This is a genomic window from Corallococcus sp. AB032C, assembly GCF_003668935.1.
Classification (GTDB): domain Bacteria; phylum Myxococcota; class Myxococcia; order Myxococcales; family Myxococcaceae; genus Corallococcus; species Corallococcus exiguus.
Genome location: NZ_RAWP01000010.1, coordinates 110,974 through 153,447 on the forward strand (window position 1 = coordinate 110,974; position 42,474 = coordinate 153,447).

The following is a 42,474-nucleotide window of genomic DNA, read 5'->3' on the forward strand; positions in this document are numbered from 1 at the left end:
CAGCGTCCAATGCCAGACGCACGCCGGGCACCCGCGTCTCCAACTGGCGCCAATCGTCCACCGTCTCCACCAGCATCCCCGGCTCCGGCTCCACTGCCAGCACCACGCCGCGCGCCGCCGCGTACTCCGCCAGCCGTGCCACGCCGTCCACCAGCCACGGCCACGCGGCCTTCTCCGTCACTCCTGGACGTGGCACTCCCGCCCAGAAGGACACCGCTTCCCCCCGGCACGTCCCGCACACATCCACCGCGCGCTTCAGGAACTCCAGCCGTCGCGCGCGTCCTTGCGCGTCCGGAGTGATGAGCGTGGGCTCGTGCTTCCTCCGAGGGTCCAGCAGGAAGCGCGCCCCCGTCTCCACCACCAGCCCCAGGCCCAGCCGCTCCAGCCTCGTGGCGAGCTGTTCCGTGCGCCGCTCGAAGTCAGGCGCGAACGGGTCGAAGTGGTGGTGGTCCAGCGTCAGTGCCACGCCGTCGTAGCCACTGTCCGCGATGAGGCCCAGTGCGTCCTCGAAGCGGTGGTTCGACACGCCGTTGGTGTTGTACGCGAAGCGCAGGGCCATGGCTCACTGCCCCCCGAAGCGGCGGCTCGCGAGCACCGCAGGCACCGCGTGGCGGTCCGGTTCCCGGTAGAGCGCGTACAGCCGTCCCACGCGCGCCTCCGCCAGCCGCACGTTGAACCAGACGGGGCCTCCCAGCCGTGACTCGGCCTCCGGCGTCAGTCGCACCGGCTGCGCGCCCGGCGGCGGTGCTCCCAGGCCCACCAGTGGGTCCCTGCGCTCCAGGAGCCGCGCCACGTTGCGCTCGCCCAGGCGGTTGTACGTCATCGTCTCCACCTCCAGGCCCGGCACCAGCGCCTTCACCACGTGCACCTGCCGGCCCGGCGGCGACAGGTCCGCGACCAGGATGTCGAAGCCCTCCGCGTGCAGCTGCCTCACCACGTGGTCGCACCGGAGCGAGGGGTCCTCCACGGTGGGCGAACGGGGCAGGTCCTCGAAGCGCACCTTCTGGCGGACCATCAGCGTGCACGCCGTCAGCTCTCGCAGCGCCGAGGCTGGCAGCCGCGCCCACTCCACCATCGCGTTCAGCGCGCGCGGCTCCTCCGCGTCCAGGTCCACCCGCGGCACGAAGCGGTCCATGTATTCCGGCGGCGCCACCCGGGCCACGTGGTTCAGCGGCCCGTGCATGAACGCCTTGCGCGCGCGCGAACAGGCGTACTCCAGCAGCGCCTTGCGCAGCGCCCGGTCCCGGTCCGGGTCGGCCGCCTCTCCGCACGCCGTCACCATCAGCGGCTGGTCCCCCACGGACAGGTCGCGGCCCACCACGTACAGGTTCACCAGGCCGAAGTCCGTGCTGGCCAGCTTCGCCATCACCTCCACGCCCGCGCGGCGGTAGAGCTCCAACAGCTCGCGCACGTCCGGCGCCAGGTCCGTGCCCTCCAGGTCCAGCACCACGCCCTGGTCCATGGCGCGGTACATCAGCCCGTTGCCGTCGCGCTGGATGAGCTCCAGCAGGCCGTGCGCCAGCGCCTGGGGCCGCGTCAGCCCCGCGCCCTGCCCGTTGGTGATGGGCGTGATGAGCGGTGTTCTCCCCTGCAATTGCCCGGGATGGATGGCGACGTACTCCTCCGGCACCAGCACCCGCTCCCCCGTGGACAGCCGCTGCATCTCCACCCAGACGAGCGGCAGGTCCGGTTGATACGGACTGCCCGCGGGCAGCCCCAGCGTGAGCGGATCCGCCACCGCCGTGGGACCTCGCGCGCGCACCAGTGCCGCGTAGCTGCCGTGCACGCGCGGCATTCGGTGCATCGCGAGCTCACAGAAGGTCTCCTCCACCAACTCGCCCAGCGCGCCCACCCGCGCCTCTTCGTCCGTGTGGCCGTAGCCGTTGCCGTGCAGCACCGCGCCCAGCCCGCCTCCCAGTGCCAGGCTGGCGGAGGCCACCGGAATTCCCAGCCGGTCGATGGGGTCGATGCGGAACATCTGCAGGGCGCCGGTGGACACGGCGTGGTGATACGCATCCAGGGCTCGGGCAATGCTCATGACAGTTCCTCCAGCGGCAGGGGACGGGTGTGCGGCATGCCCGAGAGCAGCCGGTCGAACAGCGCCAGCGCGTGCTCGCGGGTGACGCCTCGCGCGAACTCGAACGGGGTGAAGACGTTCTCGAACGGGAGCTGCTTGAGCACCGCGCGGTAGCGGCGCAGCTCGCCGTGGCTCAGCGGAATCGCGTAGTGGAAGCCCTTGTGGCACGACAGGCCCGTGGGTCTGCCTCGCGCGTCCAGGTCCATCTTCAGCGCGTCGCCGCAGAACAGCGAACGGGTGCGCGCGTCGTACAGCACCGTCTGGCCCTCGTAGTGGCCGCCCACGCAATGCAACGTCAGGCCCGGCGCCAGCTCATGCTCGTCATCCACCGGCCAGCGCACCTGGAAGGCCTTGCTGTATCGCACCGCGTCCCGGTGCAGCACGAGCAGCGGGTCGAAGTGCTCCTGCAACTGCCACAGCGCACCGAAGCCGTGCGGGTGCGACGCGGACAGCACCTGGAGGCCGCCCATCACCTCGATGAACTCCAGCGCGGGCCGCGAGTACCAGGGCGCGCCCTCGAAGCCGACGTTGCCCTCGGGCCTGCGCAACAGCCATCCCGTGGAGCCCAGGCCAAAGGGCGGCGTGCAGGTGAAGCCCCAGATGCCGGGCAGCGCCTCCTCCCAGCGCGTGGTGAGCTGCTCCGACACCTGGCCCGCCGTCTGGAAGTCCCAGCCGTCGCGCGGCAGCGCGTTGCGCACGTCCAGGCAGGTGGGACAGCCCGTGGGCCGCTCGCTCGGGAAGCCTGGCTGCCACGTGCCGCAGTGGGTGCAGGCGTAGCGGGTCAGTGGCATGGCGGAAACGCCTTTCCGGACTGCGTCGCCTGCGTCAGCAGCCCCACGAGCCGCACGTCGCGCTCCGGCGCGAACGGCTGTGGACGGCCCTCCAGCACGCACGTGGAGAAGACCTCCACCTGGTGGAGGAAGGGGCTCCGGTCCTCTTCCGGCGAGAGGGGGACCCACGTCTCCTCTCCCGTCTTCGCGTCGATGAGCGACAGGGAGCCGCCGGGTGTCTGGCCCATCGTCTTGTACGCCAGCGCTCGCGCGCGGGTGCCGATGAGCTCCAGCGTGCGCCGGGGGTACGCGTCCGGGCAGTTGTAGGCCACCTGCAACAGGCCCAGCGCGCCACTCTTGAACTGGCCCATCAGCACCGCGCCGTCGTCCACGGCGTAGCAGTGCACGCGCCGCTGCGTCATGGCGGTGAGCGACTCCCACTCGTCGCCCAGCACCACCTCCAGCAGGTCCAGGCCGTGCGGTGCCAGGTCGATCATCGCGCCGCCGCCGGCCTGCTCCGGGTCGATGCGCCAGTTGTCCGGCGTCCAGTCCTCGGGCAGCCAGCAGGCGTAGTGGATGCGCGCCTGGGTGACGGTGCCCAGCACGCCCTCCTTCACCAGCATGCGCAGCTTGCGGTGCGCCGCGTGGTGGCGCTGGTCGAACGCGGTGGCGTAGTGCACGCCCGCGCGCTGGCACGCGGACACCATGCGCAGGCCGTCGCGCGGCGTGACGGCCATGGGCTTCTCGCACAGCACGTGCTTGCCCGCGGCGGCGCACGCCTCCGTCATCGCCGCGTGCAGGTGGTTGGGCGTGGCGATGTAGACGGCCTGCACGTCCTTGTCCGCGAGCACCGACCCCAGCTCGGTGTAGCGATTCACGTCGTCCGCCGGGATGCGCATCAGCGCCTCCGCGTTCGCGTCGCACAGGGCCACCAGCCGCGCGTTGCTCGCTCCCTGGAGCGCCGGAATGACGTAGTCCCGTGCCACCCAGCCACAGCCCACCACCGCCCAGCCCAGCCTCCGGGGCCTCGGCTTCGCCTCGAACATGGTCACCGCCTGTTGGGAAGGTTCAGGAACCGCCGCTGGCTCATGGCCACACCGCCGCGTCGCGCAGGACGCCGTTGCCGAACGTCTGGAGCGGGCCGGGGTGGATCAGCTCCAGGTCCTCCATCGCGTGGCGCAGGGTGAAGCCCGCCGCTCGAGCGTGGGCCTCCAGCTCCAGCACCCGGTCCAGCGCGTCCGCGGCGTTGAAAGCGCGCGCCTCCGCCGAGTCCACGTTGCCGGTGAGCGACAGCGCCTGCCGCACGACACCGGCCAGCCGCTCCGGCAGCGAGGACAGGGCCTTCTCCGTGAGGCGCTTCATGACGGGCTCCAGCAGGTCCCCCAGCAGCGCCTCTCCGCAGTAGCCTGCGTCCGGCAGCACCGCGTTGAAGAGGTGGTGCGAAAGCCCCGCCACGAAGGGCAGGGCAGGGGATGCGCTGAAGCAGGGCGCGACGAGCACCGCGCCCACCGCCACCGCGTAGCAGTGGTCCGCGTGGCCCTCCTGCGGTGAGACGAGGATGCGCGGCCGGCCGGGGAACGTGGCCCCGGCGCGGGGTTGGCGCACCAGCCGGTCCACGAACAGGGGCGGCGGCACGTGACACGCCTCCTCCGGTGTCTGGGAGAGCGCCACGGACAGCCGCTCCCGCAGGCCGGGGGCCAGCGGCCCGGCCACCGCCTCCAGGCCCCGGTGCAGCACCCGCGTCGCGTCCAGCGGGGACAGCCCCGCCCGCTGGAGGACGTCCATGTCCAGGCCGCCCAGCCGCACCGCCGCCAACGCGCGCGCCGTCTCCTGCAGCGCCACGATGCGAGGGTCCATGCCGGAGGCCAGCGCGGCCCAGGCCCGGCGGAAACCGTGCGCCGCCAGACCGTCCGGATGGTCCGGGGTGCGGATGCGCTTGAGGTCCATCAGCTCCGACAGGAGCGGGCGGAGCTCCGCCAAACGGCCAGGGGACGCCGTGTCACGCGCGGGTGCGTTCATGGCTCAACCCCTGATGCGTTCCGGAGGGCGCTCCACCTGCTGCCCGCGGCCCTTGCCCAGCCACGCCATCAAGCGGCGCTGCTGCTCCGCCATGGCGTGCTCCACGGGTTCGCCGTCTTGCGACATGGGGGCCTTGAAGAAACAGCCCAGCGCGTCGATGACGCCGCACTCGCCCCGGCGCTTCGCCAGGTCCAACGTGCGCGCCAGCTCCACGACGAGCGGCGCGGCGAGGATGGAGTCCTTGCAGAGGAAGTTCAGCTTCAGCTGCATGGGCTGCCCCAGGAAGCCCGTCACGTCGATGTTGTCCCAGGCCTCCTTGTTGTCCCCTCGAGGGCGGTAGTACTGGATTTGGACGACGTGGTCCTGGACCTTGTAGCCAAGGATGCTGTCCAGCGCGGCGCCCTTGGTGTCGAGCTTGTTCTGCTTCGACGCCGGGTCGTTGAGCGCTTCGCCGTCGCGGTTGCCCAGGATGTTGGTGGAGTACCAGCCGTCCACGTGCAGCGCGCGGTCGCGCAGCGCGGGCGCGAGCACCGTCTTGAGCAGCGTCTGCCCCGTCTTGCCGTCCTTGCCCGCTACGGGCGCGCCGGTGCGCTTCGCCAGGAGCAGCAGCGCGGGCACGTCCGCGGCGACGCTGGGCGTGAAGTTGGCGAACGGGATGCCGTCCACGATGGCCGCGTACGCGTAGAGCATCGCGGGGCCGATGTCCGGGTCGTTCGCGTCCAGGGCCTCCTCGAAGGCCTCCGGCGTGGCGAACTCCGGACGGGTGAGGTCCACGGCCTTCTCCGTGGAGGCCAGGTTCACCACCACCACGCGCTCCAGCTGCTCACGCTGCTTGAAGCGGGCCAGGTCGTCGCGGATGGCCCGCACCTGTTCGCGCAGGGTGCGCGCCTTCTTCTCGGCGGTGCCGACGACGTTCTTGCAGAACTTCGCGTTGGAGGCCGCGGGCCACGGCCGCATGCGGCCCAGCGTGGGCGCCACCGCCTCCAGCTGCGCCTCCGTCAGCACCGCGTGGTTGCGCGCCGCGTGCGCCAGGTCGTCCTCGAACAGGTCCCAGCCGCCAAAGGTCAGCTCGCCGTACTCCACCAGCCCCAGGCCCTTCGCATCCGCCAGCGGCAGGCCCCGCGTGTCCACCCGTCCCCGGCGCAGGAGCTCCATGCCCGCCACCGCCGTGGTCGCCACCGCTCCGCCCATTCCCACCACCGCCACGCCCAACCGCTCGTTGCCCGCCATGTGTGATGCCCCTCCCCGACCGTTGTGCCCCGTGCTCTCGCGGCGACACTTCGGCGGCGCCCCGGGGTGACAGGAGCCCCGTGGATGGAGGCGCTTGGGGCGCCCGCTCGCTGCGAGAGTTTCGGGAAGGTCCGCACCTGCCCGAGGGCTTTCAACTCAGCCCCTGGGCCGTGGCCACTGTCGGCTGATGGAGGACGGTCTCAGACGTGCCGCAGCTTCCACCCGCCGCGCCGGAAGAGGGCGGCGCTCGCCAGTCCGAGCGCTCCGTACGTGACTGCGATGGCGATGAACGCGCCCGAGGGCCCCAGGCCCAAAGGATGGGAGAGGATCCACGCGAGCGGCAGCTGGAGGCCCCAGGAGAAGAGGGCGTTCACCACGGTGGGGGTGGTGGTGTCGCCCGCGCCGTTGAAGGCGTGGGGCAGCACGGTGACGAAGGCGTAGAGGGCCAGGCTGCAGCTGACGATGCGCAGGCAGCGCACGGCGTGCAGGCCCACCTCCGGCTCGGAGGTGAAGCGGTGGATGAGGGGCTCCGCGAAGAGGAGGAAGCCCACCGCCACCACGCCCAGGAACGCGAGCGTGTAGAAGCTGGCGCGCCACGCGGCCCGCTCCGCGCGGTCGGTGTCGCCCGCGCCCAGGCTCTGGCCCACCAGCGTGCCCGCCGCGTGAGACAGGCCCCACGACGGCTGCTGCGCGAAGAGCAGGACGCGCATGGCCAGCGTGTAGCCCGCGAGCGCGGTGCTGCCGAAGGTGGCCACGATGCGCATCAGTACCAGCCAGCTGGACATGCCCAACAGCGACTGGAGCGTGGCGCCTCCCGACAGCTTGAGCAGCGCGCGCAGCGTGGACATTTCCACGCGCAGGTGGCGGCGGCGCAATTCCAGACGTCCGCTGCCCTTGAGCAGGCGGTACACCTGATACAGCACGCCGGTGGAGCGGCCCACGGTGGTGGCCAGCGCGGCGCCGGTGACACCCAGCGCGGGCACGGGGCCCAGGCCGAAGATGAACAGCGGCGCGAGCACGATGTTCACGGAGTTGGCCAGCCACAGCGCGCGCATGGACGTGGCCGCGTCCCCCGCGCCGCGCAGGATGGCGCTGATGAGGAACAGCAGCATGATGATGGGGAAGCTGCCCAGCATCAGCCGCGTGTAGCCCGCGCCGTGCTCCACCACGCCGGGCGCGGCGCCCAGGGCCATGAGCAGCGGACGCGCGAAGAAGCTGCCCGCGAACGCCAACGGCACGGCCAGCGCGAGCCCCAGGCCCAGGGCCTGCACCGCGGTGCTCGCGGCGCGCTCCGGATCCTTCTGCCCGATGCGGCGCGCGATGAGCGCGGTGGCGCCGATGGACAGGCCCAGCGGCAGGGTCTGGAGGAGCGTGAGCATGGACTCGGTGAGGCCCACGGTGGCGATGGCGTCCGCGCCCAGGTGTGACACGAAGAGCACGTCCACCAGGGCGAAGACGGACTCCATCACCATCTCCAGCACCATGGGCACGGACAGCAGCAGGAAGGCGCGATCCACGGGCCCGGTGGCCAGGTCCTCGGTGGAGCCCTTCACGGCCAGCCACAGGGAGGCAAGGAGGCCCCTGGCTCCAGTGGTGGAGGGGGCGGCGTCCGGGGCGAGGGTTTCAGGCGGGGGTTGCGTCATGGATTGCGCGTTGCAACGGGATGCCTTCTGGCTTTCATCCCTCGCGGTTCCCCGCTCGCCGGCGTGTGCGGACGGGTAGATTGAGGGCATGGCTTCCGGTCCCCGCGTCCTCCTCCTCGCCGAGCGCTTTCCCCCTGACATCGGAGGGCTCGCGCGCAGCGGGGCGCGCACCGCGGGCTCGCTCGTGCGGCTGGGCGCACGCGTGGACGTGGTGGCCTGGACCCGCACGGCGCAGCCCGGAGCGCTGGAGACGGTGCCGGACGCGGGGGACGTGTCGCCGTTCGCGAAGGGCGTCACGCTGCACCGGATGGGGTTGTTCGGCAGCGCGGACCTGTCCATGCAGCACACGCTCGATGTGCTCGGCCACCTGCACTCGCGGCGGAGGTATGACCTGGTGTGGGGGCACTACCTGTACCCGCCGGGCTTCCTCGCGGTGGTGTTCGCGCAGAGCGCGGGGCTGCGGTCCATCCTCAGCGCGCGGGGCAATGACGTGGATCAGCTGATGTTCCCGCCGGGGGACTTCGCCCGCCTGCTCTGGACGATTCAGCGGGCGGACGTGCTCACCGCCGCGTCCGCGGACCTGGGCCGGAAGATGGCGATGCTGCTGGGCCGAGACCCGGGGGTGGAGGTCATCCCCAACGCGGTGGACACGGCGCTGTTCTCACCGGGCCCCGCGGACGCGGCCCTGCGCGAGCGGTTGGGCATCCAGCCGGGCGAGGCGGTGCTCGGCTTCTCCGGGGAGCTGCGCCACAAGAAGGGGCTGCCGTTCCTCTTGTCCGCGCTCACGGAGGTGCGGCGCGTGCGGCCCGCGTGCCTGCTGGTGATTGGCGAGGTGCGCGCCCGGGACGCGGAGCACCTGGTGGCCTACCGGGCGGAGCATCCGGAGGACGCGGCGCGCATCATCATCTCCGGCGCGCTGGAGTCCCCGGAGCTCATCGCGGAGCACCTGCGGCTGTGTGACGTGTATCTCCAGCCGTCGTTGTGGGAGGGCATGCCCAACGCGCTGCTGGAGGCGATGGCGTGCGCGCGGCCGGTCATCGCCAGCGACGCGGGCGGCATCCCGGAGGCGGTGGAGTCCGGGGTGAATGGCTTCATCGTGGAGAAGGCGCTGCTCAACCACCTGGGGCAGGCGTGCCTGGACGTGCTGGGCATGCCCGAAGCGAAGCGCGCGGCGCTGGGGACGGCGGCGCGCGCGCGAATCGAGGCAGGCTTTCAGGCGGACGCGGAGGCGGCGGTGTTGTCGCGCGTGCTGACTCGCGCGATGCCCAGGTCGTCCGAGTAGGCGTTCACGAGCGCCTCCTGCGCGCGGCCCCACGGGAAGTCGCGCTCCACGCGGGCTCGGGCGTTGGCGCTCATGGCGGCGACGAGGGCGGGATTGGCGATGAGGTCCTTCACGGCCTCGGCGATGGCCTTGGGCGAGCCGGGGCGGATGCGGTAGGCCTCGGTGGCCTCCGCGAGCGCGCGCACCACGGGCAGGTCGCTGACGACGACGGGCGTGCCGGTGGCCATGGCTTCGATGAGCTTCAGGGGGCAGCAGCCCTGCACGCAGTTGCGGTCGTTCACGGGCAGCGGCACGAGCACGACGTCGCAGGCGTGGTGCAGCCGGGCGAGCTCTTCCTGGGGCAGGGGTTCGAGGATTTCAACGGCGCCCTGGAGCACGAGGTCTCCGCACCGGTCCAGGAGGGCGCGGCGCGCGTGCTTGCGCAGAGGGCCCACGAGAGTGAGGGTCACGGGCAGGTCGCGGCGTAGGATGCGACAGGCCTCGATGGCGTGGTGCACGCCCTGCCACGCGGTCATGGTGCCGCTGTAGAGCAGGCGCAGCGGGCGGGCGGCTTCGGGGGGACGTGGGAGCGCGTAGCGGAACACGTCCAGGTCCACGCCGTTGGGGATGACGCGCAGGCGCTTCGGATCCGCGCCGCGGGAGAGCAGGTGCTCGGCGGTGACGGCGCTGGGCGTGACGAGCAGGTCCGCGGCCTGGAGGCAGGCCTCTTCCTGCGCGAGCAGCTTGCGCATCAGCTCCGCGTCATCGGAGACGTCGGGGTGGTGGTACTTGAGCTCGATGGAGGGCAGGCCGTTGACCTCATAGACGAGCGCGTCAGTGAGGGCGGCCTTGCGCCGGGCGATGGGGTAGCCCTCGAAGATGGAGCGGACGTGGACGACCTTCGCGCGCGGCCGGCCCCGCCACCACGCACCCAGGTGCGAGCGGAACGTCAGCGCCTGGGCGACCAGGTCTTTCCCGCGGGCACCCAGCGGATGGTAGGTGATGTGGGGACCCAGGGCAGGCGGGGGAGCGCCCGACGCGTCGCCGATGGCCACGAGGTCCACCGGGCCGAACGCGGCGCCCAACGCCTCCACGAAGGCGCGGATGTGCACGGCGGCGCCCTTGGGCGCGGGGAAGCGGTCGAAGGACGCGTAGACGATTCCAGAGGAGGCCACGGAAGGGTGCTACCGCGACGGCGGGCCGGCGGCAAACCGGGCGGTCCGGAGTTCGGGCAGGATGGCGCGCATGCTCATGAGCTCCGTGGTGATGGTGGCGCTGTTCACGGCTTCGCCCAAGGCCGCCGACGCGAAGAAGCCCTGATCAGGCCGGCCGCTCCACCTTGCCGTCCGCGTGCCGCGCGAAGCGTCCTTCCTCTCGCGCGTGCACCGGGTCGTGGCTGGGCCAGGGCCAGCCGCCGAAGCCCGTGCGCTGGTAGTCCGCGAAGGCCTGCTGGATCTCCTGCCGCGAATTCATCACGAACGGGCCGTACTGCACGACCGGCTCGCCGATGGGCCGCCCCTGGAGCAGCAGCAGCTCCGCCGTCTCCGGGCCGTTCTCCAGCACCACGTCCACGTCCGCGCGCAGCTCGATGGCGCTGCGCGCCGGCACCGCCCGGCCGCCGACCTTCATCCCTGCGCCCAGGAAGAAGTAGAGCATCCGGTTCGTGCCGCGCTTCGCGGCCGGCAGCGTCCAGCGCGCGCCCGGCTCCATCTTCAGCGTCCAGATGGCCACGTCCGCGTCCGCGTTCGCGGCCCAGGACTTGGGCGGCGACGGAGGCGCCTGGAGGTCGCCCAGGTTGCCCGCCACCACGGTGATGTTCGTGGCGCGGCCCGCGTCGTCCTTCGCCACGTGGCGCGGGATGACGTTGTTCCACAGCATGGAGAAGTGCGCGGGCACCATCTTGTTGGCGCGCGGCAGGTTGAGCCAGATTTGAAACAGCTCGATGTGGTTGCCCTGGTCCTGCTTGAGCAGCGGGAACATCTCCGAGTGGTTGATGCCGCCGCCCGCGGTGAGCCACTGCACGTCGCCCCCGCCGAAGCGCGCCGCCGCGCCCAGCGAGTCCGAGTGGTCCAGCAGCCCGTTGCGCACGATGGTCACCGTCTCGAAGCCCCGGTGCGGGTGCTGCGGGAAGCCCGGCACGACGGTGCCGTGGTACATGTTCCAGCCGTCCCGCCCCGCGAAGTCCTGGCCGATGTCCCGGCCCGCGAGCGACGCCTGCGGCCCCAGCTTCTCGTTGCCCTGGGGGTAGCGGTCGTCATGGTGCACGCAGAAGAGGAACGGATCCGGCGTCCGCCACGGAGTGGGGGACGGCCCGAGCGGATCCACGCGGACCACGGCTTCCGGTTGCTGCGCCTGCTGACTCATCTTCGACTCCTCTGCCTTTCCCGAGCCGCGTGAACACCCCGCGACGGTGGTGACACCCGCCGCCGCGATGAGCTTCAGCGCTGCCCTCCGGCTCACTTCATCCACGGTCCACCTCGCGCTCCATGCCGTTGGGGCCGCCCATCCTACCTAACGCCCTGGCCTTCCCGGCGCTTGGCCTGCCTGCATGGTCGGCGGTTCACCCCTGGTGGGACGGCCCGGAGGCCTCTACGCTCGCGCGCGGGTCCGCCCGATGGGCATCGCAGGGAGTCCACCGCCTTGGCGGTCAACGTCAGCCGCTTCCACGAACTCTTCCGTTACCAGTCCCGCGCGCCGGTGCCGGACCTGCTCGAGGACATGGAGGTCCTGTCCCAACTGGACGCCCGCGCGGAAGGGCAGCGGCGCGCGCTGGAGTGGTCCGGGTGGTTCACCGTGATTCCGGGCGCGGTCATGGCCGTCCTGTCCTACGGCGTGTGGGTGGGCAACGCGGAGGCGGACACCCGGCTCTCCGAGGCGGCCGAGCAGCTCCTGGCGGTCACGGGCTCGGTGGGAGGTCTGCTGCTCGTCGCGGGCCTCTGCCTGTTCCTGGCGCGCGCCGCGCTCAAGAAGCGTGACCTGGACAACCGGCGCTACGGCCTGGCCCAGGTGCTGCTCCAGCGTCTGGAGATGGACCTGGCCCCGGACGCGCCGGTGCGGCTCAAACTGGACCTGCGTCCGCCGGACGTGCTCGACAAGCGCGTGAATCAGGACATGGTGGGCTGGTGGAACACGGACTTCTTCGTCGACCCGTGGTTCACGCTGGAGACCCGGTTGGCGGACGGCGCCTTCGTGCGGATCCGCATGGTGGATCAGCTCCAGAAGCGCGAGCGCTCCAAGACGAGCGCCAGCGGCAAGACGAAGACGAAGACCAAGCGCAAGGGCTTCGCCCGGCTGGAGGTGTCCGTGCGCGTGAAGCCGGAGCGCTACCCCGGCCTGGAGCGGCTCAAGGTCCGCGCCACCGCCGCCACGCGCCTGCCCCGGAAGGTCGAACTGGAGCGGGTGCGCGTCGCCGCGGGCCGGCTGTCCCTGCGCGCCCGGCTGTCCGACGAATGGGTGGCGCGGCCGGGGCGCGAGACGGGAGACCCGGAGGCCCCCGCCTTCTGGAAGCAGGCGTTGGAGAAGGACGACGCGTCCCGCACCGCGACGATGATGCTCCTGAGCATCTACCAGGTGCTGGGCTACACCCGCCGGCGCGCGAAGCCGCAGGCCGCGCGCGGACGCCGCGAGTCGGTTTGACCTGTCGGGGAGCGCCTCCTACGCTCCCCAGCCCGTCTCCGCTGAACAAGGCCCTCCACCGTGGCGCTCGACACCTCCGCATTCAAGAAGACGTATGTCTATGAAACCCGCGCTCCGGTGCCGGAGGTGCTGGCGGACCTGAAGGCGCTGGCGGGGTTGGACTCGCGGGCGGAGAAGACACGGACCCTGGTGGGGATCGGCTCCTGGGTCTTCGTGTGTCTCAGCATCTCGTTCACTGTCTTGACGCAGTGGCTGCTGGCCGCCGCGTTCTTCGCGACGAGCATCGCCCTCTGCATCCGCTGGATGCGCTCGAAGCACACGGACCTGGACAACCGGCGCTACGGGCTGGTGTCCACGCTGCTCCAGCGGTTCCAGGTGGACCTGGACGCGAACGCGCCGGTGGACGTGAAGCTGGACCTGGCGCCGGAGGATGAGGCGCGCAAGAGCGTGGGCAAGCTCAAGCGGGGGCGGTGGGACTGCGAGGACTTCACCGACGCGTGGCTGTCCCTGCACGGCCGCTTCGCGGATGGCACGCACCTGCACCTGTCCGTCGTGGAGCACGTCCAGAAGCGCAAGCGCTACGGCCGCGGCAGCAGCGGCAAGACGAAGCTCAAGACCAAGCGCAAGGGCAAGACGCTGCTCCAGGTGGGGCTGCGCGTGAAGCCGGAGCGCTTCCCCGGACTGGCGGAGCAGCGCGCGAACGCGAAGCAGGCCGTGCGGCTGCCCCCGGAGGTCGTGCTGTCTCGGCTGGACGTGGCCCAGGACCGCGTGGCGATGCGCGCCCTGCTGGGGCGGGACGGGCGGGACTGGGTGGTGCGAAGGACGAAGCCCGCCTCTCCCAGCGAGCTCATCGTCCGCCCGCCGGATGACGCCTCGCGCGTCGTGACGATGATGCTCTTGAGCCTCTACCAGGTGCTCAACCACTCCAGCTCCCAGGGTCAGCCCGGGAAGATGAGGTCCACGCCGTGAAGCTTCGTGTCCTGTTTCTCGTGGGTCTGGGAGTGCTCGGAGCCTCGGCGTGCCAGCAGGGCGGTGCCCCCGCCTCCAGCGCGCAGCCCACCCAGGCGATCCCCGCCAACGCCGCCGCTTCCGCCGCCGAGCCGCAGGAGGCGGGCGCCAAGCTCAAGTTCAAGGATGGCGACGACCGCGAGCGCTTCTCGCTCAAGTCCAAGGACGACGGCGCGAAGCTCGTCGACGGCGCGGACAAGGAGGTCGCCCGCTACAAGTGGAAGGGCGGCGAGCTCAAGGTGTCCGGTCCGGACGACGCGGTGTTGGCCTACGTCACGGGCGGCCCGGACGCGTTCCAGGTGAAGGACGCCGCGCGCTCGGCGGTGCGCTACACGCTGACGCGCGAGGGCTCCGGGTGGGTGCTCACGGATGACCAGGGCATGCTGCTCTACAGCGTGACCGCCGACGGCGGCGGCGCGTCCGTGAAGGGCGCTTCCGGCGCGGAGGCGATCCACGTGAAGGTGCGCGACGGCAAGCTGTCCCTGCGCGACCCGTCCGGCAAGACGGTGCTCGCCACCAAGCAGCCGGTGTCACCGGAGGCCGCCGCGTGCCTGGGATTCGACTCGCTGGACCTGCCCCTGCGCGTGGCCTTGCTCTTCCGCATCCAGAACCCCGCGTCGCCCTGAGCCTTCCAAGCCATGTCCCCTTCCTTCGCTTCCGCAGAGCAGTGCCTGGAGACCTCCGGCTTCCTCTTCTCCCACCCGTGTGAGCGGGGGGCGACCACGCAGTGCATGCGCTGTCAGAAGCCCATCTGTCTGATGCACATGCGCACCCTCGACGGCGGGGAGGCGGTCTGCGTGGCGTGCGCGCGCGCCGCCGACAACGGCGACGAGAACCGCGACCCGTCCGACACCTCCCGCGACGACGACCCCAGCTACTACTACGAGGACTACGGCTACTACGGCCGCGACGCGTGGCGCGGCTCCGGCTCGTCGTCCTCGGGCAGCGACCCCAACGACTTCACCGAGGCCGACGGCGAGAGCGTCCGGCGCGAGGACGACGCCTCCTTCGAGGAGGACATGGGCGGGAGCTGAGCATGGCCGCGCGACATCAGCACTGGCGCCTCTATGCGCTCGGCGGAGGTCTGGGGCACCTGACGCGCGCCGCGGCCCTGGCCCGTGTGGCCGTGGCCCGTGGGCACCAGGTGGATATCCTCACCAACAGCCCGTTCGCCCCGGGCCTGCCCCTGGAGTCGTGGCTGGGCCCCGGCGCCACCGTGCACCGCGTGGACTCGCGGCTGGACAAGGCCGCCACCGTGGCGGCGGTGGGCGCGTGGCTCGCGGAGTCCACGCCGGACGTGCTGGTGGTGGATACGTTTCCCCGGGGACTGGCCGGGGAGCTGGTCGCGCTGCTGCCCACGGTGCGCGCGCCGCGCGTGCTGGTGCACCGCGACCTGAACCCCGTCTACGTGGAGGGCTTCGACGTGGCCAGCGCCGTGGACGCGTTCGACCTGCTCGTCGTGCCCGGTGAGGACGCGCCCTTCGCGCACCACCCGCGCGCGGTGCGGACGGCGCCGTGGCTGCTGTTGGACGCGGACGCGCTGCTGTCTCGCGAGGAGGCCCGGCGGCGGCTGGGCCTGGATGACGGGGACTCTCGGCCCGTGGTCGCGGTGATGGGCTGTGGCCGCCCGGAGGAGGTGGCGGAGGCCGGGGAGACCGTGAGCCGGCTGCGTGCGTTGCTGGCCGGACAGGCGGCGGTGATGTGGCTCGTCCCCACGGACCACGCGTCCGGGCTGACGGTCTGGCCGGCGCTCGCGGTGATGCGGGGCGTGGACGTGCTGGTGGGGGCGGGCGGCTACAACACCGTGCAGGAGGCCCGGGCCACCGGGACTCCGCTGGTGGCCTGGGCCTGGCCCCGGCTCTATGACCGGCAGGCCCTGCGACTGACGGAGGCGGAGCGGGTGGGGGACGTGGTGGAGCTGGAGGCGAAGGTCGCGTCCCTGCTCCTGCAGCCGGGGAGGTACGACGCGCGCCCCTCGGCCTGGCTCAACGGCGTCCACGCGGCGGTGGAGGCCATCGAGCGCGTCGCGCGTTAGTGCTTGAAGCCCTGGTGGCCGGCGGCCGGCTCGATGCCGTGGGCCATGACGAAGTGGTACATCACCTGAGGGTCTTCCTTGGGGCCGCCCATCAGCTCCACCAGGAAGTGGCCCGCCTGCGGATCCGCGTCCGGATCCGGGGAGATGGAGACCTCGGAGACCTCGCGGCCCACCATCACCATCTCGCCCACCAGGGACTTGCCCTTGATGAGCTGGAGGACGTGCTGGCGCTCCTCTTCCATCAGCATCCAGTGGAAGTCGTCATGGTCGAACAGCGTCATGTCGGGGGAGCCACACCGCAGGATGCAGTTGGTGTGCTCCTGGAGCCAGCGCCAGAAGGCATCGAAGTTCAGGGTGCGGGCCGGTGGGGCGAGCAGATCCATCGGGTGACCTCTTCAAGCAGGGCGGGCGCCCGGAGTCCGGGGGAGGGCGCATCGAGCCGCGTGTCCGTGCTGACTAACATGGCCGGGCCTCGGGAGGCCGGCTCCTTTTGGGGGCCCTGTCCGGGGGCGACCTGCCAGCATCCCGTGCGCGAATCCACGATATCGGACGCTTGTTGCTTTCCTTGGGAAGAGGTCGGCGACCACCTGGGTTGGCGCGGCCCGGAGGGAGGATGCGCGACCATGACGAAGCGGGACTCCGGCCGGCGGTTCGCACGGAGGCTGCGATGAGCCTGCGCGCCTTCTTTTCCACCGTGGTGGGTGGGTTGGTCCTGCTCACCGTGGTGTCCGCTACCCTGCTCGTGGTGCTGACGACCACGCTGGAGCGCATGGCTTCCACGCTGAGTGAATCCGTGGAAGGCGTCCGGCAGGCCGAGGAGCTGGAGGTGGACCTGCTCGTCCACTCGCGCCTGCTGACGTCGCCGGGTTCTCCCATGGTGGCGGACCCGTCGCGCGGGCGCTCGCCACCCCAGCTGGAGGCCGACCTGCGCCGCCAGCTGCTGGAGATGCACGCCATCGCGTCCACCCAGGAGGAGCGCCAGACGGTGGCGGAGGTGCAGCAGCAGGTCTTCGCCTACCTGGCCGCGCAGCATGCGCCGCTCGGTCCGGGGATGACCCAGGCCCAGCACGACACGTCGGCGATGTCCTCGCTGGACGCGGCGCTGCGCTCGCTGGAGCGCCTCATCGAGATCAACGTGGACCAGGCGCAGACGGCCCGGCAGAGCGCGGCGCGCTGGAGCGAGACGGCCGACGTGCTGGGGCTGGTGCTGGGCCTGCTGCTCCTGGCGACGCTGGGCCTGGTGGTCTTCTGGCTGAGGCGCTTCGCGCTGCGCCCGGTGACGGAGCTGCGCAGCGCGATGGCCGGCTTCGGACGGGGCGGGCGGCACCTGCGCGCGCCCGAGGAGGGCCCGTTGGAGATCCGCGACATGGCCCACACCTTCAACGAGATGGCGGACAGCCTGACCCACCAGCAGGAGCAGCAGCTGGCGTTCCTGGCGGGCGTGGCGCACGACCTGCGCAACCCCCTGTCCGCGCTGAAGCTGTCCACCGCGCTGACGAACCGCGGGGAGGTCACCCCGGAGCGGATGCAGCGCACGCTGTCGCTGGTGCGAAGGCAGGTGGCGCGCCTGGACCGGATGGTGGGGGACCTCCTGGACGCGACCCGCATCGAGGCCGGCAAGCTGGAGCTCCAGCCGGAGGTGCGCGACACGCGCGAGCTGGCGCGCTCCGTGGTGGAGCTGTACCAGTCCAGCGAATCCGGGCACACGCTGGAGCTGGTGGTGCCGGACGCCGCGGTGCTGGTGCGCGCGGACCCCTCCCGGTTGGAGCAGGTGCTGAACAACCTGGTGAGCAACGCGCTCAAGTATTCCCCCTCTGGCAGCCGCGTGGAGGTGTCCGTGCGCTGCGACGGCGAGCACGTGGTGCTGGCCGTGGCGGACCAGGGCATCGGCATGTCGCTGGAGGAGCTCCAGGGGCTCTTCATCCCGTTCCAGCGCGCGGGCAACGCGAAGCAGCGCGCACCGGGCGTGGGGCTGGGACTGTCGGTGTCGCGGCGGATCATCGAGGCGCACGGCGGCCGCATCGAGGTGGAGAGCCAGCCCGGCCAGGGCTCCGTGTTCCGCGTCCACCTGGCCCGGGTGTCCGCCGGCCCGCCGAGGCCGCCCGCGCCCTCCGACGAGGAGGCGCCCGCCAAGGAGGATTCTGGCGAGGACTCCGGCGCGGTGCACTGAAGGCCGGGGAAACCGTTGCCTGAAGCGGGCCCGGTTGAAGCGGAGGGATGCGCTCCGGCGGGGCAGGGCGTACCTTGCGGCCCCATGTCAGGAGCCGTCTGGATGATGAAGCGTTCCCACCGGGCCGTGCCGCTGGCCGCCGCCCTGCTGGTGCTGGGAGGGTGCGCGGGGCGCACGCAGACCGAGCCCCCCGTGTCCCCCACCGAGCCCGTGAGGGAGGCGCCGTCCTCCGTCGTCCAGTCGCAGGAGGGGGGCTTCAGCGTGACGTTCCCCGGCCCCGTCACCGAGGAGCGGCGCGTGCAGCCCACGGACGTGGGCGAGGTGACGCTGCACACGTTCATCGCCGCGCGCACGCAGGAGGACACCGCCTACTACGTCTCCTATACGGACTTCCCGCTCGCGGCGGTGGCGCAGGTGAGCCCGCGCGACGTGGTGGACCGGGCCAGCCAGGGCGCGCTGGAGGCCCTGGGGGCGACGGCCATCACCGCGAAGACGCTGGAGATGGAGGGCGGCTTCCCGGGCCAGGAGGTGGGGGGACTGTCCGGTCCGCGCCGCCTCCGGGGTCGCTTCTTCATGGTGGGCCCGCGCCTGTACCAGCAGCTCCTGCTGCACCCGGAGGGACGCGCGCCCCAGGACGCGGACCGCTTCTTCGACTCGTTCCGCCTGGACCCGGCCGTGGTGGGCAAGTTGGGGCAGCGGACGACCGGCGGCTGAAGGCCTCTCTTTCAGTGCAGCGGGTGCACGAAGCGGCGCACTCCGGCGAGCAGGGCCTCGCGGTCGAAGGGCTTGGAGAGCACCTCGCGGATGGCGGGGTGGCGCTCCTCGCCGGAGCTGATGGCCATGACGGGGAGGTCCGCGAAGCGGGGCACTCGGTGCAGCGTGTCCAGGAGCCGCCAGCTGTCCTTGCGCGGCGTCCACATGTCCACCAGCACCAGCGCGGGGCACGGGTGTGCTTCCAGCCACGCGAGGGCCTCGTCACCGTTCCCCGCGGCGGCGACGGTGTGCCCTTCGGCGAAGAGGATCTCCACGAGCGCGTCGCGCAGGTCTCTGTCGTCCTCGACGAGGAGGAGGGTGGGTGGCGCACGGCTCATGGGGTCCCGACGCATAGGGCAAACGCTCCTGGAGTGACAGGGAACATCTGCCGGGTGCGACCGGCAGCGGGTTACGTGCTTCAGCGCTCGTCGAACATGGCCTGGAGCACGCGCCAGGCGAGCTTCAGCTCGGAGCCGGAGCGGCACGCGAGGAAGTCGCAGATCTCCGCCACGCCGTCGGCGCGCTCCAGGTCGAAGGAGTGGAAGAGCGTCTTGAGGGACACGTCCAGCCCCACGGACAACTTGCCCAGCGTGTCGAGCGACGGAGAGAACGCACCGCGCTCGATGCGGCGGATGGCATCCACCGACAGGTCACTGCGTTCGGCGAGCGATTCCTGCGTGAGCGAGCGGCTGTTGCGCATGAGGCGCACGTGCTCGCCAAATCGCCGGTGGAGCTTTGTCCACGTTGTGAGCCGGTTCTTCGCCATATTCGCGGCGGATAATTTGGGGGCGCGCCGCGCCATGTGAAGGGAACATGTTCGCGGCCGGACCCTGCATTCGCGTGGGCGTACGGGAAACCGGTTCTTCCCCGAGGAAGCCCGGGCCGGACGTGCGGTCCAGGACGGATGAGATGTCCGGGATGCCACGCCGGGGCGGCTCGCGAGGCGGCCGAGCGTGGGGTCCAGAACATGCGTGTCCCCAGGCTTTCGTCTACGCTCACGGGCCACATGACGGTTCTCGATGTCTCGCGCGGGCTCCGGCGGGCGGGGTTGCTCGCTGTCCTGGCGGGGGCGCTGCTCCCCGGGTGCGAGTCCCGCACACCTCCTCACCGTTTCCCCCTGACGACGACTCCCGCGAAGGACTCCGTGCCGCCGCCGGAGCCGGAGGCCGCGCAGCCCGCATCCGTGGAGGCGCAACCTTCCGCGCATCCCGAGTCCGCGGTGACAGGCGAGGGTTCTTCCCAGGTGGTGCCCGCTTCCGCGAACCTGCCCGCGCAGGCGCCAGCCAAGGCGCGGCCGACGGCGCGCTCCGCGTTCCGCGCGCTGCCGCCCACCACCGAGCGCGCCGGACACCTGCATGCGCTGGCCACGCGGCTTCAGGCTCCGGGCGGCACGTTGGAGGACCCCTGTCTGGAGCCGGGTGACACCGGCTGCGCGCGCTCCGCGCTGACGCCGTTCTTCACCGCGTTGGATGGGCTCGTGCAGACGCCGGGGACGACGCCCACGGTCATCGCCGCGTTCGGTAATTCGCTCATCGCGGGGGACCGCATCGTGGACGTGGTCCGCGAGGAATTCGCCGCGGGCTTCGGCGGCGCGGGCCGGGGCGTGCTGCTGGTGGACCGCATGGCTCCCTACGGCGGACGAGGGCGAACGGCCGCCGTGAGCAACGGCTGGGAGCCGCGCACGCTGGGCGAGCTGAAGGCGCCGCCGCACCCGTTTGGCATCACCGGCGTGTACCACCTGGCCACCGAGAACCGCGCCCGAGGCCGCTTCAAGCTGGAAGGCGAGCCGCGCGGGACGCTGTGGTGGAAGGACGTGAAGGGCGCGGGCCGCCTCGTCGTGTCCGTGGACGGCGCGGTGCTGACGCGCACGGAGCCCCAGGAGGACGGGGCCAGCCGCACCACGTCCTTCGACCTGCCCGCGGGCGCGAAGTGGCTGGACGTCACCGCGGAAGGCAAGGGCGCCGTCGTGCAGGGTGTGGTGCTCCAGAAGGATGCGTCCGGCATCGTGCTGGACATGTTGGGCGTGCCGTCAGCGGATGCGACGTTGTATGGCCGGCTGGAGGAGGACGCGCTGAAGGCGCAGCTTTCGCAGCGCGACCCGAAGCTGCTGCTCTTCTTCCTGGGTGGCAATGAGTCCAAGCGCCTGGAGTGGAAGCGCACGGACCTGCCCACCGTGCGCCAGGACCTGACCGCGCTGCTGCGCCGCACCCGGGCCGCCGCGCCGGGCAGTGCGTGCCTGGTGGTGGGCCCCATGGACGCGGTGCAGGACGGACACGCGAAGGGCAAGCCGCTGACGCAGCGGCCGTTCCTGGAGGCCGCCATAAAGGCCGAGCGCGAGGTGGCGCTCGCCGAGGGCTGCGGCTTCTTCAACCTCTACACGGCGATGGGCGGCGCGGGTTCGCTCGCGCGGTTCAACCAGGCGGGGTTCATGCACGAGGACCTGGTGCATCCGCGCGGTCATGGCCTGGACATGCTGGGGCAGTTGGTCTCGGACGCGCTGCTCGCGGGCTGGGTGAACGAGGGCGCGGTGCCGGCACCGGCGCTCACGACCTCGCGTGAAGAGGCATCGGACACCGGTGCGAGCAGCCAGACCGCGGAGGCGGTGCCATGAAGCGGCTCTTCGTCGCGCTGTGTTTGTTGGTGGAGGCAGGGCCCGCGTTCGCGCAGGCGTCCGCCGAGAAGCCCGCGTCCGTGGCGCAGGTGCCCGCGCCCGCGCCGTCCGGGTCTGGTGAGAGGCCCGCGTCTCCGCCGGAGTCCAGCGCGAAGGTCGCGCCGGAGCCGGACGCGAAGGCCTCCGAGTTCTCGCCGGAGGTGCAGCGCGCGCTGGATGCGCTGGTGCGCGCGGACCTGAAGCAGGGTCCCACCGCGGGCCTGTCCGTGGGCGTGATGCGGGGTGGCCAGCGGTGGATGAACGGCTACGGCTACCGCGACATGGCGAAGAAGCTGCCGGCCACGGTGCGCACCACGTACCGCATGGCGTCCATCACCAAGTCCTTCACGGCGGTGGCCGTGATGCAGCTGGCGCAGGCGGGCAAGCTGGACCTGGACGCGGACATCCACACGCTGGTGCCCGAGTACCCGGTGAAGCAGTGGCCGGTGACGGTGCGGCAGCTGCTGGGCCACCTGGGCGGCGTGCCCACCTACGACAGCCCGAGCGCCGGCAACAACACGAAGCCGGTGACGACGAAGGAGGCCATCGGGCTGTTCGCGGACCGGCCGCTCGTGTCGGAGCCGGGCACGCGCTACCTGTACACGACGTGGGGCTTCAACCTGCTGGGCGCTGCGGTGGAGACGGCCTCTGGCCAGCCCTACCGCGAGTACCTGCGCGACCACGTCTTCGGCCCCGCGAACATGAGCCACGCGGACGTGGATGACATCAGCACGCGCGACGCGCAGCAGGCGGTGGGCTACCGCGTCTCGGGCGCAGCGCTGAAGCCTTCGCGCTTCCTGGACGTCACCAGCCGCTTCGGTGGCGGCGGCACGCGCGCGACGGTGGAGGACCTGCTGGGCTTCGCTCGCGCGGTGCTGGACCACAAGCTGGTGACGCGCGAGACGATGGGCCGCATGCAGGCGACGATGGTGACGCGCGACGGGCACATCACCGACTACGGCATGGGCTTCGCGACCTATCCGCTGCGGGGCCACTACATCGTCGCGCACGCGGGCGGGCAGCCGGAGACGACGACGCTGCTGGTGCTGCTGCCGGCGGAGGATACGGCCATCGCGCTCGCCACCAACGTGGAGGACGAGGCGAAGCGGCTGCGCCGGCTGTCCATCCGGTTGATGGAGACGGTGCTGGACGAGGGCGCGCCGGGCCGGGGCGGCCACTTCACGGACCCCGTGGACGCGGTGGTCTACGAGGGCATGGGGCGGCTGGCGAGCTACGGGCTCGCGTACCATGACTGGGCCACGCGCGGGCCGGGCACGCTGCCACCGGAGACGGACCTGGCGGCGGCGTTCGCGAAGGTGTCCTCGCTCTTCGAACGGGGCGCGATTGCCCGGGACGGCCGGGGCGCGATGGAGCGGATCCGCGGCGCGCACGAGCCGCGCGCCGAGTCGCTCTTCATCCGAGTGGGCGCGCACATGGCGGCCACGGTGGAGCGGGCGATGGGCGCGGAGCGGCTGCGCTCGTATCGGACCCAGGGGGCGGCGGGCTTCTTCGCGGACTACCTGGCGGCGTGCGAGACGCAGAAGTGTCCGGAGATGGAGCGCTTCAGTTCGTCCGTGCGGAGCGACGTGGCGCGCTTCGTCGCGGGGTGGAAGCGCGCGGAGGTGCCGGCGTTGAAGCGCTCGCGCCTGGAGGCGATGAAGGATCCGGAGCGGCTGTGGCCGTCGCTGAAGGAGGCGGCGGTGCGCGCCCCCGCGGTGCGGCCCGACTACACGGATGAGCTGCTGACGCTGGCGGACCGCGCGAAGCGGAAGCCGGTGGACCGGATGCGCTGGTTGGAGCGCGCGACTGAGCTGCAACCGGAGTCGATGGACGCGCACCTGGCGGAGGCGGTGGGGTTGCTGGAGGCGGACCGGGAGCAGGAGGCGATTCCCCACGTGCGTGAGGCGTTCGAGACGCCGGAGGGGTCGCTGGTGCTGTCGCCCTCGGGCTTCCTGAAGCGGCTGCTGGACACGCGGTCGCCGAAGGTGGCGAGGGGCCTGTTGCGAGCGGCGGTGACGCTGCATCCGGACTCGCCGGAGCTGTGGGATGCGCTGGCGAAGCGCGAGCGGGTCCTGGGCGACGCGGGCGCGGCGAAGGCGGCGCTGGCCCAGGCGAAGCGAGCCCGGCAGGTCCGGGCCGCGCAGGAGGCCCGCGCTCCGAAGTCGCAGGGCGTCGTGGCTCCGGCGGGGAGCGCGCCATCGCAGGACAAGGCTGGGAGCACGTCCCCCACGGTGCCGGTGGATCCGGAGTCCTCGCCGGAGCCGTAGCGCCCGCGAACCGGGCAGCCCGGGAAGGCACGACTCCCAAGCCTCCGGACCTGGATGCTGTCCCCAGGGCTGAGAAGGCGAGAACCCTGGGGGCACCTCCCCGGCGGCGGGCCGAGGAAACCTGTCCGACAGTCGGACAGCTTTTGGAGCCGTGTGGCCCGGGAGCCCTCCCCGGCGGCGGGCCGCGAAACCTGTCCGACAGTCGGACAGCTTTTGGAGCCGTGTGGCCCGGGAGCCCTCCCCGGCGGCGGGCCGCGAAACCTGTCCGACAGTCGGACAACTTTTGAAACCGCGTGGCCTGGGGGCCTCCGCGCCAGACCGGGCCGCGAAACCTGTCCGACAGTCGGACAGCTTTTGGAGCCGCGTGGCCCAACAGCCTCCGCGCCAAATCGGGCCGAGGAAACCTGTCCGACAGTCGGACAGCTTTTGGACGGCCGCGGCCCGGGGGCCCGCTCCATCGGCTGCGTGCGTGACGGGACCCGGGCCGTGCGAGGATGCTCGGCGATGACGCCTTCCTGTCCCTCCTGTCAGGCCCCCTTCACCCCCGGCGCTGAAACGTGCGCGCGGTGCGGGGCCTCGCTACTTGTGGCCCCGGCTCCCGGCGGCGCCGACCCTGTCTGCGCAGTGCACCCCGAGTGGCTCGGCGTGGCCACCTGCCCACGCTGTGGCGCGTTCGCCTGTGCCCGCTGCCTGCGCCAGGGACCGGAGGGCACCGTCTGCGCCACCTGCCTCGAACGTGAACCCCTGGGCCATCTGCCCTGGGACCAGCGCGCGGAGCTGGGGACGCTCAAGGCGTTCTGGCGGACGTGCTTCGGCATGTTGATGCGGCCCACGGAGACCCTTCGGGGCGTCAACCCCGACGCGCCCGTGAGCAGCTCCATGACCTTCGTGATGCTGTCGGCGATCGCCGGCTTCCTGTCGACGGGCATCGTCTACACCGCGCTCATCGGCATCATCCTGGGGTTCGTCCCCGAGACGGAGAAGAGCGGCGCGGATCCGAAGGACTTGAAGCTGTGGATGACGGTGGTCATGGCGGCCTGGACCGTGCTCATGCCCGTGTTCAGCACCGGCATGACCCTGGCGAACGCGGGCCTGGACCACCTCATCCTCCGCATGGGCGGCGTGGAGCGCGGCTTCTCCGTGACCATGCGCGCGCACGCCATCTCCCAGGCGCCGTACATCGTCGGCGTGATTCCCTTCGTCGCCGTGTACGCCGCGCCCTTCTGGGCCATGGGCCTGCGCGCCTTCACCTACCGCACGCTGCACCGCACCAGCTGGGGCACGGCGCTCGCGGGCGCGCTCCTGGTGCCCGTGCTCTCCTGCTGCCTCTGCGGCGGCGTCTACGGCGCCATCATGTTCGCGGCCCTCAAGAGCACGGGCCAGTTCTGAGGCGCGGCTCGCGCGACTACCGCTGCCCGGTCGCCGCCGTGGCTCCGTGCGGAACCAGCGAGCTCGGCTCCGGCCAGAAGCGCGCGCTCCGGATGCCGTCGAAGGACGCCGCCAGGCGCCGCGAGCCCAGGTCGTAGACCCGCGCCTGCGTCTCGCCCGCGAGCATCAGCAGGTCCCCGCGCGCCATCGCCCGCACGGGGCTCCGGGCGTGCAGGGCGAGTCCCTCGGGTTCGCCCAGGTGGCCGTCCTCCGCCTCCCAGCGCACCGGCATCATCAGCGCGGTCTGCTCGCCCGCGGTCTGCCACGCGAACAGCGGGCCGCCGCGCGACTCCACGCGCGCCCAGCCGCCGAACACGTCGTGCCCCCGGTCGGGCACCACCGCGTCGAGCCGGACCGCGTCCTGACTGCCCTCGTCCAATCCCTGCGCCACCAGCGCGTCCAGGTCCCCGGCCACCGTGGAGGACACCAGCATCTCCGTGGTGGCGAGCGCGAACACCGCGTCCGCGTCACCTCGCGTGGCCACCGTCTCGATGCGCTTCCACGCCCCCGCATCCAGCCGGTACGCGTGCGCGAGCCCCGCGCCCTCGTCCAGCTCCGGGATGGGGATGCGCCGGCCCTCGAAGAGGAAGACGTCGTCGCGCCGCACCAGCTCGCCCGTGTGCGCGGTCAACGCCACCAGCCGCCCCACCGAGTCGAACCCCACCGCGCCCGTCAGCCCCTCCTCCGGCAGCAGCTGCGCCGAGCCCTGTCCGGACGTCAGGTCCACCGTCCACACGCGCCCGGGCCCGCGCGCGCTGCCGGCCGGGTCGCGCACCGCCGCGTGCTTGCCGTCCGGGCTCCACGCGAGCTGCAACCCGTCACACGCCGCGTCCACCGTGACGAGCGCCCTGCGTCTGCCGTCTGACTCCAGCCGCAGCCAGGTACAGCCCGACGGCGCCGCGTCCTGGAGCACCGACAGCGAGAACGGCGCCACCTTCACCGGCGGCGCGGCCACCGGCACGGCGGCGGGCACGGCCGGGGAGGCCTCCGGGGGCTTCTGGCAGGCGCTGAAGAGGAGCAGGGCGCTGAAGAGGCTCGAGGTGCGGACCATGTTGAAGTTCTCCCGGAAAAAGATGGCGTCCACGGAATATGTCAGAGCCGGGGAGCGTGCGGAAGACGCTCAAGCGCACATCCGGAGAGCCATTGCGCCAGGAGGGTTTGGCGAGACCTCGTGGCCGCTAGACCGTCTGGGTGGGGCGTTGGGGCGCGATGTCTGGGGTTGACGTGTCTGGATATGGCGGAGGGGTGATAGTTGCCGCGTGGAAGTAATTGGGATGGTGTCTGTTTTTTGTTGGGCACTGAGTCCATGAGTGGATAGTCTGGCAATGGCGTTGGAGCGCGGTTTGGAGAGGACTTCCGCCAAGAAGCACAACGCGTCATGCGGGCCGAGGGGGAATGGACACCGGGCTGCGCTCCGTGCCAGGGCGAATGCTCACGCGCATTGCGTGTGAATGGAAAGAAAATCATGAAATGTGGTTGGGGGATGAAGTGGGTGGCGGCAGCCGGAGGGCTGGTGCTGTCTGGAATGGGGTGTGGTCAAAGCGAGGCCCCCCTTGAGGCTCCACGTGCAGCGACGTCAAGTCAGTCCATCGTTACTGCTCGGGGAAGTTGGATCGACGGCAAGAACTATCGATTCACGGTTATTGCCAAATCAGGGGCGGATGACCTGACAGAAATTCATCCAGCGGTGGGGCTCAACGAACGAGGCCAGGTGGCCTTCGTTGGAAAGCGCGGCTCCGGTGCGGAGCATCTCTACATCGGGGCCGCGAACCAGTCGCTCGTGAACCTCAGCCCGGCATATACGTCGAGCCGCCGGATTGGCTCCGGCGTGCAGATCAGCAACACGCCGACGGTCGTGGCGCTCGATACGGACACCTCCGGGGGAAGCTTCATCCGGACGTGGACGCCCACGGCGATTGGTGTGAACACGATCATCGCCAAGGGAGGAACGACGAAGTTCGACAAGGTGACTGCCTGGCCCGCAATCAATGACGCGGATCAGGTGGCCTTCACCGCCTACAAGGGCGCGTCCTACCTGCTCGCGACGCCCACGCCCGGGACGTCGAACTACTACACCACCGCATTCACCTCGGTCCTGAAGGCGCCAGCGATGAGCGGCCAGGATGGGGACACGACGTATTCCATCGCCCAGGTGGATGGTGTGCCGGGACCCATCAGGGTCTATTCTGAAACGCTGACGTCCCTGGGGAGCCTCATGCAGAGCGGGGAGTTCTCCGAGGTCGGTCGGTGGCCGGGAATCAGCAGGGACGGAAGCATCGTCGTCTTCTACGGCACCCTGACGGCTACCGGGTCCGCCAACCATGACATCCCGAACCATGGGCCGGGAATCTTCGCCACTTACATGGACGGCGGCGTCCGGAAGGTCATCCGGGTCGCCGGACGCGACGTGCAGGATCTGTCGGCGCCTGTTTCCGCGACAACGGGCAACCTGGATGGTGTCTGTGACTCCGGAGAGACGTGCGTCCCGGGCGAGCTGGGTTTCGGTCCTGCGGGAGAGCCTTATTCCTTCTCTGAATTCTTCTCCAACTCACGCGTGTCCATCGCGCATCAGTCTCTTGGGGCCACGGGGTTGGAGGATGACTCGTTCGTGGTGGCGTTCGATGCGAGTGCCGACACCAATCATCCGCTGGGTGAGTTCAAGACCGGGCGGGGCATCTGGACCCTCCAGGTGGACCTGAAGCGGCAGGGCGGCGTCCTCATCGAAAAAACCCACCGCCCCATGGTCGTCATCCAGTTCCTCGACAAGCTGGGTGACTTCACGGTGGGAGAGATCTCGACGGATCCAGCCTCACCCTCGCTGGACGGTGCCTATCCACAGGTCGCCCTGGCGAGGTTCAATCCGGACAAGAGTCCCCGTACGCAAGGCCGGGGCGACCATCGGGTGGCGTTCTACGTCAAGAACCTGGTGGGAAATGCCACCATGGTCGTGGTGGCCGAGCGTCTGGACGCTGACGAGGATGGCCTGCCGGACCACTGGGAGCAGAAGTCCACGGCGAGCATCAAGCACGGCATCGACTTCGATCAGGATGGCACCATCGACCTGGAACTGGCGAAGCTTTATGGCGTGAAGCCGAAGCAGAAGGACCTGTTGGTGGAATACGACTTCATGGTTGGCTCGGGGCACTCCCATGAGCCGGATTCGAAGCGCCTGGCGCAGATCCAGACCGAGTTCGCGCGCCGGGGTTACTTCCTCCACCTGCTCAAGGGCGATGCGCTGCCAGAAGTGACGCCCATCACATTCACTCGCCAGCCTCCCCGCGCGGGGATGACGCCCAACGGCAGTTTCTACGCCCTGAAGTACGGGTCACCCATCGACCTGTGCGCCGTGGGTGACCTGGGCGCGAACGCAGACCGGGCGAAGGCCAACTGCCTGGACGAGCGCCGTGCCAGGAACCTTGCCTTTCGCTACGCCATCTTCGGACACCAGAACGCGACGGCAGTGGCTTCCGGTGTAGCGGAGACAGGGGGAAACGACTTCCTCGTGGCTCCTTATGAGTACGATCTGCTGGACCCCAGCAAGGCCCAGAAAACGGAACGCGCCGGAGGTGACCCCGCGCGGTGCCAGCCCGGTGAAGGTCCGCTTGAGTGTGGGTACCGCGAAATCCACGCGTCGGTCTTCATGCACGAGCTGGGGCATTCACTGGGGCTGCTGCATGGCGGCGGGCAGTTCATCAACTGCAAACCCAACTACCCCAGCATCATGTCGTACAGCCTCGCCCTGCCGACCCTCAATCCCCAGAGGCCTCGTTCCTTCTCTTCCGTGGAGATGGATCCGCTCGACAAGGGGGCCTTGGATGAAGCCGTGGGCCTGCCAAAGTTCCCATTGTTGGGGCCCGTGGGACGCCCCCAGGATGGGCATGGTCGTATCGTGTTTGGCGATGGTGGAGGCGCCGTCTTCGAATCCGTCACGGCGGTACCCATTGATTGGGATGCGGACCTCAATCCAACGGCGGGTACGTTCCCACAGGACGTGACCTTCGTCATTCCGGTGTGCCCCGCCAACCAGCTCCCGAACCTCCTCCAGGGCCATGACGATTGGGCCAACCTGAAGCTGGCGTTCCGTGACCATCAGGATTCGAACGTTTCCTATGCCGGAGTTCCGCTTCACGAGGATTTTCCGGTCGAATCCCATATCGCGTCCCTGGCGGGCATTGATACGGACCATGACGGTGTCCCGAACCTTACGGACAACTGCGTAGCGGTCGCCAACCCGGGACAGGCGGATGGCAATGGCAATGGCATTGGCGATGCGTGTGAGGTCTCCGGCACCGTCGATGTGGCGCTCACCGTGACCGCGAGTCCCTCCCCTGTGCTGGTGGGCACTCCCGTCGTATACACGTTCGGGTTGTCCCAAGCCGGCAGCCGGGCCGAGCCAGAGGTGGTCCTGACAGCGGATCTGCCCGAGGAGGCTGAGTACGTGTCGGTGACGTCCTCCCAGGGCCAATGCACCCACTTCGAGGAGACGCTGGTTTGCACGCTGGGTGCCATGGCCCCCAGCGCTTCGGCGAGCGTGGGCGTCACGCTGAGGCCACGGGTTCCGGGCTCCTTCTCCTATGAGGCTCGGGTGACCACGAGCCTTCTGGAGACGAGCGAAAGCAACAACGAGGCCTCGGCGGAAGTGGAGGCGCTCTGCGAATCGGATGCGCAGCTTTGTGCCCGGTTGATGAAGACATGCGGAGCGGTGAGCGCCACCGACAACTGCGGCGTCGTCCGGAGCGTCGCGAGCTGCGGAACCTGCTCCACGGGGCAGAGCTGCACCAGCAGCAACGTGTGCGAGTAGTGAGCTGAATGGCGCCGTGGGGCCGGCCTGTTCCTGGAGGCCCCCGGCGCTGTCAGCGCAACCATCCAATGTAGGAGGAGCTGGACGGCCCAGGCCACGGCGTTGAAGGGGCCAGGGGCGTACTTCTCGCGAGGAGTTGCTCCATCGGAAGGTCGCTCTCCAGGTCGTCCCGTTGCACGACGTGGAGCCGCTGGAGCCAGCCCTCACCACAGAAGCCAGGCTGGGAGTCGTCCCGGCCCACGAGGATGTTCACCAGGGCCTGGGTGTCGTCAGGCGAGAAGGCCAGGACCGTGAAGGGGGTTGCATCCTGGCGTACCCGCGAATGCGTGCGCGCATGCGGATCCCATCGATACAGGCGCTGCGGTGGGGGCGTCACTCCCGCGCACTCCGTCGTCGGTGGCTCGGGTGTCACCTCGGTGAAGAGTCCCCCCGGGCGCTGGTTGTACCAGTTGAACCTTCCCGTGAAGGCTCCCAATGACGCCTCGGGGGTGAAGGCATCATCCAGGGTGTGCAGGGATGCCTTTCTTCCCTGGGGAGTGGAGGTCGTGACGAAGGCATGGCCGCCGTCAGGCGAAACGGCAGGCCCTTCCGCCGGGTGTGTCCGCACGCGGCCCGTGGATACGTCAAGGACCCCCAGGCGCTGCGCCCCGGTGGCTCCGCACTGAAGGGTGAACACACATTCGTTCCGGGAAGAGGACCAGACCCACAGCTGGGGCTTTCCCTGAATGGGACCGAGCGGGACTTCCGTCACCCTGCCTGACTCGACCTCCACCTTGTAAAGCTTCAGGAGTTCGCAGTCAGGATTGGGGAGCTCCAGTGCATAGGCCAGATGCTTTCCGTCAGAGGACCAGATGAACGAACTGGCCCGGGTTCCTTTCGGTAGAGAGGGCAGGTCACGCAGGTCCACGAGGATGCGTCGGCCCGTCCCATCCGCCTTGACCACGAGCAGCACGTTCCATGATTGCGAGGGTGAGACGCTCGCTCCGTCCGAAGCGGCGGGATGGCGCTCCGCATAGGCCACGCAGGTCCCATCCGGCGAGATGCAGGCCCCGTTGAGGGGGCCTTCCACCTGGGGACGGTTCCAGCCCGCGAGCCGACCGCTGTCCGTGAGCGCGGTGTGCCGTAGCCCATCCAGGGATTGAATCCACAAGTCGCGCCGCGGGCCCGGACGCTCCTGCTTGAAGTACAGCAACCCACGCCAGCCGGGGGCAGGAACTCGGAGCGGCTCCGCCCGGGCTCCCGTCGCTCCCTCCCGCGAGCAGCCAGCGATGGCGAGGGCTCCCATCCCTCCCAGCAAGGCACGCCGTCCCATCAGGGGCCGTGACGAAGGCAAGAGGAAGGGGGGCGGTGGGCTCATGGACGAACCATAGCGATGAGGGAGCGAGACCTGAATTGCCATGCCACCGCATGCGGCCGAGACCAGCACGCCTGCAATCCTCCAATGCCAAGGACACCGGCACGGCGGACTATCAGCTCATCCTCGACCCGGAGACGTGCAACCGGGGGGCTACAGCGTCATGTACGCGCGGGCCGCCGGCACGGAGTAGAACTTCCCCTCCGGCAGGACGTACGCGGTGAGCTTGCCGCCGTAGACGCAGCCGGAGTCCAGGCCCACCGCGAAGGGGTGCCTCTGCAGGCCTCGCATGGCGTCGTGGCCGAAGATGACCAGCTCCGGGCCCTGCCACAGGCTGCCCCACGGCTCGCCCGCCTCCAGGCGCTTCGACGGCGTCCCATCCGCCGCGATGCTGCGCAGGTTGAAGAGGAACTCCTCCTTCTGCTCCTCGAGCGGTACCCCCGGCACCAGCCCCGCGTGCACCGCCAGCGCGTTCAGGTCCGGGAAGCGCAAGTAGGAGGGCAGCCTCTCCATCCAGGCCCAGTCCGCGGCGCTCAGCGTGTCCAGCACATGCCGGTGCTCCGGCTTGAGCTTCTTGCCCTTGGACGCATGGCCCCCGTGCCAGCGCAGCACGTGCGCGTCGTGATTGCCCTTCACCGCGTGGAAGCCGTGCTCGCGCGCCCGCCGCACCACGCCCGCGGAGTCCGGCCCCTTCGCCACCAGGTCGCCCACCAGCACCACCCGGTCGCCGGGCTGCCAGTCACACGCCTTCAGGAGCGCATCCAGCTCACTGGAACAGCCGTGCACATCTCCGATGAAGAGCGTTCGCATCCTCCCCTCTCTTTAACGCACTGGCCGCGAATGCCCTGCCGGGATTCTCGGGGGCCTCGCCGGGGGACGGGGCCTCGCGCGCCGCGTTACTCGGAGGGCGTGCGCAACAGCCGGCTCAGGCTCACGTCCAACTGGCTGGAGATGAGCCGCAGCACGCTGTCCAACTGGGAGCGAGTCAGCCGCAGCCGCTCCGTCAGCCGCTGCCGCGTCCCGTCCAGCAGCTCCTCCTGCGCGCCCACCACCCACCGCGCCGCCGTGGAGCGGTGCACGCCGTACAGCGCTCCCAGTTGGTCGATGCCCAGCCCGTCCAGGTACTTCAGCCGCAGGAAGTTGCGCTGCCGCGCGGACAGGGCCGCCAGCGCCGCCTGGAACGACGCGCTGAACTCCGCGCGGTACGTCTGCTTGAGGTACGCCAGCTCCGGGTCGTCCCCCGGCGCCACCAGCATGGACAGGTCGCCGTCCTCCGACTGCGCCTGTCCCGAGCGCTGCCGCTGCCAGTCCAGCGCCAGCCACAGCGCCGCCGCGCGCACCCAGCCCGCCAGCGGCCCCGTGCCCGGGTACGCCGCCAGCCGCGCCGGAGCCTCCGCGCTGCCCACCAGCATCCGCTGCCGCAGCGCCTGACGGACTTCATCCAGCCCGGCCGGGGGCAGCCTCAGCCGCGCCACCGCCGCGTCCACCTCCGGCATCAGGCGCTCCTCGAACGTGGCCAGCGCGGAGGGCAACCCATCCGCCGCCGCCCGGGCCAGGTACACGTCCGCCATGTGCAGCTTGCCCCAGGCGTCCTCGTGGCCGTCCGCGGGCACCAGCCGCGCCAGGTGCGCCGCGAAGCGCGACCCCTCCAGGGGGATGTCCGGCCAGGACTGCCGGGCCACTTCCATGGCCTGGGCCAGCCGCTCCTGGAGGACGGAGAGGGCGCCTGCCGGCTCCGTCTTTCCTCGAGCGGTCATGAAAGCCTGGGCTAAGGGCAATTCAGGTGCGGCCACGGCAGAGGACACTACCACCGGCCCCTGTCGCGCCGCCGGGTCACCCGACATGTCGCGCAGAGGCTCCCACCTGTCAGGTGTCCCCCGGGACACGCTCCCGCGCCGCGCGTGTCCACCCGAGCACGCCCCCCTGGCCGTGCGGGGCGCCCCCCTGTCCACCCTCGTCCGCCCGAGTGGCATCCAGCCGGCGTCCCTCCCTCCGTGGCCCTCCGGCCACGGCCGCCCATGGCCTGCGCTTTGCTGGTAGAGCCATCCGGGACGTGGGCTGGTGCGGAGGTGTGAACGTGGAAGAGGTCGGTGTGGGGCTCGGAGTCGGGCCTGGTGACGCGGTGTACTCCTCGTGGCTGGAGGTGAGCGCATCCCACCTCAGGCACAACGTGGCGGCGTTCCGCGTGCTGGAGTCCACCGGCCCCACACCCCGAGCGCTGGGCGCGGTGCTCAAGGGCAACGCCTACGGCCACGGCCTGGCCCAGGTGCTGCCGCTGGTGCACGCGGGAGTGGACGTCCTCTACTTCATCGCGCCGCAGGACGCGCTCACGGTGCGCGCGCACGAGTCCACGCACGGCCTGCCCGCGCGGCAGGTGGTGGTGCTGGGCGCGGTGGCCCCGGAGGAGGCCGTCGTGCTGGCGCGCGAGGGCATCGACGCGGTGGTGGCGGACCGCTCCTGGGCGGACGCGGTGCCGGCCCTGCGCGCGGCGAAGCTGCCGCGTCCCCTGCGCGTGCACGTGCACATCGACACGGGCCTGGGCCGCGAGGGCTTCACGTTGGATCAGCTGCCGCGCGAGACGCGGTTCCTCGCGGAGGCCCTGGACGTGTTCGAGCCGGTGGGCGTGCTCAGCCACTTCGCCAACACGGAGGACGTGACGGAGCAGGCGTACGCGCTGGCGCAGTTGGACGCGTTCGAGACGGCGCTGGGGCACCTGACCGCGCAGCTGAAGCCCGCGAAGCCGTTGCAGCGGCACATCGCCGCGAGCGCCGCGGCGCTGGTGCTGCCCCGGGCGCGCTACGAGGCGGCGCGCGTGGGCATCTCGCTGTACGGCCTGTGGCCCTCACCGGAGACGCGGCTGTCCGCGCGGCTGGTGCTGGGCGAGCTGCCGGTGCTCAAGCCGGTGCTGTCGTGGCGGTGCAGGAGCCAGGTGGTGAAGTGGCTGCCCGCGGGCGCGTACGTGGGCTACGGCTGCACGTACCGCTGCCCGGAGCCCACGCGCATCGCTGTATTGCCGGTGGGCTACTACGACGGCTATCCGCGCCTCGCGTCCGGCAAGGCGCACGTGCTGGTGAACGGGCGGCGGTGCGCGGTGCTGGGCCGCGTGATGATGAACCACCTGATGGTGGACGTGACGCGCGCCACGTCCGACGAGCGCCCGGTGACGGCCACACTCCTGGGCCGCGATGGAGAAGAGTCCGTGTCCGCCGAGTCCCTGTCCGGCTGGGCGCAGACCATCCACTACGAGCTGGTGACACGCCTGGGCGCGCACCTGCGTCGCGTGGTGGTGGAGTAGCGCGCTACTTCCGCGGCGTGCCCTCGGTGAGGCCGGGCGACGGCGCGGTGACGACCGCTGGGGGCTGCACCTTCCATCGGCGGTGCAGCCACAGCCACTGCGCCGGATGCCGGCGGATGGCGCGCTCCAGCGCCGCGGTGACTCGCGCGGTGTGCTCGGTGATGGGGTCCGCGCACTCGCCAGGTTGCGGCGGGAGGATGGGGCCCTCCACCTCCAGCTTGTAGCGCGCGCCAGGACCGGGAGGCCGCACGCCCATCACCACGAACACCGGCACGCCCGTGCGTTCGGCGGCCACCGCCATCGCGGGCGTCGTGGACGCGAGCCGGCCGAAGAAGGGCACGAACACCGCGGACTTCGCGGGCAGCGCCTGGTCCAGCAGCATGTACGCGGACTCGCCGCGGTTCACCGCTTCCGTAATCTCTTGAATCGCGCCCTTCGGATAGATGAGCCCCGCGCCCGCGCCCAACCGGTTCACCGCGATGCGCGTGTTCAGCGCGCCCTTGAGCGGACGCACCAGCGCGTTGAGCGGGATGCCCCAGCGGATCAACATCTGGCCCACCAGCTCCCAGTTGCCGAAGTGCGCCGTCACCAGCAGCGCGCCCTTGCCCGTGGCCACGTGCGCCTTGAGCGCCGCCCACGCCTCCTCGCCCTCGATGCCCTGCTGGTCCCAGTCCGGCGTCATCCGGTCCCCGGACGGCAGCGACTCCACCACCACGCGCGCCATGGTGAGGTACGCACCCCGCGCGATGTCGTGGCGCTCCTGCTCGCTCTTCTCCGGCATGGCGTGCGCCAGGTTGTCCAGCGCCACCTTGCGGCGGATGCCCAGCGTGTAGGCCAGGTTCGCCACGAAGCGCGCGAGCGCATCCCGCGCTTTCGGTGACAACGCGGTGAGCAACGCCCAGACGCCGCGCGTCAGGAACGCCACGATGGGGCCCGGCGGTGAGCCGATGATGCGGCGCAGGTGCTCCGGTGGCCTTTTCCCCTCGGGAGGGGTGTTTGTTTGCGATGGCAGCGGATGCGAGGAGAGGGGAGCGGACACGGCGGCGCACTCCATCGCGAACAGGACCTGACAGCAAGGCCACGCACCGCTTGCTCGTCGCTACCTTGCCAGGCTGCTCTGGTCCACACTGCGCGGCCATGCCCAACCTGCTCCGTCCGGTGGCCCTGGCCACCGTAACCTTCCTTGCGGCATGCGGTGCCCGACAGGGTAACGCTCCCGCTCCCGGTGCTGTTGAAACGCCCGCCATCCAGGCGGCCACAGCGCCCACGCCTCCCACGCTGCGGCTGCCAGAGGACGTGCGGCCCACGAAGTACGCCATCGTCTTGAAGATGGATCCGAAGGCGGAGTCCTTCGAAGGCACCGTCGACGTCATGCTGGAGGTGGCCAAGGCCACGAACGTCATCTGGATGCACGGCAAGGGCCTCATCGTGAAGGAGGCCACGCTGGAGCAGGGGGGCGTCACGCGGACGCTCAAGGCCTCCTCCTCCGGCGAGGACTTCCTCGGCCTGACGCTGGAGAAGCCGCTGGCCGTGGGCGGCGCGAAGCTGCACCTCACGTACACGGGCACCGCGTCCGAGCGCGAGACGTCCGGCGCCTTCCGCGTCAACGAGGGCGGCGACTGGTACATCTACACGCAGTTCGAGCCGCTGGGCGCGCGCCGCGCCTTCCCGTCCTTCGACGAGCCCGGCTTCAAGGTGCCGTGGCAGCTCACCTTCCACGTGCCGGAAGGCAACGTGGCCGTCACCAACACGCCGCAGCTGGCGGAGGAGAAGGGCGCGGACGGCTGGCACATCTACCGCTTCGCCCCTACGCAGCCCCTGCCCAGCTACCTCATCGCCTTCGGCGTGGGCCCGTTCGACTTCCTGCCCGCGCGCGACGCGGGGCAGAAGCAGGTGAAGACGCGCATCATCACGCCGCGCGGCCGGGCGAGCGAAGGCGCGTGGGCCGCGAAGGTGACGCCGGAAATCCTGGAGCGCCTGGAGGCGTACTTCGGCATCCCGTACGCGTACGAGAAGCTGGACGTGCTCGCGGTGCCGCTGATGGGCGGCGCCATGGAGAACCCGGGCCTCGTGACGTTCAACTCGCGCCTCGCGCTGGCGAAGCCGGAGGAGGACGCCGTGTGGCGCCAGCGCGCGTTCGCGAACGTGCAGGTGCACGAGCTGGCGCACCAGTGGTTCGGCGACCTGGTCACCCTGGCGTGGTGGGACGACCTGTGGCTCAACGAGTCCTTCGCCTCGTGGATGACCCCGCGCATCGTGGAGACGTACCAGCCCACGTGGGACGCGCCGGTGGAGCGCGTACAGTCCCGCAACGACGCGCTGGACGCGGACAGCCTGGTCGCCGCGCGGTTCATCCGTCAGCCCATCCAGAACGCGGGTGACATCCAGAACGCCTTCGACGGCATCACCTACGGCAAGGGCAGCGCGGTGCTGGCCATGGCGGAGACGTGGCTGGGCCGCGACGTCTTCCAGAAGGGCATCCAGCGCTACATCCGCGCGCACGCGGGGAAGAACGCCACCGCGAAGGACTTCCTGGACGCGCTGTCCGCCGAGTCCGGCAAGGACGTGTCCCAGGTGATGAACAGCTTCCTGGACCAGACGGGCGCGCCCTTCATCACCGCGACCCTGCTGTGCGACGGCGGCAAGCCGCGCGTGGCCCTCACCCAGCAGCGCTACATGCGCCTGGGCTCCAAGGCCCCGGAGGCGCAGTCGTGGAAGGTGCCGGTGTGCGTGAAGTACCCGGGCGCGGGCAAGGAGGCCACCGCGTGCACGCTGATGACGGAGGAGAAGGCGGAGATCGCCCTGACGGAGGCGAAGGCGTGCCCGGCGTGGGTGTTCCCCAACGCGGACGGCTCGGGCTACTACCGCATGCGCCTGGCGGGCGATGCGCACGCGAAGCTGATGAAGTCCGGCCTGCCGAAGCTGTCGCGCGCGGAGCGGGTGGTGCTGCTGAGTGACTCGCTGGCGCTGGCGAAGGCGGGGCTCATGCCCGCGGCGGACGCGCTGCCGCTGCTCACCGGCGTGGCGGAGGACCCGGACCGGCAGGTGCTGGAGGCGGGCCTGGAGCTGATGGACCTGGTGTCGTCGCGGCTGCTCCCGGAGGCGCAGAACGCGGACCGCGCCCGCTACGTCCGGGACACCTTCGGGCCGCGCGCGCGCAAGCTGGGCTTCAAGCCGCGCGCCGGTGAGAGCGAGGACCTGCGCCTCTTGCGTCCGCGTCTGCTGGAGCTCGCCGGCAACGAGGGCGACGACCCGAAGCTCATCGCGGAGGCGCGCACGCTGGCGGAGCAGTGGCTCAAGGACCGCAAGGCGGTGGCGCCGGACGTCGTGGGCGCGGTGCTCGCCATCGCGGTGGAGCACGGGGACGCGGCCCTGCACACGAAGCTGATGGAGGCCCTGCGCGGCGAACAGAGCCGCTACCAGCGCCAGCAGTTGCTGGGCGGCCTGAGCCACGCCACGGACCCGAAGCTGGTGAAGGCGAACCTGGAGCTGCTGCTCGACCCGAAGCAGGACATGCGTGAGAACCTGTGGCTCCTGATGGGCGCGTCGCGCGACCCCCGCACCCGTGACACCGCGGTGGAGTTCCTGAAGACGAACTTCGACACGCTGGTGGGCACCGACGACAAGCCGGGCCTGCTGCCGGAGGGCATGGGCTCGCGGCTGCCGTACATGGGCGCCGGCTACTGCGACGCGGGCAAGCGCCAGGAGGTGGCCGCCCTCTTCGAGCCGCGCGTGGACAAGGTGCCCGGCTCCGAGCGCGTGCTGCGGCAGGTGCTGGAAATCGTGGACCAGTGCATCGCGCTGAAGGAGTCCCAGGGCGCGAGCATCGGGGCGTTCCTGACCGGCAAGCCGGCCAAGACGCCGCAGGCGCCGCCCGCGCCGCGGTAGTCCTCACCTGAAACGAAACCGGGTCCGCGTGACATGCACGCGGACCCGGGAGTGCCGCACTCGTCGCTGCGGGGAGGGCTACTTCCGGCCGCGCGACATGAAGGACATGAAGGCTTCCTTGGCTTCATCGGAGGCGAGGCGCTGGACGAACTCGGCGCCTTCGCGCTTGAGGGCGGCGTCCACCTGGTCGCGCAGCGGACCGCGGATGAGCGCCTTCGTCACCTTCAACGCCTGGGCGGGGCGCTGGGCCAGGGCGCGGGCGCGCTCGGTGGCCACTTCCTTCAGCTGCGCCTCCGGGACGGCCTTGTTGATGATGCCGGCGCGCAGCGCGGTGGCCGCGTCGAATGGGTCTCCGAACAGCAGCAGCTCCGACGCCAGCGCGAAGCCCGCCATGCGAGGCAGCAGCAGGCTGCTGGCGCCTTCCGCGCACAGGCCCAGGTTGACGAAGGGCATGTTGAAGCGCGTCTTCTCCCCGGCCACCACGTAGTCGCAGTGCAGGAGCATGGTGGTGCCGATGCCCACCGCCGCGCCCTCCACCGCCGCGAGCACGGGCCTGCTCAGGCCGGCCAGGGCGCGCAGGTACTGGAACACCGCGCTGTCCTCGCCCGTGGGCGGGTGCTCCAGGAAGTCGCCAATGTCATTGCCCGCGGTGAACGCGCCGCCCGCGCCGGACAGGAGGACCACCCGGACGTCGTCGCGGCGGTCCGCCTCCAGGAGGGCGGCGGTGGCGGCCTCGTACATGGCGTGGGTGAAGGCGTTCTTCTTCTCCGGCCGGTTGAAGGTGACGGAGAAGACCCCGGCGTCGAGCTGCGTCAGAAGCGTGTCGGACATGGCCGGGCAGACTAACGCGCGTCGGGCCGCAGTGCGCGCAAGAGCAGCGGGGCCAGCGTCACCACCTGGTGGGGGAAGGGCAGGTCCTGCCGGTGCTCCACGCTGTCCGTGCTGACCAGCCGCTTCACCGGCACGCCGTGCAGGCGCTCCAGCGCGGGGCCCACCAGCAGGGCGTGCGTGGTCGCGAGGATGAAGTCGTCCACGCAGCCCTCGCCCTTCAGCTCCTTCGCCGCCGCCGCCAGCGTTCCGCCGGTGGACACCATGTCGTCCACCAGGATGGGGCGCATGCCGCGCACCTGGCCCAGCAGGCCCAGCGTCTCCACGTCGTTGCCGCTCAGCCGCGCCTTGTGCACCACCGCCCACGGGCGGCCGAGCAGCTTCGCCAGCGCCTCCGCCCGCTTCACCGCGCCCAGGTCCGGCGCCACCACCACGGTCGTGTCGGTGACGTGGGGGCGCAGCGCGTCCGCCAGGAGCGGCAGCGCGGACAGGTGCTCCAGCGGGGCGCCGAAGCAGCCCTCCAGCGCCGGGTTGTGCAGGTCCACGGTGAACACGCGCGTGAAGCGGCCGTGGGACACCATGTCCGCCACCAGACGGCCGCCCAGGGGCTCGCCCGGCCGGGCCCGCCGGTCCTGGCGCGCGTAGCCCACGTAGGGAATCACCGCCTCCATCGAGGCCGCGCCCGCCCGCCAGCACGCGTCCGCGAGCAGCAGCAGCTCCATCAGGTTCTCGCCCACGGGCGGGGTGGAGGACTGGAGGATGACGACGCGGCGGCCCCGCACCTCCTCCGGGGGCACCTCGATGTGCAGTTCTCCATCCGGGAAGCGCTCCCGCTTCACCCCCACCGGCTCCGCGCCGAACGCCTGGGCGAGCGCACGGCCGAGGTGGGGACTGGCACTGCCGACGACGAGGGCGATGGGCGTCATGGGCCGCACCCTAGCGCGGGAGGTGCTCGCGGTGCCCTGGCCCCCCGGGCATGCCGCCAGGAGAGCCACTGAACGTGCCTCCGCCGACACACTCCGAAGGGAAGAGCACCTTCCGGGGGTGGAGGCAGACCGATGCGTTTCCGGGACAGGGCGGAGGCGGGGCAGAAGCTCGCGGGGGTGTTGGCGCCCTACCGCTCCGGGGACGTGTGCGTCCTGGGGCTGACGCGCGGCGGGCTGCGCGTGGCGTACGAGGTGGCCCGGGCACTGAGGGCTCCCCTGGACCTGTGGGTGGCGCGGCGGCTGCGCGTGCCGGGGGGCCGCCTCATGCTGGGCGCGGTGACGGAAGGCGGCGGGCTGTACCTGGACCCCCAGGCCGCAAGCCAGGCGAAGCTGCCCGGGGAGACGCTCCAGCGCTTCGTGCACGAGGAGGTGGACGACGTGGAGCATCAGGCCCGGCAGCTGCGAGGCGGCCTCACGCCGCGGATCCGCGGCTGCACGGCGCTGCTGGTGGATGACGGGATGGTGACGGGCGCCACCGTGACCGCGGCGCTCCTGGCGCTGAAGCAGCAGGGCGTGCGCCGGCGCATCGTGGCGGTGGGCGTGGCGACGCCGCGCGCGCTGGAGCTCGTCCGGGGCCGCGCGGACGCGGTGCACGCGCTGACGCTGGACCCCGCGCTGCGCGAGGTCTCCGAGGCCTACGACGCCTTCCCCGCGCTCACCCAGGACGAGCTGCGGCGCTGGCTCACGCGCGCCCGGGAGGCCAGCCCCGCCCGGCCGCAGGGCGTGGCTCCGGACGTGGCGGGCGGGTGGTGGTTCTGACGGGCTTTCGGGAACGCAAAGCGGATGACGACGAGGACATGAGGAGGGCGTATGGATGTGGAAACCGTGCATGCGGATGACCGCAGGCCCCGGACGCACTGGGAGCACTTCACGCGCGAGGAGCTGCTCGGGGTGCGGGGCGTGGGCCGCTCCATGGAGCAGGCCTTCGAGATGGCGGCGCTGGGACTCTGCGCGTTGGTGACGGACCCGCGCAGCGTGGAGGCGCACGAGGAGCTGGAGGTGGATTGCCAGTCCTCGGACCATGACCAGCTGCTCGCGGACTGGCTGCGGGCGGTGGTGGGCGCGATGGCCGGACGGCGCCTGCGCTTTCAGTGCTTCGTGGTGCGGCTGGACGGGCTGAACCTCTTCGGCCACGGCTTTGGCGAGCGTGCGGGACAGGCGCGCCATGGCACCCACGTGGCGGTGACGGGCGCGTCGCTCACCGAAGTGTCCGTGCGCCAGGGGCCGGAGGGCGTGTGGACCGCCGAGGCGCTGGTGGACTTCTAGGGAGGCAGGCGGGCGCGGCGGGACGATTCGTCCACGGAGGGGGTGCGCCGGGGCTCCGGGCTGCTATAGGGGGCGTCTTCCTCTTCGCGACCAGGAACCTCCGGACATGGCTTCCCGTGACATCCGCTTTGTATGGCTCGACCTGGAGATGACCGGGCTGGACCCCAATACCTGCGGCATCATCGAGGTGGGCATCATCGTCACCGGCCCGGACCTGCGCCCCATGGGCGAGTTCGAGCGGGTCGTCTGGCAGCCGGAGGAGATGCTCCAGCGCATGGAGCCCGTCGTGCGCGAGATGCACACGAAGAACGGCCTGCTGGAGAAGGTGCGCGCGTCCACGTCGTCCCTGCGCGTGGTGGAGCGCGAGGTGACGTCCTTCATCGCGGACTACTGCGACCTGGGCGAGGGCATCCTCGCGGGCAACTCCATCCACACGGACCGGCGCTTCCTCATCGACCACATGCCCATGGTGGACCGCTACCTGCACTACCGCATGGTGGACGTGACGAGCCTCAAGGTGATTACGCGCGCCTGGTACCCGGCGCTGGTGGAGCCGCGCAAGCCGCCCAGCGGGCACACCGCGCTCGCGGACCTGCGCTCCAGCATCAGCGAGCTGCAGTACTACCGCGACGTCCTCTTCCGCGCGACGCCGGGCTAAGCGCGTCCTTCAGGCGCGGGGCCCGTCCTCGGGCAGCTGCTTCGCGAGGGTGCCCAGCAGGTCGTCCAGCTCGAAGGGCTTGGCGAGGAAGTGGGAGCTGGCGCGGCGCTCCTCGTCCGTGAGGCGGCCCGCGCTCATCACCACCACGGGCAGGTCGCACAGGTCCGGATGGGCGCGGATGCGGCGCAGCAGCTCGCCGCCGTCCATCACCGGCATCATCAAGTCCAACAGCACCAGGTCCGGCTTGGAGGCCAGGAGCCGCTGGAGGCCCTCGTCGCCGTTGTACGCGGTGACGATGTCGTAGCCTTCGAGCGACAGGATGTCCTCGAGCGCCTCCACGATGGCGAACTCGTCGTCCACGATGAGCAACCGCTTCATGCGCGTGCCCCCTCCACCGCACGCACCCGGCCCGGGACCCCTGTCGGCCGGGAGGCCGGGGGCGGGCTGGACG

At 70.9% G+C, this 42,474-nt stretch carries 37 protein-coding genes (1 of these 37 only partly in view); 17 read left to right on the forward strand and 20 right to left on the reverse strand.

Annotated elements, in window-relative coordinates; all coding sequences use genetic code 11:
- From D7X99_RS06685 to D7X99_RS06715, 7 genes are all read right to left on the reverse strand, one after another.
- Positions 1-559: the 5' portion of a sugar phosphate isomerase/epimerase gene (locus D7X99_RS06685; RefSeq protein ID WP_121752719.1), read on the reverse strand. Its footprint begins 293 nt before the window's first position; only the first 559 of its 852 coding nucleotides appear in the window; it begins with the start codon at positions 557-559; its stop codon lies beyond the left edge, outside the window.
- A 3-nt stretch (positions 560-562) separates the two neighbouring features.
- The gene (locus D7X99_RS06690; RefSeq protein WP_121777002.1) at positions 563-2,038 is read right to left on the reverse strand and encodes a YcaO-like family protein; all 1,476 of its coding nucleotides are present in this window, start codon (positions 2,036-2,038) and stop codon (positions 563-565) included.
- On the reverse strand, positions 2,035-2,868 hold the full coding sequence (locus D7X99_RS06695; RefSeq protein ID WP_121777003.1) for a hypothetical protein: 834 nt from the start codon (positions 2,866-2,868) through the stop codon (positions 2,035-2,037). Before D7X99_RS06695 ends, D7X99_RS06690 begins: the two co-directional genes overlap by 4 nt.
- Positions 2,859-3,893: a Gfo/Idh/MocA family protein gene (locus tag D7X99_RS06700; RefSeq protein ID WP_121777043.1), complete on the reverse strand. Its 1,035-nt coding sequence runs from the start codon at positions 3,891-3,893 to the stop codon at positions 2,859-2,861. The genes D7X99_RS06695 and D7X99_RS06700 overlap by 10 nt, the downstream gene beginning before the upstream one ends.
- A 40-nt stretch (positions 3,894-3,933) precedes the next feature.
- Entirely contained in the window at positions 3,934-4,866 is a 933-nt protein-coding gene (locus D7X99_RS06705; RefSeq protein ID WP_147476040.1) for a hypothetical protein, read from the reverse strand.
- A 3-nt stretch (positions 4,867-4,869) separates the two neighbouring features.
- Complete coding sequence (locus D7X99_RS06710; RefSeq protein ID WP_121777005.1) at positions 4,870-6,096, reverse strand: inositol-3-phosphate synthase; 1,227 nt, start codon at positions 6,094-6,096, stop codon at positions 4,870-4,872.
- Between the two features lie 200 nt (positions 6,097-6,296).
- Positions 6,297-7,739 (reverse strand): MATE family efflux transporter, encoded by a 1,443-nt coding sequence (locus tag D7X99_RS06715; RefSeq protein WP_121777006.1) that lies wholly within the window; start codon positions 7,737-7,739, stop codon positions 6,297-6,299.
- 88 nt (positions 7,740-7,827) lie between these two features.
- On the opposite strand from D7X99_RS06715, the gene D7X99_RS06720 reads away from it, so the two are divergent.
- Entirely contained in the window at positions 7,828-9,021 is a 1,194-nt protein-coding gene (locus D7X99_RS06720; RefSeq protein WP_121777007.1) for a glycosyltransferase, read from the forward strand.
- On the opposite strand, the gene D7X99_RS06725 is transcribed toward D7X99_RS06720, so the two are convergent.
- Together D7X99_RS06725 and D7X99_RS06730 are read right to left on the reverse strand one after the other, a co-directional pair.
- A complete protein-coding gene (locus tag D7X99_RS06725) occupies positions 8,952-10,175 on the reverse strand; it encodes a glycosyltransferase family 4 protein (RefSeq protein WP_121777008.1) in 1,224 nt (407 codons plus the stop codon). The genes D7X99_RS06720 and D7X99_RS06725 overlap by 70 nt on opposite strands.
- Before the next feature lie 145 nt (positions 10,176-10,320).
- Entirely contained in the window at positions 10,321-11,364 is a 1,044-nt protein-coding gene (locus D7X99_RS06730) for a pirin family protein (protein WP_121777009.1), read from the reverse strand.
- A gap of 276 nt (positions 11,365-11,640) precedes the next feature.
- On the opposite strand from D7X99_RS06730, the gene D7X99_RS06735 reads away from it, so the two are divergent.
- The 5 genes from D7X99_RS06735 to D7X99_RS06755 are packed head-to-tail and all read left to right on the forward strand — an operon-like array spanning position 11,641 to position 15,679.
- Positions 11,641-12,636, forward strand: coding sequence for a hypothetical protein (locus tag D7X99_RS06735; protein WP_121777010.1), 996 nt, complete (start codon positions 11,641-11,643; stop codon positions 12,634-12,636).
- Between the two features lie 60 nt (positions 12,637-12,696).
- Positions 12,697-13,605, forward strand: coding sequence for a hypothetical protein (locus tag D7X99_RS06740; protein ID WP_121777011.1), 909 nt, complete (start codon positions 12,697-12,699; stop codon positions 13,603-13,605).
- Positions 13,602-14,270 (forward strand): hypothetical protein, encoded by a 669-nt coding sequence (locus D7X99_RS06745; RefSeq protein WP_121777012.1) that lies wholly within the window; start codon positions 13,602-13,604, stop codon positions 14,268-14,270. Before D7X99_RS06740 ends, D7X99_RS06745 begins: the two co-directional genes overlap by 4 nt.
- Before the next feature lie 12 nt (positions 14,271-14,282).
- Positions 14,283-14,678: a hypothetical protein gene (locus D7X99_RS06750; protein WP_120578997.1), complete on the forward strand. Its 396-nt coding sequence runs from the start codon at positions 14,283-14,285 to the stop codon at positions 14,676-14,678.
- Positions 14,679-14,680: 2 nt separating this feature from the next.
- A complete protein-coding gene (locus D7X99_RS06755; RefSeq protein WP_121777013.1) occupies positions 14,681-15,679 on the forward strand; it encodes a hypothetical protein in 999 nt (332 codons plus the stop codon).
- Here the strand turns inward: D7X99_RS06755 and D7X99_RS06760 are convergent.
- Positions 15,676-16,062, reverse strand: coding sequence for a serine/threonine protein kinase (locus D7X99_RS06760; RefSeq protein WP_120566907.1), 387 nt, complete (start codon positions 16,060-16,062; stop codon positions 15,676-15,678). The genes D7X99_RS06755 and D7X99_RS06760 overlap by 4 nt on opposite strands.
- Positions 16,063-16,346: 284 nt before the next feature.
- Between D7X99_RS06760 and D7X99_RS06765 the strand changes: the two genes are divergently transcribed.
- Both D7X99_RS06765 and D7X99_RS06770 read left to right on the forward strand, forming a co-directional pair.
- The gene (locus tag D7X99_RS06765) at positions 16,347-17,849 is read left to right on the forward strand and encodes a HAMP domain-containing sensor histidine kinase (RefSeq protein WP_121777014.1); all 1,503 of its coding nucleotides are present in this window, start codon (positions 16,347-16,349) and stop codon (positions 17,847-17,849) included.
- Between the two features lie 102 nt (positions 17,850-17,951).
- Positions 17,952-18,563, forward strand: a complete 612-nt coding sequence (locus D7X99_RS06770) for a hypothetical protein (RefSeq protein ID WP_233613151.1) — start codon at positions 17,952-17,954, stop codon at positions 18,561-18,563.
- 11 nt (positions 18,564-18,574) lie between these two features.
- Here the strand turns inward: D7X99_RS06770 and D7X99_RS06775 are convergent, their stop codons facing one another.
- Both D7X99_RS06775 and D7X99_RS06780 read right to left on the reverse strand, forming a co-directional pair.
- Complete coding sequence (locus D7X99_RS06775) at positions 18,575-18,940, reverse strand: response regulator (RefSeq protein WP_158626937.1); 366 nt, start codon at positions 18,938-18,940, stop codon at positions 18,575-18,577.
- An 80-nt stretch (positions 18,941-19,020) separates the two neighbouring features.
- Positions 19,021-19,404, reverse strand: coding sequence for a helix-turn-helix transcriptional regulator (locus D7X99_RS06780; RefSeq protein ID WP_169825170.1), 384 nt, complete (start codon positions 19,402-19,404; stop codon positions 19,021-19,023).
- Positions 19,405-19,608: 204 nt separating this feature from the next.
- Here D7X99_RS06780 and D7X99_RS06785 point away from each other — a divergent pair, with 204 nt between their 5' ends.
- From D7X99_RS06785 to D7X99_RS06795, 3 genes are all read left to right on the forward strand, one after another.
- Positions 19,609-21,213 (forward strand): GDSL-type esterase/lipase family protein, encoded by a 1,605-nt coding sequence (locus D7X99_RS06785; protein WP_121777017.1) that lies wholly within the window; start codon positions 19,609-19,611, stop codon positions 21,211-21,213.
- Positions 21,210-23,519, forward strand: coding sequence for a serine hydrolase domain-containing protein (locus tag D7X99_RS06790; protein ID WP_121777018.1), 2,310 nt, complete (start codon positions 21,210-21,212; stop codon positions 23,517-23,519). The genes D7X99_RS06785 and D7X99_RS06790 overlap by 4 nt, the downstream gene beginning before the upstream one ends.
- Before the next feature lie 645 nt (positions 23,520-24,164).
- Positions 24,165-24,908 carry a YIP1 family protein gene (locus D7X99_RS06795; protein WP_147476041.1) on the forward strand — a complete coding sequence of 248 codons (744 nt, stop codon included), beginning with the start codon at positions 24,165-24,167 and terminating at the stop codon, positions 24,906-24,908.
- A gap of 16 nt (positions 24,909-24,924) precedes the next feature.
- On the opposite strand, the gene D7X99_RS06800 is transcribed toward D7X99_RS06795, so the two are convergent.
- On the reverse strand, positions 24,925-25,998 hold the full coding sequence (locus D7X99_RS06800; RefSeq protein ID WP_147476042.1) for a hypothetical protein: 1,074 nt from the start codon (positions 25,996-25,998) through the stop codon (positions 24,925-24,927).
- A gap of 432 nt (positions 25,999-26,430) precedes the next feature.
- On the opposite strand from D7X99_RS06800, the gene D7X99_RS06805 reads away from it, so the two are divergent.
- A complete protein-coding gene (locus D7X99_RS06805) occupies positions 26,431-29,748 on the forward strand; it encodes a DUF11 domain-containing protein (protein WP_147476043.1) in 3,318 nt (1,105 codons plus the stop codon).
- Positions 29,749-29,800: 52 nt separating this feature from the next.
- On the opposite strand, the gene D7X99_RS42230 is transcribed toward D7X99_RS06805, so the two are convergent.
- The 3 genes from D7X99_RS42230 to D7X99_RS06820 all read right to left on the reverse strand — a co-directional run bounded on the left by D7X99_RS42230 (position 29,801) and on the right by D7X99_RS06820 (position 32,859).
- Positions 29,801-30,223, reverse strand: coding sequence for a hypothetical protein (locus tag D7X99_RS42230; RefSeq protein WP_147476044.1), 423 nt, complete (start codon positions 30,221-30,223; stop codon positions 29,801-29,803).
- 1,032 nt (positions 30,224-31,255) lie between these two features.
- A complete protein-coding gene (locus D7X99_RS06815) occupies positions 31,256-31,912 on the reverse strand; it encodes a metallophosphoesterase (RefSeq protein ID WP_121777023.1) in 657 nt (218 codons plus the stop codon).
- A gap of 86 nt (positions 31,913-31,998) precedes the next feature.
- Positions 31,999-32,859: a sigma-70 family RNA polymerase sigma factor gene (locus D7X99_RS06820; RefSeq protein WP_121777024.1), complete on the reverse strand. Its 861-nt coding sequence runs from the start codon at positions 32,857-32,859 to the stop codon at positions 31,999-32,001.
- A 320-nt stretch (positions 32,860-33,179) separates the two neighbouring features.
- Here D7X99_RS06820 and alr point away from each other — a divergent pair, with 320 nt between their 5' ends.
- Positions 33,180-34,397, forward strand: coding sequence for an alanine racemase (gene alr / locus D7X99_RS06825; protein ID WP_171805276.1), 1,218 nt, complete (start codon positions 33,180-33,182; stop codon positions 34,395-34,397).
- A 4-nt stretch (positions 34,398-34,401) separates the two neighbouring features.
- Here the strand turns inward: alr and D7X99_RS06830 are convergent, their stop codons facing one another.
- Positions 34,402-35,451, reverse strand: coding sequence for a lysophospholipid acyltransferase family protein (locus tag D7X99_RS06830; RefSeq protein WP_121777026.1), 1,050 nt, complete (start codon positions 35,449-35,451; stop codon positions 34,402-34,404).
- An 83-nt stretch (positions 35,452-35,534) separates the two neighbouring features.
- On the opposite strand from D7X99_RS06830, the gene D7X99_RS06835 reads away from it, so the two are divergent.
- Positions 35,535-38,285 (forward strand): M1 family metallopeptidase, encoded by a 2,751-nt coding sequence (locus D7X99_RS06835; protein ID WP_121777027.1) that lies wholly within the window; start codon positions 35,535-35,537, stop codon positions 38,283-38,285.
- Between the two features lie 78 nt (positions 38,286-38,363).
- On the opposite strand, the gene D7X99_RS06840 is transcribed toward D7X99_RS06835, so the two are convergent.
- Positions 38,364-39,116 (reverse strand): enoyl-CoA hydratase, encoded by a 753-nt coding sequence (locus D7X99_RS06840; protein WP_121777028.1) that lies wholly within the window; start codon positions 39,114-39,116, stop codon positions 38,364-38,366.
- An 11-nt stretch (positions 39,117-39,127) separates the two neighbouring features.
- A complete protein-coding gene (locus tag D7X99_RS06845; protein WP_120579012.1) occupies positions 39,128-40,048 on the reverse strand; it encodes a ribose-phosphate pyrophosphokinase in 921 nt (306 codons plus the stop codon).
- 123 nt (positions 40,049-40,171) lie between these two features.
- On the opposite strand from D7X99_RS06845, the gene D7X99_RS06850 reads away from it, so the two are divergent.
- The 3 genes from D7X99_RS06850 to orn all read left to right on the forward strand — a co-directional run bounded on the left by D7X99_RS06850 (position 40,172) and on the right by orn (position 42,023).
- Entirely contained in the window at positions 40,172-40,858 is a 687-nt protein-coding gene (locus D7X99_RS06850; RefSeq protein WP_121777029.1) for a phosphoribosyltransferase, read from the forward strand.
- 51 nt (positions 40,859-40,909) lie between these two features.
- Entirely contained in the window at positions 40,910-41,365 is a 456-nt protein-coding gene (locus tag D7X99_RS06855; protein ID WP_121758020.1) for an archease, read from the forward strand.
- A 106-nt stretch (positions 41,366-41,471) separates the two neighbouring features.
- Positions 41,472-42,023 (forward strand): oligoribonuclease, encoded by a 552-nt coding sequence (gene orn, locus D7X99_RS06860; RefSeq protein ID WP_120579015.1) that lies wholly within the window; start codon positions 41,472-41,474, stop codon positions 42,021-42,023.
- A 9-nt stretch (positions 42,024-42,032) separates the two neighbouring features.
- Here the strand turns inward: orn and D7X99_RS06865 are convergent, their stop codons facing one another.
- Positions 42,033-42,401 carry a response regulator gene (locus tag D7X99_RS06865; RefSeq protein ID WP_121777030.1) on the reverse strand — a complete coding sequence of 123 codons (369 nt, stop codon included), beginning with the start codon at positions 42,399-42,401 and terminating at the stop codon, positions 42,033-42,035.
- Between the last annotated feature and the right edge of the window lie 73 nt (positions 42,402-42,474).

Excerpts from the sequence above, each read along its gene's own strand:
- D7X99_RS06705 (WP_147476040.1), bottom strand. The coding sequence starts at position 4,866 with ATGAACGCACCCGCGCGTGACACGGCGTCCCCTGGCCGTTTGGCGGAG.
- D7X99_RS06865 (WP_121777030.1), bottom strand. The coding sequence starts at position 42,401 with ATGAAGCGGTTGCTCATCGTGGACGACGAGTTCGCCATCGTGGAGGCG.
- D7X99_RS06700 (WP_121777043.1), bottom strand. The coding sequence starts at position 3,893 with ATGTTCGAGGCGAAGCCGAGGCCCCGGAGGCTGGGCTGGGCGGTGGTG.
- D7X99_RS06765 (WP_121777014.1), top strand. The coding sequence starts at position 16,347 with ATGAGCCTGCGCGCCTTCTTTTCCACCGTGGTGGGTGGGTTGGTCCTG.
- D7X99_RS06850 (WP_121777029.1), top strand. The coding sequence starts at position 40,172 with ATGCGTTTCCGGGACAGGGCGGAGGCGGGGCAGAAGCTCGCGGGGGTG.
- D7X99_RS06770 (WP_233613151.1), top strand. The coding sequence starts at position 17,952 with ATGATGAAGCGTTCCCACCGGGCCGTGCCGCTGGCCGCCGCCCTGCTG.
- D7X99_RS06755 (WP_121777013.1), top strand. The coding sequence starts at position 14,681 with ATGGCCGCGCGACATCAGCACTGGCGCCTCTATGCGCTCGGCGGAGGT.
- D7X99_RS06690 (WP_121777002.1), bottom strand. The coding sequence starts at position 2,038 with ATGAGCATTGCCCGAGCCCTGGATGCGTATCACCACGCCGTGTCCACC.
- D7X99_RS06785 (WP_121777017.1), top strand. The coding sequence starts at position 19,609 with ATGACGGTTCTCGATGTCTCGCGCGGGCTCCGGCGGGCGGGGTTGCTC.
- D7X99_RS06855 (WP_121758020.1), top strand. The coding sequence starts at position 40,910 with ATGGATGTGGAAACCGTGCATGCGGATGACCGCAGGCCCCGGACGCAC.
- orn (WP_120579015.1), top strand. The coding sequence starts at position 41,472 with ATGGCTTCCCGTGACATCCGCTTTGTATGGCTCGACCTGGAGATGACC.
- D7X99_RS06720 (WP_121777007.1), top strand. The coding sequence starts at position 7,828 with ATGGCTTCCGGTCCCCGCGTCCTCCTCCTCGCCGAGCGCTTTCCCCCT.
- D7X99_RS06800 (WP_147476042.1), bottom strand. The coding sequence starts at position 25,998 with ATGGTCCGCACCTCGAGCCTCTTCAGCGCCCTGCTCCTCTTCAGCGCC.
- D7X99_RS06815 (WP_121777023.1), bottom strand. The coding sequence starts at position 31,912 with ATGCGAACGCTCTTCATCGGAGATGTGCACGGCTGTTCCAGTGAGCTG.
- D7X99_RS06840 (WP_121777028.1), bottom strand. The coding sequence starts at position 39,116 with ATGTCCGACACGCTTCTGACGCAGCTCGACGCCGGGGTCTTCTCCGTC.
- D7X99_RS06835 (WP_121777027.1), top strand. The coding sequence starts at position 35,535 with ATGCCCAACCTGCTCCGTCCGGTGGCCCTGGCCACCGTAACCTTCCTT.
- D7X99_RS06790 (WP_121777018.1), top strand. The coding sequence starts at position 21,210 with ATGAAGCGGCTCTTCGTCGCGCTGTGTTTGTTGGTGGAGGCAGGGCCC.
- D7X99_RS06805 (WP_147476043.1), top strand. The coding sequence starts at position 26,431 with ATGAAGTGGGTGGCGGCAGCCGGAGGGCTGGTGCTGTCTGGAATGGGG.
- D7X99_RS06775 (WP_158626937.1), bottom strand. The coding sequence starts at position 18,940 with ATGAGCCGTGCGCCACCCACCCTCCTCCTCGTCGAGGACGACAGAGAC.
- D7X99_RS06710 (WP_121777005.1), bottom strand. The coding sequence starts at position 6,096 with ATGGCGGGCAACGAGCGGTTGGGCGTGGCGGTGGTGGGAATGGGCGGA.
- D7X99_RS06820 (WP_121777024.1), bottom strand. The coding sequence starts at position 32,859 with ATGACCGCTCGAGGAAAGACGGAGCCGGCAGGCGCCCTCTCCGTCCTC.
- D7X99_RS06830 (WP_121777026.1), bottom strand. The coding sequence starts at position 35,451 with ATGGAGTGCGCCGCCGTGTCCGCTCCCCTCTCCTCGCATCCGCTGCCA.
- D7X99_RS06715 (WP_121777006.1), bottom strand. The coding sequence starts at position 7,739 with ATGACGCAACCCCCGCCTGAAACCCTCGCCCCGGACGCCGCCCCCTCC.
- D7X99_RS06750 (WP_120578997.1), top strand. The coding sequence starts at position 14,283 with ATGTCCCCTTCCTTCGCTTCCGCAGAGCAGTGCCTGGAGACCTCCGGC.
- D7X99_RS06780 (WP_169825170.1), bottom strand. The coding sequence starts at position 19,404 with ATGGCGCGGCGCGCCCCCAAATTATCCGCCGCGAATATGGCGAAGAAC.
- D7X99_RS06730 (WP_121777009.1), bottom strand. The coding sequence starts at position 11,364 with ATGAGTCAGCAGGCGCAGCAACCGGAAGCCGTGGTCCGCGTGGATCCG.
- D7X99_RS06760 (WP_120566907.1), bottom strand. The coding sequence starts at position 16,062 with ATGGATCTGCTCGCCCCACCGGCCCGCACCCTGAACTTCGATGCCTTC.
- D7X99_RS06695 (WP_121777003.1), bottom strand. The coding sequence starts at position 2,868 with ATGCCACTGACCCGCTACGCCTGCACCCACTGCGGCACGTGGCAGCCA.